The sequence below is a fragment of the Planosporangium thailandense genome (assembly GCF_011947195.1).
GTDB lineage: Bacteria > Actinomycetota > Actinomycetes > Mycobacteriales > Micromonosporaceae > Planosporangium > Planosporangium thailandense.
The window spans coordinates 342,760-399,382 of sequence record NZ_JAATVY010000002.1; the positions used below are offsets into that span (position 1 = coordinate 342,760).

At 70.6% G+C, this 56,623-nt stretch carries 54 protein-coding genes and 4 tRNA genes (1 of these 58 cut by a window edge); 30 read left to right on the forward strand and 28 right to left on the reverse strand.

The genetic code is table 11. The features are described 5' to 3' along the window. Window positions 1–328, reverse strand: the 5' portion of a protein-coding gene (locus tag HC031_RS04360; RefSeq protein ID WP_167923834.1) for an MFS transporter. 893 nt of this gene lie to the left of the window's left edge; only the first 328 of its 1,221 coding nucleotides appear in the window; it begins with the start codon at window positions 326–328; its stop codon lies off the left edge, out of view. 67 nt (window positions 329–395) lie between these two features. On the opposite strand from HC031_RS04360, the gene HC031_RS32855 reads away from it, so the two are divergent. From HC031_RS32855 to HC031_RS04390, 6 genes are all read left to right on the forward strand, one after another. Then, window positions 396–893, forward strand: coding sequence for a MarR family transcriptional regulator (locus tag HC031_RS32855; RefSeq protein WP_167923835.1), 498 nt, complete (start codon window positions 396–398; stop codon window positions 891–893). 48 nt (window positions 894–941) lie between these two features. Then, window positions 942–2,534 (forward strand): phytoene desaturase family protein, encoded by a 1,593-nt coding sequence (locus HC031_RS04370; RefSeq protein ID WP_167923836.1) that lies wholly within the window; start codon window positions 942–944, stop codon window positions 2,532–2,534. Beyond that, window positions 2,524–3,213, forward strand: a complete 690-nt coding sequence (locus HC031_RS04375) for a hypothetical protein (protein ID WP_167923837.1) — start codon at window positions 2,524–2,526, stop codon at window positions 3,211–3,213. Before HC031_RS04370 ends, HC031_RS04375 begins: the two co-directional genes overlap by 11 nt. A 48-nt stretch (window positions 3,214–3,261) precedes the next feature. Beyond that, window positions 3,262–4,524, forward strand: a complete 1,263-nt coding sequence (gene serS / locus HC031_RS04380; protein ID WP_167923838.1) for a serine--tRNA ligase — start codon at window positions 3,262–3,264, stop codon at window positions 4,522–4,524. Between the two features lie 95 nt (window positions 4,525–4,619). Next, the gene (locus tag HC031_RS04385) at window positions 4,620–5,453 is read left to right on the forward strand and encodes an HAD family hydrolase (RefSeq protein ID WP_167923839.1); all 834 of its coding nucleotides are present in this window, start codon (window positions 4,620–4,622) and stop codon (window positions 5,451–5,453) included. After that, window positions 5,450–6,262: a Cof-type HAD-IIB family hydrolase gene (locus HC031_RS04390; protein WP_167923840.1), complete on the forward strand. Its 813-nt coding sequence runs from the start codon at window positions 5,450–5,452 to the stop codon at window positions 6,260–6,262. The genes HC031_RS04385 and HC031_RS04390 overlap by 4 nt, the downstream gene beginning before the upstream one ends. Here HC031_RS04390 and HC031_RS04395 read toward each other — a convergent pair. Next, window positions 6,257–6,844: a bacterial proteasome activator family protein gene (locus HC031_RS04395; protein WP_167923841.1), complete on the reverse strand. Its 588-nt coding sequence runs from the start codon at window positions 6,842–6,844 to the stop codon at window positions 6,257–6,259. The genes HC031_RS04390 and HC031_RS04395 overlap by 6 nt on opposite strands. An 82-nt stretch (window positions 6,845–6,926) precedes the next feature. Between HC031_RS04395 and HC031_RS04400 the strand changes: the two genes are divergently transcribed. The 3 genes from HC031_RS04400 to HC031_RS04410 all read left to right on the forward strand — a co-directional run bounded on the left by HC031_RS04400 (window position 6,927) and on the right by HC031_RS04410 (window position 10,393). After that, entirely contained in the window at window positions 6,927–7,748 is an 822-nt protein-coding gene (locus HC031_RS04400) for an alpha/beta hydrolase family protein (RefSeq protein WP_167923842.1), read from the forward strand. An 81-nt stretch (window positions 7,749–7,829) separates the two neighbouring features. After that, complete coding sequence (locus HC031_RS04405; protein WP_167923843.1) at window positions 7,830–9,023, forward strand: ABC transporter substrate-binding protein; 1,194 nt, start codon at window positions 7,830–7,832, stop codon at window positions 9,021–9,023. Between the two features lie 50 nt (window positions 9,024–9,073). Next, window positions 9,074–10,393: a hypothetical protein gene (locus tag HC031_RS04410; protein ID WP_167923844.1), complete on the forward strand. Its 1,320-nt coding sequence runs from the start codon at window positions 9,074–9,076 to the stop codon at window positions 10,391–10,393. Window positions 10,394–10,398: 5 nt separating this feature from the next. Here HC031_RS04410 and HC031_RS04415 read toward each other — a convergent pair whose 3' ends face one another. Continuing rightward, window positions 10,399–11,031, reverse strand: a complete 633-nt coding sequence (locus HC031_RS04415) for a TetR family transcriptional regulator (RefSeq protein WP_167923845.1) — start codon at window positions 11,029–11,031, stop codon at window positions 10,399–10,401. Window positions 11,032–11,171: 140 nt separating this feature from the next. Here HC031_RS04415 and HC031_RS04420 point away from each other — a divergent pair, with 140 nt between their 5' ends. Further along, window positions 11,172–11,720, forward strand: a complete 549-nt coding sequence (locus HC031_RS04420; protein WP_167923846.1) for a hypothetical protein — start codon at window positions 11,172–11,174, stop codon at window positions 11,718–11,720. Next, window positions 11,717–13,057, forward strand: a complete 1,341-nt coding sequence (locus HC031_RS04425; protein WP_167923847.1) for a PrsW family glutamic-type intramembrane protease — start codon at window positions 11,717–11,719, stop codon at window positions 13,055–13,057. The genes HC031_RS04420 and HC031_RS04425 overlap by 4 nt, the downstream gene beginning before the upstream one ends. A gap of 53 nt (window positions 13,058–13,110) precedes the next feature. Here HC031_RS04425 and HC031_RS04430 read toward each other — a convergent pair whose 3' ends face one another. Next, window positions 13,111–13,350: a hypothetical protein gene (locus tag HC031_RS04430; protein ID WP_205862222.1), complete on the reverse strand. Its 240-nt coding sequence runs from the start codon at window positions 13,348–13,350 to the stop codon at window positions 13,111–13,113. Window positions 13,351–13,424: 74 nt separating this feature from the next. Between HC031_RS04430 and HC031_RS04435 the strand changes: the two genes are divergently transcribed. Further along, window positions 13,425–14,282: a 3-hydroxyacyl-CoA dehydrogenase NAD-binding domain-containing protein gene (locus HC031_RS04435; RefSeq protein WP_167923849.1), complete on the forward strand. Its 858-nt coding sequence runs from the start codon at window positions 13,425–13,427 to the stop codon at window positions 14,280–14,282. An 86-nt stretch (window positions 14,283–14,368) separates the two neighbouring features. Here the strand turns inward: HC031_RS04435 and qcrB are convergent, their stop codons facing one another. Both qcrB and HC031_RS04445 read right to left on the reverse strand, forming a co-directional pair. Then, entirely contained in the window at window positions 14,369–16,024 is a 1,656-nt protein-coding gene (gene qcrB / locus HC031_RS04440) for a cytochrome bc1 complex cytochrome b subunit (protein ID WP_167923850.1), read from the reverse strand. Between the two features lie 102 nt (window positions 16,025–16,126). Continuing rightward, on the reverse strand, window positions 16,127–17,485 hold the full coding sequence (locus tag HC031_RS04445; protein ID WP_167923851.1) for an ABC transporter substrate-binding protein: 1,359 nt from the start codon (window positions 17,483–17,485) through the stop codon (window positions 16,127–16,129). Between the two features lie 121 nt (window positions 17,486–17,606). Here HC031_RS04445 and HC031_RS04450 point away from each other — a divergent pair, with 121 nt between their 5' ends. Together HC031_RS04450 and HC031_RS04455 are read left to right on the forward strand one after the other, a co-directional pair. Continuing rightward, window positions 17,607–18,023 carry a PaaI family thioesterase gene (locus HC031_RS04450; RefSeq protein WP_167923852.1) on the forward strand — a complete coding sequence of 139 codons (417 nt, stop codon included), beginning with the start codon at window positions 17,607–17,609 and terminating at the stop codon, window positions 18,021–18,023. 66 nt (window positions 18,024–18,089) lie between these two features. Then, window positions 18,090–18,512, forward strand: coding sequence for a hypothetical protein (locus HC031_RS04455; RefSeq protein ID WP_338090478.1), 423 nt, complete (start codon window positions 18,090–18,092; stop codon window positions 18,510–18,512). Between the two features lie 7 nt (window positions 18,513–18,519). Here HC031_RS04455 and HC031_RS04460 read toward each other — a convergent pair whose 3' ends face one another. Then, window positions 18,520–19,359 (reverse strand): phosphoribosylaminoimidazolesuccinocarboxamide synthase, encoded by an 840-nt coding sequence (locus HC031_RS04460; protein ID WP_167923853.1) that lies wholly within the window; start codon window positions 19,357–19,359, stop codon window positions 18,520–18,522. A gap of 85 nt (window positions 19,360–19,444) precedes the next feature. Between HC031_RS04460 and HC031_RS04465 the strand changes: the two genes are divergently transcribed. The 6 genes from HC031_RS04465 to HC031_RS04490 all read left to right on the forward strand — a co-directional run bounded on the left by HC031_RS04465 (window position 19,445) and on the right by HC031_RS04490 (window position 23,066). Beyond that, window positions 19,445–19,864, forward strand: coding sequence for a hypothetical protein (locus HC031_RS04465; protein WP_167923854.1), 420 nt, complete (start codon window positions 19,445–19,447; stop codon window positions 19,862–19,864). Between the two features lie 323 nt (window positions 19,865–20,187). Continuing rightward, window positions 20,188–20,484, forward strand: a complete 297-nt coding sequence (locus tag HC031_RS04470; RefSeq protein ID WP_167923855.1) for a DUF6232 family protein — start codon at window positions 20,188–20,190, stop codon at window positions 20,482–20,484. Between the two features lie 232 nt (window positions 20,485–20,716). After that, window positions 20,717–21,616 (forward strand): helix-turn-helix domain-containing protein, encoded by a 900-nt coding sequence (locus tag HC031_RS04475; RefSeq protein ID WP_167923856.1) that lies wholly within the window; start codon window positions 20,717–20,719, stop codon window positions 21,614–21,616. 96 nt (window positions 21,617–21,712) lie between these two features. Continuing rightward, window positions 21,713–21,889, forward strand: a complete 177-nt coding sequence (locus tag HC031_RS04480; RefSeq protein WP_338090487.1) for a DUF397 domain-containing protein — start codon at window positions 21,713–21,715, stop codon at window positions 21,887–21,889. 220 nt (window positions 21,890–22,109) lie between these two features. Then, complete coding sequence (locus tag HC031_RS04485; RefSeq protein ID WP_167923858.1) at window positions 22,110–22,328, forward strand: DUF397 domain-containing protein; 219 nt, start codon at window positions 22,110–22,112, stop codon at window positions 22,326–22,328. Between the two features lie 174 nt (window positions 22,329–22,502). Beyond that, window positions 22,503–23,066 carry a type 1 glutamine amidotransferase domain-containing protein gene (locus tag HC031_RS04490; RefSeq protein WP_167923859.1) on the forward strand — a complete coding sequence of 188 codons (564 nt, stop codon included), beginning with the start codon at window positions 22,503–22,505 and terminating at the stop codon, window positions 23,064–23,066. 11 nt (window positions 23,067–23,077) lie between these two features. Here the strand turns inward: HC031_RS04490 and HC031_RS04495 are convergent, their stop codons facing one another. The 7 genes from HC031_RS04495 to HC031_RS04525 form a co-directional block, all read right to left on the reverse strand. Next, a complete protein-coding gene (locus HC031_RS04495; RefSeq protein WP_167923860.1) occupies window positions 23,078–23,932 on the reverse strand; it encodes an alpha/beta fold hydrolase in 855 nt (284 codons plus the stop codon). Window positions 23,933–23,950: 18 nt separating this feature from the next. Continuing rightward, on the reverse strand, window positions 23,951–24,358 hold the full coding sequence (locus HC031_RS04500) for a hypothetical protein (RefSeq protein WP_205862223.1): 408 nt from the start codon (window positions 24,356–24,358) through the stop codon (window positions 23,951–23,953). Beyond that, window positions 24,355–24,609: a non-oxidative hydroxyarylic acid decarboxylases subunit D gene (locus HC031_RS04505; protein ID WP_167923861.1), complete on the reverse strand. Its 255-nt coding sequence runs from the start codon at window positions 24,607–24,609 to the stop codon at window positions 24,355–24,357. The genes HC031_RS04500 and HC031_RS04505 overlap by 4 nt, the downstream gene beginning before the upstream one ends. Next, window positions 24,606–26,051, reverse strand: coding sequence for a non-oxidative hydroxyarylic acid decarboxylases subunit C (locus HC031_RS04510; protein ID WP_167923862.1), 1,446 nt, complete (start codon window positions 26,049–26,051; stop codon window positions 24,606–24,608). The genes HC031_RS04505 and HC031_RS04510 overlap by 4 nt, the downstream gene beginning before the upstream one ends. Window positions 26,052–26,096: 45 nt before the next feature. Next, window positions 26,097–26,741, reverse strand: a complete 645-nt coding sequence (locus HC031_RS04515; protein ID WP_167923863.1) for a UbiX family flavin prenyltransferase — start codon at window positions 26,739–26,741, stop codon at window positions 26,097–26,099. 89 nt (window positions 26,742–26,830) lie between these two features. Further along, window positions 26,831–27,175 (reverse strand): anti-sigma factor antagonist, encoded by a 345-nt coding sequence (locus HC031_RS04520; RefSeq protein ID WP_167923864.1) that lies wholly within the window; start codon window positions 27,173–27,175, stop codon window positions 26,831–26,833. Between the two features lie 287 nt (window positions 27,176–27,462). Further along, entirely contained in the window at window positions 27,463–27,834 is a 372-nt protein-coding gene (locus HC031_RS04525; protein ID WP_167923865.1) for a cupin domain-containing protein, read from the reverse strand. 92 nt (window positions 27,835–27,926) lie between these two features. On the opposite strand from HC031_RS04525, the gene HC031_RS04530 reads away from it, so the two are divergent. Continuing rightward, window positions 27,927–28,385, forward strand: a complete 459-nt coding sequence (locus tag HC031_RS04530) for a MarR family winged helix-turn-helix transcriptional regulator (protein ID WP_167923866.1) — start codon at window positions 27,927–27,929, stop codon at window positions 28,383–28,385. Window positions 28,386–28,559: 174 nt separating this feature from the next. Here the strand turns inward: HC031_RS04530 and HC031_RS04535 are convergent. From HC031_RS04535 to crtI, 6 genes are all read right to left on the reverse strand, one after another. Further along, window positions 28,560–28,636 (reverse strand) — tRNA-Phe (locus HC031_RS04535). 75 nt (window positions 28,637–28,711) lie between these two features. After that, window positions 28,712–28,785 (reverse strand) — tRNA-Asp (locus HC031_RS04540). A gap of 39 nt (window positions 28,786–28,824) precedes the next feature. Beyond that, window positions 28,825–28,897, reverse strand: a tRNA-Glu gene (locus HC031_RS04545). A 306-nt stretch (window positions 28,898–29,203) separates the two neighbouring features. Then, on the reverse strand, window positions 29,204–30,211 hold the full coding sequence (locus tag HC031_RS04550) for a MerR family transcriptional regulator (RefSeq protein ID WP_167923867.1): 1,008 nt from the start codon (window positions 30,209–30,211) through the stop codon (window positions 29,204–29,206). Next, window positions 30,208–30,753, reverse strand: coding sequence for an isopentenyl-diphosphate Delta-isomerase (gene idi / locus HC031_RS04555; protein ID WP_167923868.1), 546 nt, complete (start codon window positions 30,751–30,753; stop codon window positions 30,208–30,210). Before idi ends, HC031_RS04550 begins: the two co-directional genes overlap by 4 nt. After that, window positions 30,750–32,231, reverse strand: a complete 1,482-nt coding sequence (gene crtI, locus HC031_RS04560) for a phytoene desaturase family protein (RefSeq protein WP_167923869.1) — start codon at window positions 32,229–32,231, stop codon at window positions 30,750–30,752. Before crtI ends, idi begins: the two co-directional genes overlap by 4 nt. A gap of 119 nt (window positions 32,232–32,350) precedes the next feature. On the opposite strand from crtI, the gene HC031_RS04565 reads away from it, so the two are divergent. Together HC031_RS04565 and HC031_RS04570 are read left to right on the forward strand one after the other, a co-directional pair. Then, on the forward strand, window positions 32,351–33,367 hold the full coding sequence (locus tag HC031_RS04565) for a phytoene/squalene synthase family protein (RefSeq protein ID WP_420813595.1): 1,017 nt from the start codon (window positions 32,351–32,353) through the stop codon (window positions 33,365–33,367). Then, the gene (locus tag HC031_RS04570; RefSeq protein ID WP_167923870.1) at window positions 33,336–34,637 is read left to right on the forward strand and encodes a cryptochrome/photolyase family protein; all 1,302 of its coding nucleotides are present in this window, start codon (window positions 33,336–33,338) and stop codon (window positions 34,635–34,637) included. Before HC031_RS04565 ends, HC031_RS04570 begins: the two co-directional genes overlap by 32 nt. A gap of 3 nt (window positions 34,638–34,640) precedes the next feature. Here the strand turns inward: HC031_RS04570 and HC031_RS32860 are convergent, their stop codons facing one another. Next, window positions 34,641–35,396 carry a helix-turn-helix transcriptional regulator gene (locus HC031_RS32860; protein WP_240942089.1) on the reverse strand — a complete coding sequence of 252 codons (756 nt, stop codon included), beginning with the start codon at window positions 35,394–35,396 and terminating at the stop codon, window positions 34,641–34,643. A gap of 507 nt (window positions 35,397–35,903) precedes the next feature. On the opposite strand from HC031_RS32860, the gene HC031_RS04580 reads away from it, so the two are divergent. Beyond that, window positions 35,904–36,485 carry a hypothetical protein gene (locus tag HC031_RS04580; protein ID WP_240942090.1) on the forward strand — a complete coding sequence of 194 codons (582 nt, stop codon included), beginning with the start codon at window positions 35,904–35,906 and terminating at the stop codon, window positions 36,483–36,485. Between the two features lie 120 nt (window positions 36,486–36,605). Here the strand turns inward: HC031_RS04580 and HC031_RS04585 are convergent, their stop codons facing one another. Both HC031_RS04585 and HC031_RS04590 read right to left on the reverse strand, forming a co-directional pair. Further along, complete coding sequence (locus HC031_RS04585) at window positions 36,606–39,176, reverse strand: helix-turn-helix transcriptional regulator (RefSeq protein WP_205862224.1); 2,571 nt, start codon at window positions 39,174–39,176, stop codon at window positions 36,606–36,608. Window positions 39,177–39,240: 64 nt separating this feature from the next. Then, window positions 39,241–40,548: an Hsp70 family protein gene (locus HC031_RS04590; RefSeq protein ID WP_167923871.1), complete on the reverse strand. Its 1,308-nt coding sequence runs from the start codon at window positions 40,546–40,548 to the stop codon at window positions 39,241–39,243. 343 nt (window positions 40,549–40,891) lie between these two features. On the opposite strand from HC031_RS04590, the gene HC031_RS04595 reads away from it, so the two are divergent. The 5 genes from HC031_RS04595 to HC031_RS04615 all read left to right on the forward strand — a co-directional run bounded on the left by HC031_RS04595 (window position 40,892) and on the right by HC031_RS04615 (window position 48,546). After that, complete coding sequence (locus HC031_RS04595; protein ID WP_167923872.1) at window positions 40,892–42,295, forward strand: IniB N-terminal domain-containing protein; 1,404 nt, start codon at window positions 40,892–40,894, stop codon at window positions 42,293–42,295. Between the two features lie 105 nt (window positions 42,296–42,400). Next, the gene (locus HC031_RS04600) at window positions 42,401–44,263 is read left to right on the forward strand and encodes a dynamin family protein (protein ID WP_167924051.1); all 1,863 of its coding nucleotides are present in this window, start codon (window positions 42,401–42,403) and stop codon (window positions 44,261–44,263) included. Further along, the gene (locus HC031_RS04605) at window positions 44,260–45,723 is read left to right on the forward strand and encodes a P-loop NTPase family protein (protein ID WP_167923873.1); all 1,464 of its coding nucleotides are present in this window, start codon (window positions 44,260–44,262) and stop codon (window positions 45,721–45,723) included. Before HC031_RS04600 ends, HC031_RS04605 begins: the two co-directional genes overlap by 4 nt. Before the next feature lie 153 nt (window positions 45,724–45,876). Then, on the forward strand, window positions 45,877–48,264 hold the full coding sequence (locus HC031_RS34245) for an EAL domain-containing protein (protein WP_167923874.1): 2,388 nt from the start codon (window positions 45,877–45,879) through the stop codon (window positions 48,262–48,264). A gap of 207 nt (window positions 48,265–48,471) precedes the next feature. Next, window positions 48,472–48,546 (forward strand) — tRNA-Lys (locus tag HC031_RS04615). Window positions 48,547–49,413: 867 nt separating this feature from the next. Here the strand turns inward: HC031_RS04615 and HC031_RS04620 are convergent. The 5 genes from HC031_RS04620 to HC031_RS04645 form a co-directional block, all read right to left on the reverse strand. Then, on the reverse strand, window positions 49,414–50,832 hold the full coding sequence (locus tag HC031_RS04620; RefSeq protein ID WP_205862225.1) for an ATP-binding protein: 1,419 nt from the start codon (window positions 50,830–50,832) through the stop codon (window positions 49,414–49,416). A 395-nt stretch (window positions 50,833–51,227) separates the two neighbouring features. Continuing rightward, on the reverse strand, window positions 51,228–51,908 hold the full coding sequence (locus HC031_RS04630) for a TMEM175 family protein (protein WP_338090479.1): 681 nt from the start codon (window positions 51,906–51,908) through the stop codon (window positions 51,228–51,230). Window positions 51,909–52,462: 554 nt separating this feature from the next. Further along, window positions 52,463–52,717 carry a Txe/YoeB family addiction module toxin gene (locus HC031_RS04635; RefSeq protein WP_167923876.1) on the reverse strand — a complete coding sequence of 85 codons (255 nt, stop codon included), beginning with the start codon at window positions 52,715–52,717 and terminating at the stop codon, window positions 52,463–52,465. Then, window positions 52,714–52,998, reverse strand: a complete 285-nt coding sequence (locus HC031_RS04640) for a type II toxin-antitoxin system prevent-host-death family antitoxin (protein ID WP_167923877.1) — start codon at window positions 52,996–52,998, stop codon at window positions 52,714–52,716. Before HC031_RS04640 ends, HC031_RS04635 begins: the two co-directional genes overlap by 4 nt. Before the next feature lie 242 nt (window positions 52,999–53,240). Continuing rightward, window positions 53,241–53,609, reverse strand: coding sequence for a hypothetical protein (locus tag HC031_RS04645; RefSeq protein WP_167923878.1), 369 nt, complete (start codon window positions 53,607–53,609; stop codon window positions 53,241–53,243). Between the two features lie 280 nt (window positions 53,610–53,889). Between HC031_RS04645 and HC031_RS04650 the strand changes: the two genes are divergently transcribed. Further along, complete coding sequence (locus HC031_RS04650; protein ID WP_205862227.1) at window positions 53,890–56,502, forward strand: FG-GAP-like repeat-containing protein; 2,613 nt, start codon at window positions 53,890–53,892, stop codon at window positions 56,500–56,502. Window positions 56,503–56,623: the final 121 nt, after the last annotated feature.

Sequence of the window (56,623 nt, forward strand, 5' to 3'; positions counted from 1 at the left end):
CCACGGCGGCTCCGGTGATCGCCGAGAGTACGGCCAGCGGCGCGACCCGTACGGGGCCGGTGAGCAGCTCGGCGCCGATCCCCAGTTGAGCGGCGGCGCGCACCAGGTCCGCGGTGAGCACGACCCGCTGGGGCGGGAAGCGGTCCGCCACGACGCCGGCCACGGGCAGCAGGACCAGCATCGGCAGCAGTTCGCAGCCCAGGACGAGGCCGAGGTCGGCGGCGGAGCCGGTGTGGACGACGGCGAGCGTCAGGGTCGTCGGGATCAGCGCGGTCGCGAGCGCTGCGAAGGTACGGCCGGTCAGCAGCCGTCGAATCGACGGGGTCATGACACGAGAGGATATTTCGTTAGCGAATCATTCGTCAACGAAATACTGTGCGTAGCATACTGGCCCGGTGGAAGACTCCGTCGACAGGCACATCGCCCGCTGGCGCGGCAAGGCGCCCTTCGACGAGCGGGTGGAGGCGGCGATCACCCGCATCCAGCTGCTGGCCAAGCACGTGCGCCAGGCCAAGGACCGGGCGCTGGCCGAGGTCGGACTGCAGGGCTACGAGTTCGAGACGCTGCACCGGCTGGCCGCCCGGGACCGGCCGTGGCGCGCCACCCCCTCCGAGCTGGCCGCGGAGCTGATGCTGTCACCGGCCGGCATGACCGGCCGGCTCGACAGCCTGGAGAAGGCGGGCCTGATCCGCCGGCTCCGCGGCACCGAGGACCGCCGGCGCGTGGACGTCGAGCTGACCGAGCTGGGGCACTCCCGCTGGCTCGACGCCATGAGACTGCGTAGCGCGGCCGAGGACGCCATGCTCGAACCCCTGGCGGACGGCGACCGGGACGCGCTCAACGCCCTGCTCGGCCGCATGCTGCGGCATGTGGAGACGGGCGCACCCCATTGAGCGGGCCACCCCATTGAGATGACCGCGCCCGGCGGGCACGATCGCAGGATGCCTGACATGTACGACGTGGTCGTGGTCGGCGGCGGACACAACGGCTTGGTCGCCGCCGCCTACCTGGCCAGGGCGGGCCGCCGGGTGCTCGTCTGCGAACGCCGCCACACGGTCGGCGGTGCCGCCGTCTCGGAGCACCCGTTCGGCCCCGACTTCACGGTGACCTCACTGTCGTACGTGGTCAGCCTCCTGCCGCAGGACATGGTCCGGGACCTCAAGCTCAAAGAGCACGGGTACCACGTGTACCCGCAGGGCCCCTACTTCGCGCCGCGCCGCGACGGCCGGTACCTGTCGCTGCCCGACGATCCGGCCGCGCGCCACACCGAGATCTCGAAGTTCTCCGCCGCCGATGCGGAGGCGTACGAGCGCTGGCAGGCCTGGCTGGGGCGGCTGGGCGGGCTGGTCGGCCCGCTGCTGGAGTCGATCCCGCCGAAGCTCGGCTCGAAGCGGCCCCGCGACCTGCTGGGCCAGGTGGCGCTGGCGGCGAAGCTGCGCAAGGTCGACGTACGGGCGGCCTTCGACTTGACCCGCCTGTTCACCGCGAGCATCGCCGACCTGGTGGAGGACAGGTTCGAAAGCGACGCGATGCGCGGGGTCCTGAGCGTCTCGGGTGTGATCGGGACGTGGGCGGGGCCGCGCAGCGCGGGTACGGCGTACGTGATGTTGCACCATCACGTGGGCGACACCGCCTGGGGCTTCCCGCGTGGCGGGATGGGCGGCGTCACGCAGGCGCTCGCGGGCGCCGCGAGGGCGTTCGGCGCCGAGATTCGGGTCGCCGCGCCGGTGGCCCGCATCGACGTCAGCGGCGGTCGGGTGCGGGGCGTGACGCTGGAGTCCGGTGAGGAGATCCCGGCGCGGACCGTCGTCACGACCGCCCACCCGAAGATCTCGTTCCTGCGGCTCGTGGAGCGCGCGCACCTGCCCGACGACTTCGTCGCCGACATCGAGTCGTGGCAGACCCGGTCGGGGACGGTAAAGATCAACTTCGCGGTCGACCGGCTGCCCACCTTCACCGCCCACCCCGACTACGACCCGTCCGTGTACGGCGGCACGATCGTGCTCGCCGAGTCCCTCGACGACGTCGAGACCGCCTACCAGGAGGCGGTCGCGGGACGCGCGGCCACGTCGGCGTTCGCCGACATCTGCATCCCGTCGGTCTTCGACGACTCGCTCGCGCCGCCGGGCAGGCACGTCGTGAGCGCGTTCACCCAATGGGTGCCGCACACCTGGGCCGGTCGGCCGGACCCCGACGAGCTGACCGCGTACGCCGACCGGCTCACCGCCCGCATCGACGCGGTCGCGCCCGGATTCATCGACTCGATCATTGGACGGCAGGTCATCGGCCCCGACATGATGGAGCGTGAATACGGCCTGATCGGAGGCAACATCTTCCACGGCGAGCTGACGCCCGGACAGATGTTCCACTGCCGGCCCGCCGCCGGATACGCCGACCTGCGCACCCCGGTACGCGGGCTCTACCAGGCCGGCTCGGCGACGCACGGCGGTGGCGGGGTGACCGGGATTCCCGGGCGCAACGTGGTCCGTCAGGTGCTGGCCGACGGCCGAAGGAAGGCGACGGATGGACGTTGAACAGCAGACGGGAACGGAACAGCCGAGCGTGGTCGAGTGGGGCGGCGGGCCCGTCGACCGGCCCGGCTGGTTCGGGTCCGGCCGGTCGACGACGGTGGCCGGCCTCGGCTGCGCGTTCGTCGGGTTCGCGCTCCTGCTGGCGGCCGAGCTGCTGCCGTGGGTGTCGGTACGCACCAGCGCGCTCGGTCAGGATTTCCCGACCGTCGGCGGCGGCCGGATCGGGTACGGCATCGCCGAGCTGGCGGCCTACACCGGGATGTTCAACTTCGGTTGGCTGATCGTGCTCGCCGCCGTGGCGACCGCGCTCGCGCTGCGGCCGCCGGCCCGCCGGGTGGCCGTCGCGGCCGGGCTCGGCCTGGTCGCGGGCCAGTTGGCGCTGCTGGTGGGCGTCACCCACGGGGTCAGGAACGTCATCCAATCGCGCGGCGGTCTCACCGGGGGCTCCGGCCAACTGGTCGAGTCGGGCGCCGGGATGTACTGCGCCTACGCGGCGCTGGTGCTGTTCGCCGCCGCGCTGCTCGTCGGCGGCGCGCCGGTCCGGCTGCGCCGGTCGACGGGCGTGGCCGAGGAGCCCGAGCTGCCCGGACCCGCCGACCTCACGGTCACCCCGGCACCGCCCGGCCACCCGGTGCCGCCGCCGGCGGTCGCCGACCCGAGCGTCTGGTCGAGGGGCGCGTAGCGATATCGAAGTGGGCGGACGACCGCCCGACCGGTAAGCTCACGCATCGTGATTGACCTGCGCTTGCTGCGAGAAAACCCCGACCTGCTGCGAGCGAGCCAGCGTGCGCGCGGCGAGTCCGAGGCGACCGTGGACGCCCTGCTCGCCGCCGACTCCGACCGCCGGGAGGCCGTCGCCCGGTTCGAGGCGCTGCGCGCCGAGCAGAAGCAGCTCGGCAAGCAGATGCCGAAGGCGAGCGGTGCCGAGCGGGACGCGCTGCTGGCGCGTACCAAGGAGCTTTCCCAGCAGGTCAAGGAGGCCGAGTCGGCGGCGAGCGCAGCCGACGAGGCGCTGCGCCGGGCGCAGCTGGCCGTGCCCAACCTGATCGAGGAGGGCGCGCCTCCCGGCGGCGAGGACGACTTCGTCGTGCTGCGCGAGGTGGGCGCGCGGCCCGACATCGCCAATCCCCGCGACCACCTGGAGATCGGCGAGGCGCTGGGCGCGATCGACATGGAGCGCGGCGCGAAGGTCTCCGGCAGCCGGTTCTACTACCTGACCGGCGTCGGGACGCTGCTGCAGCTGGGCCTGCTCCAGCTGGCGATGCAGCAGGCCGTCGAGTACGGGTTCACGCCGGTGATCCCGCCGGTGCTCGTCAAGCCCGAGTCGATGGAGGGCACCGGGTTCCTCGGCGCGCACGCCAGCGAGGTCTACCGCCTGGAAGCCGACGACCTGTACCTGGTGGGCACCTCCGAGGTGCCGCTCGCGGCGTACCACAGCGGCGAGATCCTCAACCTGGACCAGCCGCAGCGCTACGCCGGCTGGTCGTCGTGCTTCCGCCGGGAGGCCGGCTCGCACGGCAAGGACGTGCGCGGCATCCTCCGGGTGCACCAGTTCGACAAGGTCGAGATGTTCTCGTACGTGCGGCCGGAAGAGGCCCACGACGAGCACCAGCGGCTGCTCGCCTGGGAGGAGGAGATGCTGGCCAAGGTCGAGATTCCGTACCGGGTGATCGACGTGGCGGCCGGCGATCTCGGGTCGAGCGCGGCGCGCAAGTTCGACTGCGAGGCCTGGGTGCCGTCGCAGGGGCGGTACCGCGAGGTCACGTCGACGTCGAACTGCACCACCTTCCAGGGCCGGCGCCTCAACATCCGGTACCGCGACGCCGATGGCCGTACCCAGACCGCGGCGACGCTCAACGGCACCCTGGCGACGACCCGCTGGCTGATCCCGATCCTGGAGAACCACCAGCAGCCGGACGGCTCGGTGCGGGTGCCGAAGGCGCTGCAGCCGTTCCTCGGTGGCCGGGACGTGCTGGAGCCGGCCAAGCGCTGACCGTCGTCTCCTGTTCAGGATGATTTTGGCGCGACGCGAGCAGGGTCACACCTCGGCGAGGTACGTTTGCTGCCCGCTCATGCCAGGAGGCGAGCATGAACAGGCAGAAGACCAGGCCCGGCCTGCCCAAACTGATCGCGACCGATCTCGACGGCACGTTGGTGCGCAGCGACGAGACGGTCGGCGCGTACACGCATGAGATCCTGGCGCGCGTCAAGGCGGCGGGTATCCGGATCGTCGGCGCCACCGGCCGCGGTCCGCGCCTGATCGACCTGGTACGCGCCGACATCCCGGCCGCGGACTTCCTGGTCATGGGTGGTGGCAGCCGCGTCGTCGACCTGACCGACCCCGATGTGCCGCTGGTACTGCGCGACGAGCGGCTCGAGGGCGAGGTCGTCGCTGACCTGCTGGCCACGCTGGAGAGCGCGGTCGGGCCGCTGTCGGTGCTGGTCGAGGCCGGCGACGAGCCGCAGTCACCGTTATGGGGAGACCCCAACCCGGCCTGGCGCTATCCGGAGGTCGTGGAGGCGAGGGTACGCACGGAGGCGCTCGCCGGCCGCGTGATCAAGGGCTTCGCCTACCACGCCAGGTACGACGCCGACGAACTGCTCGCGCTCGCCCGGCAGCTCATCGATCCGGCGGTCGCCACCGTGACGCAGGCCGGGCTCGGGTACATCGAGATCTGCCCGCCCGGCGTGGACAAGGCCACCGGCCTGGCCGTGGTGGCCCAGGCGCTCGGCGTCGACCCGGCCGACGCGCTGGCCTTCGGCGACATGCCCAACGACCTTCCGATGTTCGAATGGGCCGGCTTCGGCCGGGTGGCGGTCGCCAACGCGCATCCGCTGGTCCGTCAGGCGGCCGACGAGGTCACCTTGTCGAATGACGCCGACGGTGTCGCCGTCTACCTGGATGCCATGCTGTCGGCGTGAAACTGCGCCTGGTTGCCACGGATCTGGACGGAACGCTGGTACGGAACGACTTCACGATCGGGGCCCGCAGCCTGGCCGCGCTCGAACGGGTACAGGCCCTCGGCGGCGCCGTCGTGCTCGTCACCGGACGGCCGATCAGATGGCTGCACACGGTCTACGAGTACCTGCCGATCCAGCCGCTCGCCGTGGTGGCCAACGGCGCGGCCGTGTACGACCCGGTCGCCGACTCGATCCTGCAGGCCACGCCGCTGTCGCCGGATGCGATCGCCGAGGCGTGCGGCCGGCTGCGTGCGGCGGTGCCCGGGGTGCGGTTCGCCGTCGAGACCGACGGCGGGCGGGTGATGCTGCACGAGCCGGAGTACGAGATCGGTGGCTGGGAGGTCACGGGCAGCAGCGGGGTGCGGTGCGTCGACCCGGTCGAGATCACGGCCCAGCCGGCGGTGAAGCTGCTGGTGAACGCCGGCCGGCAGCCGGCAGACGCCTTCACCTCCCTGGTCGCGGACGTCCTCGACGGCGTCGCCGAGGCCACCCACTCGTCGTCGAGCGGCATCGTCGAGGTGTCGGCCGTGGGCGTGACCAAGGCGGCCGGCCTGGCCTGGGTGGCCGACCGGTTCGGGGTGGCGCCGCACGAGGTGGTCGCGTTCGGCGACATGCCCAACGATCTGCCGATGTTCGCCTGGGCGGGGCGCGGCGTGGCGATGGCGAACGCGCACCCGTCGGTGCTCGCCGCCGCCGATCACGTGACCGGCGGCAACGACGCCGACGGGGTCGCGGCGTTCCTGGAGAACCTCCTGAACGGGGCGTTATAGGTACTGGCCGGTGCCGCCCTGGCCGTCCGACGGCTGGCCGGGCATCATGCCGGGGATCATCCGACCGCCCGGCCCCGCCGGCAGCGCCTGCCGGTTTCCGCCGCGCATCTGTTCGAGCTGCATGCGGGCGGCCATCTGCTGGGCCACCAGCGCGGCCTGGATGCCGTGGAAGAGCCCTTCGAGCCAGCCGACGAGCTGCGCCTGCGCGATGCGTAGCTCGGCCTCGCTCGGGGTGTTGCCCTCGTCGAACGGCAGGGTCAGCCGGCCCAGCTCGGCGCGCAGCTCGGGGGCCAGCCCCTCCTCCAGCTCGATGATCGACCGGCTGTGGATGTCCCGCAGGCGCTGCCGGCCGGCCTCGTCCAGCGGCGCGGCGCGGACCTCCTCGAGCAGCTGCTTGATCATGCTGCCGATGCGCATCACCTTCGCCGGCTGCTCGATCAGCTTGCCCGGGTCCTCGGCCTCCTCGCTCTCGTCGGCCTCGAGGTCGACGGTGCCGACGGGACGACCGTCGGGCCCCACCACGAGGACGGTCCGGTTCTGCTCGGTGCCGGAAGGGTTCGGCTGCTCCACGTTGTCGGCCATGGCTCCAATCCTTACGCACGTGGTCGGTCGATCGGCAAGCCGGGGGACTGAAGATCACTTGCGATCATGGCAGGCTGAGGCCATGACAGCCGATCCGCGCGAGGTGCTCACCCGGTGGGCCCCGGACCCCGACTTCACGGTCCGCTACGGCACCCACCCCGACCAGGTCGCGGACGTACGGCTGCCGGCCGACGAGCCGACCGGCCCCCTCATCATCTTCATCCACGGCGGGTTCTGGAAGGCCGAGTACGACCGGAAGCATGTCGGGCCGCTCGCGGTGGATCTGGCTGCCCGGGGCTACCCGGTCGTCACGATCGAGTTCCGCCGGATCGGGCAGGAGGGCGGGGGCTGGCCGGGCACGTTCGACGATGCGGCGGCCGCGGTCGACCGGGTACCGGGGCTCGTGGCCGACGCCCTGGCCGCGCGGGGTCGCGGGGTGCCCGATCTGGCCCGGCCCATCCTCGCCGGGCACTCGGCCGGCGGTCATCTCGCGCTGTGGTACGCCGGCCGGGCGACGGCGCCCGTACGCGGCGTCCTCGCGCTCGCCCCGGTGGCCGACCTCGTCCTCGCGCACCGGCTCCGGCTCGACGACGACGCGGTGGCGGCGCTGCTGGGTGGCGGCCCGGACGAGGTGCCCGACCGGTACGAGGTCGCCGATCCGGTGCGGTCGTTGCCGTCGGGGGTGCCGGTGGCCGTCGTGCACGGCACCGAGGACGACCGGGTGCCGGTGGAGGTGAGCCGGTCCTACGTCACCGCCGCGCGGGCGGCCGGCGACGTCCCGACGGTGGTCGAACTGCCGGGTACCGAGCATTTCGCGGTAATCGATCCTTTGGCGGCGGTATGGCCCGCTGTCCTCGCCGCGCTGGACACGCTCCGAGCCGTCGACGGCGCTGACGGCAATTGACGTCTTCCGCTGAAGCGGGTAGAACCCCCGGCAGCGGGGTCGCCGACCGGCTGGACCCGGCCGTTCTTCACGGAGGATCACTTGTCCGAGTTCACCCGTCGGCAGGCGTTGCGGGTTTTCGCCGCGCTGGGCGCGTCAGCAGCCGCGGCGCCCATCCTGTCCGCCTGCAACAACGGGAGGCAGCAGTCTTCCACTCTGGACCTGCCGCCCGTGAAGATCGGGCTGGTGGTGCCGCGTTCCGGCGTCTACAAGACCATCGGCGACGATCAGGTCAACGGCTTCAACCTCTACCTCAAGCTCAATGACCAGAAGTTGGGCGGCCGGCCCGTCACGCTGGTCACGGTCGACGAGGGGGAGACGGCGGCATCGGGTAAGGCCGCCGTCGAGCGGTTGCTCAAGCAGGAGCATGTGCTGGCTTTGTCCGGCGTGGCTAGTTCGGAGACGATGGTCGCGATTCGCGATCTGGTCGAGAATGCGCAGACTCCGCTCATCGGTTCAAATGCATCGCCGACCACCCTTCAGGGTGTCCGGTACATCTGGCGCACCTCGTTCGCCAACGACGAACCGGGCAAGGCGCTGGGGCGGTACGTCGCCGACAAGGTCGGCGACGGATCGGTCGCGCTGATCGCGCCCGACTACCAGGGCGGGCACGACCAGGTCGACGGCTTCCTCCAGACATACGGAAAGGACGTCGCGGGCCAGCCGGTCTTCACGCCGTTCAGCCCGACGCCGACCACGGACTTCACGTCGCACCTCAACAAGATCAAGAATTCGCAGGCGAAGGCCGTGGTGGCCTTCTACGCGGGCGCCGAGGCGGTGGCCTTCGTCAAGCAGTACCGGCAGGTCGGGTTGTCCCTGGACCTGTACGCGCCGGGCTTCCTGACCGAGGGGGCGCTGCTGCGCCAGGAGGGCGACGACGCACGCGGCATCTACACCGCGCTCAACTACTCGTCCGATCTGGACAACGAGGTCAACCGGCGGTTCGCCTCCGAATACCAGAAGGCGTACAACTCGCTGCCCACCACGTACGCCACGGCCTCGTACGACGCGGCAGGCGTGCTGGACAAGGCGCTCACGGCCGCCGGTGCCGGCGAGCTCACCTCGCAGGGCCTCAACCTGGCGATCGGCCGGATCGGGTCGATCGACAGCCCGCGCGGCTCCTGGCAGTTCAACCAGAGCCGCACCCCGCTCCAGACCTGGTACCTGCGGCAGGTGCGCCCGGACGGCGCCGTGCTGTCCAACACCGTCCTGTCGCCGCTGACCACGCTGGGGTGATCTCCGCGAGGCTGCTCGACAGCCGCCTCGCGATCACCCAAGATTGCGCGGTGCGTCCCGGGTACCCGCTGCCGTTACCGCCTCGACCCCGGCGCAGCTGGCTGGCCCCGGTCCTGGCTGCGCTGCTGGTGCTCGCCGCGGCGGTCACGGTCGGCGGCGGTGCGGCGGCGATCGCCACGACCCGTGGCGGCGGCGGGCCGAGCCGCGTCACGTTCGTCGGCGGCCTGGACGGCCCGGCCCGCCGGTCGGCGCTGACCGCGCTGCTGGATCGGCGGGCGAAGGCCGTACGAAACCACGACCGGCGCGCCTTCCTGGCCGACGTGGACGGTGCGGACCAGGCCTTCCGGCGGCAGCAGGAGCAGCAGTTCGACAACCTGACCCGGCTTCCGCTGGCTGATTTCCGGTACGCGCTGGAGGAGACCACCCGCTACGACCCGCTCATCCCGGACGCCGTGCGCAGCCGCTACCACGGGGTCGTGCAGACGGCGGCGGTGACCGTGCTCTACCGGATCGACGGGGTGGACGCCGCCCCGGTGGCGGCGCCCTGGGCGCCGATCTTCGGGTTGGTGTCCGGGGCCTGGCGGCTGGCCGGCGTGGCGACGGACGGGGTCCTGCCCACGGGTGCGAACGGTCAGGCGTGGGAGACCGACGAGATCGCCGTCGTCCACAGTGCGCGGGTCGTACTGGTGCTCTCGGCCGGTGACGTCGCGCGGGCGCCGGACCTGCTGCGGATGGCCGAGGCGGCGCTGGACCGCGTCGCGGCCGTGCGGAACGGAGGCTGGGCCGGCAAGGTCCTCATCACGGCCGTCCAGGATCCCCGGCTGTTCACCACGTACTTCGCCGACAATCCCGACCATGTCGGCGGCGTGGCGGCGATCGCGGTGCCGTACTACGCGCAGGTGCCCGCCTGGCACGCCAGGCCCGCCTACGTGGCCACGCGGGTCGTGTTCAACCCGCATGAGTTCGCCGCCGACCCGGCCGAGCTGGCGCACGACCTGACCCACGAGTTCACCCACGCGGCGATGGGTGCGGCGACCGCTGACGACACCCCGCTGTGGCTGGTGGAGGGGTTCGCCGAGTACGTGGCGTACAAGTCGGAGACGGTTCCCGGATCGTTCGTGAAGCGGTCGCTGGAGGGGCTACCGGTCCAGAGCGGCCTGCCACCGACGAACTTCTACGCCGACCCGCGCAACTACGTGCTCGGTTGGCTGGCCTGCCGGATGATCGCGGAGCGGTACGGCGAGGCGAAGCTGATCGCGCTCTACGAGGGCTCGCGCAACGGGTCGGCGATCCAGCAGGTGCTCGGGGTCGACGCGACCGTCCTCGCCAGCCAGTACTCCAGTTACGTGGAGAAGGCCCGCCGCGGCTGACCGGCTCACCCCGCATCGAGCGCGGACAGTCCGCTGGTCAGCGCGTCGTACGCCCGGTGGCGCACCTCGCGAAGTCGCTGGGGGCCCGCCTCGCCGCTCTCCAGTTCGCGCAGCGCCACCCGGCCGGACAGGGTGGCGGCCCCGGCGAGCAGCTGAGGGTAGAGGGCGTTCGTGCTCTCACCCGTACGGGCGGCCACGAACTCGGCGATCGCGTCGTGCAGCTCCTCGAAGATCATGTGGTACGCCGGGAGCAGTTCCGGCAGTTGTCGCACGAGCCGCAGCCGGGCGCTGATCTGCTGGTGCTGCTCGTGGTCGGCGATGTCGACGACGTCCATCGCGGCCCGGACGGCCGTTGCCGGGTCCTCCCCGGCCGGGCGTTCGGCGAGGGCCGCGCGCAGCCGGCCGACGATCGTGTGCGCGACGTCTCCGAAGAGCACATGCTGTTTGGAGGAGTAGTAGCGGAAGAAGGTGCGCACCGCGACGTCGGCTGCTTCGGCGATGTCCTCGACCGTCGTGCGCTCGTAACCGCGCTCGGCGAACAGCCGCAGCGCCGCTGCCTCCAGCGCGGCGCGCGTCTCCCGCTTCCTGCGCTCGCGCCGCCCGCACATCGGGCCGGTGGCTCCGGAGATGGTGACCACCCTGTCATGGTGTCACGTGCGTCGCGGTGCACTTCGTAAAACGGCGGGAGGTCATGTGTCGAAAAAATACCCCAAAAGGGGCATAGTGCGGCTCGGCTCGTCGCCTGCCGAAAGCGGCGGGCGGTGGATACCGTCGAAGCATGGGGGTCCCGCGGGTCGGGCTGCGCCGGAACACGCTGGGCAGCCTTGGGATTCTGGCGGTCATAGCGGCAATCGCGGCGGGGCTCCCGGCGCTCGACCGGGCGCTACCCCGCGAGCGGACCGTGCGGTCCGGGACGGCGTACCCGGTGACCGACGCGATCACCGTCGTGCCGCCGCCCGGCGCCCGCCTCGACGCGGGGCAGACGCGGCCCGGCCGCGACGTCGGGCAGGCGGTGTTCCTCGTCGGCCGGGTACGCTTCGCGATCCTGGTCAGCCCCGACCGGCTCACCCCCGAGGCCGCCGCGGCCCGGCTGCGCACCCGGCTCCGTGACGGCCTCGGCGCCAGCGCGATCGAGGCCGGCGCGCCCGGCGCCGCCGGTGCCCTGACCGGCCGGTTCCGGCTCGGGACCGACGGCGGCTGGTACGCGGTGCGCGTGTTCGACGAACGGGCCGTCGTGGACGCGACCGCCAGCGGGCCACCCGCCGACCTGGCCGACCTGCTGCCGGCGATCCAGGCCAGCGCCGCGAGCATCGCGAGAGCGACGTGACGCCCCAGCGCACCCGGGCGGCGCGCGTGGCGCCGGTACGACCGCAGCCGCTCGCCGGTGACCTCTTCGGCTCCGTACGGACGCCGGTGTTCTGGCTGCTCGTCGGCCTGTTGACCGTCGGTGCGGCGCGGCTGGGCGGCATGGTCGCCCCGCCGTTCGCCCGCTACCCCGTCGCCATGACGGTCGCGTTCGTCCTGTTCGCGCTGTACGCCGTACCGTTCGTGCTGTTCATCGCGCACGTCGACCGGCTCGAACGCGAGCCGCCGGTGCTGCTGGCCACCGCCTTCGCCTGGGGCGCCGTGGTCGTGACGGTCACCGCCGTACCCGGCAACCTGGCCGCCGAGAGCATCGTCGCGAAGCTCGTGTCACCGCGCTTCGCCGCGCTGTGGGGCTCCGCGCTCGCCGGCCCGACGGTCGAGGAGATTCTCAAGTTCCTCGGCGTGGTGGCCATCGCGATGCTCGCGACGAGCCAGGTCAACAGCGTCGTGGACGGCATGGTGTACGGCGCGATGGTCGGGCTCGGCTACCAGGTGATGGAGAACGTCTCGTACGCCGCGGTAGCGGTACAGGAGGCCGGCGCGGGTGACCGGCTGGAGCCGGTGTTCACCACGTTCGTCGTACGGGGCATCCTCGGCGGACCGTGGAGCCACACCGTGTTCACCGCTCTCGCCGGCGCCGGGGTCGGCTACGCGGTCGTACGGGTCGACCGGTCGGCGCGGGTACGGGCCGCCGTCGCGGGCGCGGGCCTGGGCGGCGCCTGGCTGTGCCACTTCGCCTGGAACTCGCCGCTGCTCGCCGACGGACTCGGCGTGGGCGTCGCGGGCCGGCTCGCCGCGCTCGTGGTGAAGGGCGCCCCGGTCCTCGCGCTCGTACTGGGGCTCGCGTGGCTCGCCCGGCGGCGCGAGGACGCCTACTACGCCGGTGTGCTGTCGGCGCTCGGCGATCCGTGGATCGTGACCCCGGCCGAGCTACGGGCCATGTGCTCGCTCGGCGGGCGGGCGGCGCTGCGCCGGGCCGCGTACTCCCGGGCCGGCGCGGCCGGCGAACGGGCGGCGCGCCGGCTCCAGGAGTCCCAGGCGCGGCTCGCCGTCGAGCTGAGCCGGGGTATCGCTGCCGCCAGCGGCCGTGGTGGCGCTGCCGAGGAGGGCAGGCTCACCCCGGCGGCTGTCGACCGCGCGCGGGAGGTGCTGCGCGCCCGCCACGCCCTCGCCGCTCTCACGCTGCCGACGGCGGACCGCCGGCCGTTCGCCGGCAGCGTCGTCATGTGGCTGATCGGCGCCTGGGTGACGGTCGGCAGCGCACTGGGCCTGGCGCTGATGCTGCGCGCTCTCACCTGAGCGCGACTCTCATGGCCTGTTCACGGCTGGACTGTGCACGACTGCTGGACTGTTCACGGCTGCGGCGGGAGCCCGCCGTCGCCGTCGACCACCTCGTCCGGGGTGCCGTCCTGGGTGCGGTCCACGATCGTGACGTCGACCTCGCCGTCGCCGTCGGTGTCGAACTGGAACAGGTCCGGCTTGCCGTCGCCGTCGGTGTCCACCACCCACACATCCGGCTTGCCGTCATTGTTGGCGTCGCGTACCGCCAGGTCGACGCGGTCGTCGCCTCTGGTCTCCACGCTGTCACCCATCCGAGACTCCTCCGTTAGACGCATCCCGCCCGTGTCCTGAACGTACCCAACGGGCGCACGGCAGAATCAGCGCCGTGAGTGAACGGTTCGTAGTGATCGGTGCCGGCACGATGGGGGTCGGCATCGCGTACGTGGCGGCGGGATCCGGGTACGCCGTCGAGCTCGTCGAGCTGGACCCGGCCCGCGGCGAGGCGGCGGTCACCGCGCTGGGTCGGCGCTGGGACAAGGCGGTGGCGCAGGGCCGGCTGGCCGCGGCCGAGGCGGAAGCCGCCAAGCAGCGGGTACGCCTGGTCGCGAGCCTCGACGAGGTCGCGGCGGAGCCGGCCGTGGTCGTCGAGGCCGTACCCGAGCGGCTGGACCTGAAGCGGACGGTGCTGCGCACCGCCGCGGACCTGGCCCCGGGCCTGCTCGGGTCCAACACCTCCAGCATCCCGATCGCGGCGCTGGCCGACGGCCTGCCCCACCCGGAACGGATGCTCGGACTGCACTTCTTCAACCCGGTGTGGGCGATGGCGCTGTTGGAGATCGTGGTCGGCGCCGCCACGGCGCCCGAGACGACCGACAACGCGCTGGCCGTCGCCGCGCGGCTGGGCAAGGACCCGATCGTCGTACGGGACGCGCCGGGCTTCGCCACCTCCCGTCTCGGCGTGGCCCTCGGGCTGGAGGCGATCCGCATGGTCGCTGACGGGGTGGCCAGTGCGGCGGACATCGACAAGGCGATGGTGCTGGGATACCGCCACCCCATGGGACCGCTGGAGCTCACCGACGTCGTGGGGCTCGACGTACGGCTGGACATCGCGCGTACGCTGCGCGCGGCGTACGGCGACCGGTTCGCCCCGCCGCCCCTGCTGGAGGAGATGGTCGCGGCCGGGAAGCTGGGCAAGAAGTCCGGCGAAGGCTTCTACCGCTGGGTGGACGGGGAGAAGCGGTGACGGAGCCGTTACGCGTGGCGGAGCGCGACGACCGGTCGTCGCGCTGCGTCTGACCACGCTCGCCGTGGACGCGCCGGCCGCCGCCGTCAGCGGCGTTCGCGCTCGTGCTCCGGCTCGCGCTGCGCGGGTACGCCACCGCTGCCGGCGTGCGCCTTCTCGCGCTCCGCGCGGGCGCGGTCGCGGTGGCCGTCCGGCTGTCCGGCGGGCTCCTCGATGGGCAGGAAGAAGCCACGGATGGCGGGGGCCATCCCGCCGACCCGGTTGACCCGCTTGGGGACCGTCCAGCCGGCGTACGGCAGCTCGCCGTGGCCGGCCTCGTCGACCGGGCCGAGGGGCTGGTGCACCTCGACGAACTTGCCCGACGGCAGCCGCCTGATGATCCCGGTCTCCATGCCGTGGACGAGGACCTCACGGTCGTGCTGCTGGAGCGCCAGACAGACCCGGTAGGTGATCCAGTACGCGATCGGGGGGACGAGCAGGGCGCCGATCCGGCCGGCCCACGTCGTGGCGTTGAGGCTGATGTTGAACTTGAACGCGATCACGTCGTTGGCCGCCGAAAGCGCGAACACGACGTAGAACGCCACCGCCATGGTGCCCAGGGCGGTGCGGGTGGGCACGTCGCGGGGCCGTTGCAGCAGGTGGTGTGGCTGGGAAGGGTAGATCTTCCGTTGCTCCACCCACGGGTAGACGAGGGCGAGCACGGTGATGACCCCGACCAGCACCGCCCCTGCCCAGAAGGCCGGCGGGACGGTGTAGGGGCCCGCCCGGATCTCCCAGGGTGGCATGAGGCGCAGCGCCCCGTCCATGAACCACACGTACCAGTCCGGCTGGCTCGCCGCCGAGACGACCGCTGCCTGGTACGGGCCGTAGATCCAGATCGGATTGATCTGGAAGATCCCGCCGAGCAGCGCCAGCAGCCCGGCGACGAACATGAAGAAGCCCGTGCTGCGTATGGCGAAGCCCGGCACCATCCGCTCGCCCACCACGTTGTGCTCGGTACGGCCGGGGCCCGGCCACTGCGTGTGCTTCTGTTTGATCAGGATGCCGAGGTGCGCCGCCACGAGCGCCAGCAGCAGCCCCGGGATGATCAGGACGTGGGCGATGTACAGCCGGGGCAGGATCTCGGCACCCGGGAACTCGCCACCGAACAGGCTGGTCGCGAGCCACGTACCGATGACCGGGACCGAAAGGACGATCGCGTTCGCGATCCGCAGGCCGGTGCCGGACAGCGCGTCGTCGGGCAGGGAGTACCCGAAGAACCCTTCCGCGAAGCCGAGCCAGAACAGGGTGATCCCGATCACCCAGTTGATCTCACGCGGGCGGCGGAACGCGCCGGTGAAGAAGATCCGGAACATATGCGCGACGATGCCGGCCATGAACAGCAGCGCCGCCCAGTGGTGGATCTGCCGCATGATGAGGCCGCCGCGCACGTCGAAGGAGAGGTCGAGGCTGGTCTGGTAGGCGCGGGACATCGGCACGCCGCGCAGCGGGGTGTAGGAGCCGTGGTACACCACCTCGGTCGAGGCGGGTGTGTACCACAGCGCCAGGAACGTGCCGGACAGGATCAGGATCACCAGCGAGTACAGCGCGATCTCGCCGAGCAGGAACGACCAGTGGTCGGGGAAGACCTTGTTCATGGCCGCTCGCAGCGTCCGGGACAGGATGAGCCGGCTGTCGAGCCAGCGGGTGATCCCGGCTACCCGCTCCGCGGTCGTGTTGCGGCGCCTGAGCGTGTTGATCATCGGGGTGGGCCTTTCCGGCGACGGACCGGATCGGCTATCTACCCCGTCTGCGGGATCTGACCCTCCTACCTGCGCTTTTCCTGCGCGCGCCGGCGGCGGCGACTACGACTGGAACGTCATCCCCTCGTCCTTGAGCGCCCGCACGAACAGGGCAGACTCGTCGAACCCAATGATCACCACCGCGTCCGGCCCGGACTCCGCGATCGTCTTGGCGAGTGGCTTGAACAGGGTGTTGCGGTCACCCGGCGCGTACGTCTCCTTGCCCTTGTACGTGAGCACCTGGATGTTGCCCGCCTTGAGCCCGGCGGTGGTCAGGTCGGCCAGCACGCCGCTGCTCAGGCCCTTGCCGTAGGAGTCGTCGCGGGCGACGACGGCCACCTTCGCGGCGCCGTCGCGCATCACGATGTCGGCCAGCGCCTTGGCCTGGAGCTTGTCGGACGGGGCCGTGCGGAAGAACAGGCCCTTGTCGTCGACGGTGGACAGCGCCTCCGACGTCGCCGACGGCGAGAACAGGATGCGGCTCGCGGCGACCACCTTCGGCAGCACCGCGGCCGAGACGCCCGACGCGGCGGCACCGATGATCACCTGAACGCCGGCCGAGATGAACCGGTCCACCGTCGCCGAGGCGACCTGCGGGCTCGTGCCGTCGTCACCGTCGACCCACTCCACGGGCTGACCGAGCACCCCACCGGCCTCGTTGATCTCCTGCACCGCGAGCTTCCCGCCGGCGAACATCGGCGGACCCTGGCTGGCGAGCGCGCCGGTGTGCGGAAGCAGACCACCGAACTTCAGCGCCGTCGGCTTCCCGGTCCGGTTGGCGCTCGCCGGCGGCGGGGTGGGCTCGTTCTTGCCCGCGGTGGTGTCCTCGCCGGCGCCCACGAACTCGGTCTTGGCATCGTCGATGTGGTTGTCGCGGCCGAAGTTGAGCGTCGCGTAGCTGGCGGTGGACGGCTCACCCACGTCGGTGAAGCCGCTGCGCTTGAGTGAGGACACGCCGCGGTACTGGATGTTCTCGTTCTGGCGGATCAGGCCGACGCAGTCCTTGAAGGTGCTGCACGTGGTGCCGCCCACCGTGGTGCCCACGATGTACTTCGCGATCGCCGGGGCGTCGGTGCTGCGGGCGGCCTCCGCCGCCAGCGCCGACACGATCACCGCGTCGTACGACTCGCCGGCGTAGTTGTAGTCGGTGAGGGTGGGGTCGACGGCGTGGAGCCGCCGCTTGAACTCGTCGGTGAGCGGCGTGAGCGGCGTCGTGCCCTTCATGCCGGCGAGCACGCCCGGCGTGTCCTTCAGGAGGTCACCGAACGAGCTGCTCATGTTACCGTCTGTACCGTACAGTCGGGTCTGACGGTGACCGGCCGAGCCGGCCGAGTCGGACGGCTTTGACGTGCCGCACGCCGAAGCGAACAGCACGGCGGTCAGAGCTGCGAACGTCAATGCCGTGCGGGTGACACGCCGCATGAGCTACTCCCTCCGGGAACCTGCCGTGCGCACCTTAGCGCGACTTTCGCCGATGGAGGAGATCGCGGTGTGATCCATTTCGCTGCATGCCACATGCCGGAGTGCGGGTAGCCTGCGGGCAATGGAAACGCTCTCACCGGACGGTTCGACTCCAGCGCTCGACGGGCTCGGTTCCCTGGCGGCCCGGATGGGCATCGAGATCGTCGAGGCCACGCCCGAACGGGTGGTCGGCACGATGCCCGTCGACGGCAACCTCCAACCGTACGGGCTGCTGCACGGCGGCGCCTCCTGCGTCCTGGCGGAGACCCTGGGCTCGATCGGTGCGGCGATGCACGCCGCCCGGACCCACGGCGGGTACGCGGTCGGCGTCGACATCAACGCCACCCACCACCGGTCGGCCCGGTCCGGCGTGGTCACCGGGGTTGCCACCCCGCTGCACCTGGGCGGCTCGATCGCCTCGTACGAGGTCGTCATCACCGATTCCGCCGGTGACCGCCTCTGCACCGCCCGTCTGACCTGCGCGGTCCGTCGTCCGTGACCCCGGCGGCGCGGTAGCGGGACCGCCGCGCGGCGGCGCTTGACTGTGACGGATACGCTGCGCAACGTGGAGGGCCAACCGGACAACCTGTTCGACGCCGCGCTGTTCGACGATGTCGCGCTCGTGCTGCGATCCGCGCTGGCCGGAGACGGCGACGGCGTGGTCAACGCGTTCAACAAGGCGACGACCCGCGCCGGTGTCGTCGGCGCGTACGAGGTGGCCTGGAGCCTCGCCGGCGCCACCGTGGGCGACGACATCGCGCTGGGCCCGTGGCGGCTGGACTTCCCGGGCATCGAGGAGGCGGCCTACGACAAGCGGTGGGTGGCGCGGTTTCTGAGCGCGTACGCCAACGCTGACGAGGCGATCGCCGAGGCGCTGTTCGGCGCCGCCATCGCCGACGGCAAGCTGCCGCAGTGCCTGCTCACGCTGGCCGGCTCGGCGATCGCCACCATCCGCCACCGCGACGGCGGGTCGGGCGCACGGTCGTGACGCCGGGTTAGGCCCAGCGCCGGCCGGTGATCCGCTCGTACGCCTCGATGTAGCGGGCGCGCGTCGCCTCGACGATCTCCGGCGGGATCTCCGGCCCGGGCGCGGTCTTGTCCCAGCCCAGCTTCGGGTCGGCCGCCCAGTCGCGGACGAACTGCTTGTCGAACGAGTCCTGCGACCGGCCGGGCTGCCAGGAGTCGGCCGGCCAGAAGCGGGACGAGTCGGGGGTCAGCACCTCGTCGGCCAGCAGCAGCTCGCCGTCGGGCGTACGGCCGAACTCCAGCTTGGTGTCGGCGATGATGATGCCGCGCTCGGCGGCCAGTTCGGCGCCCCGCCGGTACACCTTGAGGGTGAGCTCCCGCAGCGTCTCGGCCGTGTCCTTGCCGACTCGCTCGACCATGTCGTCGAAGCCGATGGACTCGTCGTGCTCGCCGATCGGCGCCTTCGTCGTCGGTGTGAAGATCGGCTCGGGCAGCTTCGAGCCCTCGACCAGCCCGGCCGGGAGCGTCACCCCGCAGACCTCGCCGGTCCTGTCGTACTCGCTCCGCCCCGAGCCGGCGAGGTAGCCCCGGGCGATGCACTCGACCGGCACCATCGAAAGGCGCCGGCAGCGGATCGCCCGCCCGGCCCACTCGGCCGGTACGTCGGTGGCGGAGACGACGTGGTTGGGCACCACGCCGGCGAGCTGCTCGAACCACCACAGCGAGAGCTGGGTCAGCAGGGCGCCCTTGTCGGGGATGGGGGTGGGCAGGACGACGTCGTAGACGCTGATCCGGTCGGACGCGACCAGGATCAGGTCGTCGCCGTCGGCGTACACGTCCCGGACCTTGCCCGAATGCAGCAGCTCCACCCGTACTCCCCGATCTTGTATTGGGTCCTGGGACCGATTCTCGTTGCCGGGGATGTGGACCGGTCAGGCGGGGTAAGCGCCCGGCATGTCAGACCCGGCGCACCGGCGCCCTGACGGGCTGGACGACCTGACCGTCGCGGCGGTCGGGAAGTTGAGCGAGGCGCTCGAGACGACCGAGCGCGCTCGCGGTCACCTGTACGCGATGCACCAGCTGACCGGCAAGGCCGACTTCATGCTCGACGACGCCGTCCGGATGTTCCGGGAAGCCGGCCACCACGACCTGGCCGAGCGGATCGAACGTGAGCTGATCGGCCGCAACGTGATCCGCGGCCGCTGGACCTACCAGATCGTCGAGGACTACGACGACGGCTACTACGCCCTGTTCCAGGAGCTGGAACGGACGGCGCGGGAGCGGCTGGTGGGCGGGCGGCGGCACCTGTACGAGGCCGAGCTGAAGTGGCGGCGGCGCACCGCGGGTGAGCCGGGGCACGAGCTGGGGCCGTGATCGCACCGGCCGGGTGAGGCCGGCCGGCATGGCCGGTGCCGCACCCCGGTAGATCGGTCCGCACCCCCATCGCCGCAGGGAGCAGTCGGACAGGTGTAGCGCTATCTGCGATATGGCAGATTGGGGTCTAGCGATCCGGGACCTGGCTTCCCATACTGAATGTACGTTAAGGCGGACCAGGGCTCGGCGAAGACAGAACGGCACCCGGCTGCCACCGGGTGCCGTTGTCGCCTCAGCCCTGACGCGGGCGAGGCGGTGCGAACCTGAGATCCCCATGCTGGCGCACCCTCTTCTCGCTCGCAAGGGCCGAGAGGAGGAAGGAGTTGACCACCTACTACCGGGGTCCAACGGCACTGATCACCCACGACGTGTTCGTGGTCCGGGGGCCCCGCTCTCAGACGTTCAGGCTCGACGAACTCGATGGCGTCTACGTCGCAACCGAGGGCGGTCTCCTCCGGCCGCGCATCTTCGAGTTGCGGGCGCATCACCGTGGAGTCGAAGTGCTCCTGTTCTCCTGCTCCGACCCCAGGATCTTCGGGCAGGTCAGGCGCGGCCTGGTCCGGGCGCTGGAGGGAAGGCGGGATCGCATGGAGCAAGGCGGCCTTTCGGGATACCGCTGACCTTCTGTCCGTGGCTGCGCTGTCCCTTTGGGTCTTTCGGCATGCGCACGTTCGGGCAGGTCAGCGAGGTTTGGTGGGCGTGCTGCAGGGCAGCTAGCGAGCGGCACGAGGAATATGGCAGTTCGGGATACCGCTCATCAACTTCGGTGAGTACGCTCACCGCCAGCGGTATCCCTGTCTGCAATCTGGCCATCAGCGGGCTGGCTCGGGCGGAGAGAGCGAGAAGGTGGGCATGGCCTCGGGTGACTCGCCACTGGTCGCGCGCCGGCGCGTTCGCCGTGCCGTGCGTGAAGCCCGGGAGGCCAAGGGGCTGACCCAGTCCCAGGTGGCGGAGGCCATGGAGTGGTCGCTGAGCAAGGTGATGCGGATCGAGAGCGGTGAGGTGACGATCTCGCCGAACGACCTGCGCCCCCTGTTGTCCTTTCTCGGCGTGACGTCCGGTGTGGACGATCTGATCCAGGACGCCCGCACCGCGCGGCGGCGCCGGATGTGGTTCGAGGAGCCGGGCGTGCGTGAGCACCTCACGCCGGCGCTCGGGCAACTCATCCAGTACGAGACCGAGGCCGTAGCCGTCCGGCACTTCTACGGCGCCATCATCCCCGGCCGACTGCAGACGCCGGCCTATGCCGAGCTGGTGCTGCGCACTTATGCACACACGCTTCCGGCGGAGGATCTCAAGGTCCGTCTGGAGGCGCGCCTGCGGCGGCGGGCCGAGTTCCTGGCCCGCAAGGATCCGCCGGAGATCTTCCTGCTGTTGGACGAGTCGGTGCTGCACCGCGAGCTGGGCGGTCGCCAGGTGATCGGGGAGCAGTTGCTGAGCCTGGTGAAGCTGACGAAGGAAAAGCGACTGCGGGTTCGGGTCGTGCCATTTTCCGGCGACGCGCCACCCCCGATGCTCGGCTCGTACGAGATCCTCGACCTGAGTCGGGACGACGACGACGCGATCATGTACCTGGAGAGCCACACGCTTGATCAGATTGTCGAGGACAAGGCCACCATCGCGCGCTTCCGGGACATCTTCGATGAGTACTGGGCCGCCGCGCTCGACGAGACCACGTCCGTGCGGTTCACCGAGGAGCGAGCGCGCGCGCTGCTGAGTTCGGTTGACAAGGTTGACAAGACAGCCGGGTAACCGGTGGCGGCACGTGGGGTGAGGCGTGCCGCATTGCGCTGTTCACAACTAACAGGAGGAAGGCGAGTCAGAGTGGACCCACGTCATCCGCAATACGTGTGGCGCAGGAGCAGTCGGTGTGGCAGTGGCGCCTGTGTGGAGGTCGCTGAAATTGATGGCTCAATCGTGGTACGGGACTCGAAGAACCCCAGCGGGTCTTGGCTGGCGTTCGACCGGTCGGAATGGCATGCGTTCCTGGCCGGGGTACGAACCGGGGAGTTTGATTTCGACTAGGCCCACCCTGGGTCGCTGAGGCGCGTCGGATCCGGCTGCAACGAAGGCCGTCCGGCGCGTTTCGCTTGTGGCCAGCCGCGCGGGACGGGGTCGGCGGGCGGTAGACAGCACATTACGCGCAGAGCCTGCCATCTCGGGCTATTCATTCACGTCCATGCGTTCCATCTCCCCTGTCGGTTTCTTATCGTGGTCTATGCGACTCCACAGGAGGGGGTGAAGGGTGTCTGCGGAAAACGAACACCTGACCTGGCAACGACCCTGCGGCAACGGCGCGTGTGTCGAGTGGGCATTCAGCGGCGACGTGGTGCATCTTCGCGATTCCAAGGACCCTTCCGGTCCACGGCTCACCTTCACCCGGGACGAGTGGGCGGCGTTCCTGCATGGCGTACGGACGACGCGCGACAGCGACCCGCCTGCCCGCGGAGGGGAATCCGAGTAGCCGATCCGGAGTCCGGAGCGCCGGTCCGCACGATCCGCACCGGCCTGATGCGTCAAGGGAGACGTGATCAGGTCGGCGCCTTCATGTTCGGCGGGGCATGCTGCCGTGCCGGGAGATTCGACACCGCCGGGCCGGGTAGTGCGACCTGCGCACGCGAATCGTGGGAGGCACGACATGGCACGGGAACTCCAAGGCCGGAAGATCGCGATCCTGGCCGCCGACGGCGTGGAGCGGGTCGAGCTCGTGATGCCGCGCGGAGCGCTCTACGGCGCCGGCGCGCAGAGCGACGTGATCTCGCTGCACCCCGGTGAGATCCAGGCGCGGCAGTTCGACCTGATCTCCGCCGGGACGATCGCCGTCGACCGGGTGATCACTGATGCGAAGGTCGACGAGTACGACGCGCTGTTCATCCCGGGCGGCACGGTCAACCCGGACAACCTGCGCCGGAACAAGGACGCCGTCACGTTCGTCAAGGATTTCGTGGGTACGGGCAAGCCCGTCGCCGCCATCTGCCACGGACCCTGGATGTTCGCCGAGGCCGACGTGGTACGCGGGCGCCGGATCACCTCGTGGCCGAGCATCCGCACCGACCTCCGCAACGCCGGGGCGCAGGTCGTGGACGAAGAGGTCTGCGTCGACGGGCAGTTCACCACGAGCCGGTCACCCGCTGACCTGCCCGCCTTCTGCCCGGCGATCATCGAGCAGTTCGCGAAGGCCAAGCAGAAGGTGGCGGGCTAGCTCGCCGGCGATCAGGCCGGGGTCGTGGCGCGGACGCGCTCCAGGGCCTGCTGCAGGTACCGCTTGAAGACCGGGTAGTTCTCGCTCATCGGGAAGTGCCCGATCCCCTTCATCTCGATGAAGTCGCCGTTCCTGATCTGCGAGGCGGTCCGGCGTCCGTCCTCCGGGGTGGTCAGATAGTCGTACTCGCCGGTCATCACGACGACCGGGCACCGGTCGCTGTCGATCTCGCCGAGCCTGCCCCGCAGGTCGTGATCGACCGAGTAGAAGTACAGGTCGCCCCGGAACGACTCGGAGCCCTCGGTGTAGTAGAACCAGGTCTTCCACTTCTCGCGGGCCGGTGACTGGGGCGCCATGAGGTCCCACGTACCGGTGGCGCACACCTGGGCGGCGTTGGCGTGCGGGTGCTGCCACCAGTCGAGGTAGAAGCCGGGCGAGTAGTCCGCGCCCTCGACGGCGATGACCGCGCCGAAGCGGTCCGGGTGGCGCAGCGCGAGTTGGAGCGCGACGTGACCCCCGAACGACGACCCCATGAAGATCGGATCGGTCAGCTCGAGGGCATCGCAGAACGCGACGATGAACTTCGTGAAGTGGTCCGCGGTGAGCCGGTACTGCTCGGTCCACCACTCGGTGTTCTCCGGCGGATCCGACTTGCCGTGCCACGGCAGGTCGTAGGCGATGACCCGGTACCGCGACGTGAGGTCGGGGTCTTCGAGCAGGCCGCGCCACTGGTGGTTGTGGCAGCCCGCGGTGTGCTGGCAGACCAGCGGCTGCCCCTGCCCGTTCTCCAGATAGAAGACCTTGTAGCGGGCGTCGTCGACGTCCACGGTGACGTAGTGCCCGGTGACGGGTGAGATCTCTGCCATGGGGACCCTCCCGGAGCCTCAGACGGGTACGCCGACGGTGCGCAGCAACTCGATCTGCCGCGTGAAGCAGCGCAGGTTCTGCATCAGGACGAGCACGTTGCCCTCGAGCGTCATGTCCCGGCGGAACGTCGCCGCCCAGATGCCCTGATACATCGGGGGCGGGACCTCGGTGCCGAAGTTGCGCCAGGTGTCCGCGCTGGCGCGGACCAGGAACTGGTAACCGACGTCCAACGGCCCGGGATCGACGGCGACGGCGACGACCTTGCCGGCCACCATCCACACGGCGAAGCGGTGCTCCTGCATGTCCAGCAGGTACGCGCACGTGAAGTACCTGCCGTGCGCCCGGATCTCCGGGTCGTTGTCGCTGGCTTCGGTGAACGCCCGCACCCAGTCTTCGACCGGTGGAGCGATCGCGGTGGCGGTCACGGCGTACCTCCTCGGCGGGTCGGGATCGACGGCACCACGAGCATCTTCGGGATGTCGGTGGGGTCGATCTTGAAGGCGGCGGGGTACGCCGCCGGGTCGGTGGCGTAGCCGGGCTCGGTGGAGCGCCAACTGTAGAAGCAGACCCCGCACGCATACATGAACCAGCGGCCCGGTACCGGTGACGCGGTCAGCAGGCTCACGTCGTGCGAGTCGCAGCGCGGGCAGGTGTCGGGGATCTTCGGCGCGGTCATGTCAGCAGCCTCTTGATGCGGTTCTCCCACTCTTGCGTCCCGGCGGGCTGGTCGACCTCCTGCGAGAAGTGACCACGCTGTTCGGGCGCGATCGGGGTGGTGGCGTCGAGGACGACCTTGTGGCTGATGCCCGGCGGTTCGGAGCTGGGGTCCAGCGGCAGGATCGACAGGTCCGGGAGGACGACGAGGTCGTGCGCCGGGTGGAACTTCACCGACAGCGACCACATGACCTGGGCGAGGTTGAACGGGTCGACGGTGTCGTCGACGACGATGATGACCTTGCAGTAGCCGAGGCCGTGCGGGGTGGTCATGGCTCTTACGCCGACGGCCTTGGCGAAGCCGCCGTAGCGCGGCCGGACCGAGATGATCCCGAGCAGGCCGTGCGTGTACATGGCGTTGACCGCGACGACCTCCGGGTAGTCCTGTTTGAGCTGCCGGTACAGCGGCACGCTCGTGTTGAGGGCGACGGTGTAGTCGAGCTCGGCCCACGGCCGGCCGAGGTACAGGTGCTCGAAGATCGGATCGGTCCGGTGGTGCACCCGGTGGACGGCGATGACCGGCTGGCGCCGCCCGCCCGAGTAGAAGCCGGTGAACTCGCCGAACGGACCCTCGATCTCCCGTACACCGCCGATGATCTCGCCCTCGATGACCACCTCGGCGCCCCACGGCACGTCCATCCCGGTGAGCGGAGCCCTGGCGATCCGGTACGGGGCGCCCTGGACGGCGCCGGCCATCTCGTTCTCGGACTCGTCGTACGCCAGCGGCATTCCGGCGATGGTGGTGATCACCGGTTCGTTGCCGATCGCGATGGCGATCGGCAGGTTCTCGCCGCGCTCCTCGGCCTTACGCAGGTGGATGCCGATGTCGTGGGCGGGAACCGGTTGGATGCCGAGCCGGTCGGTGCCCTTGACCTGGATGCGGTAGATGCCGACGTTCTGGGTGTCGAAGTTCTCCGGGTCGTCGGGGTCACGGGTGACGACCGCCGCCTTGTCGATGTAGGAGCCCGCGTCGTACCGGTTGAGCCGGAACAGCGGCAGCAGGTGGAACAGGTTGATGTCGGTCTCGACGGCGTGCTCACGCCAGGGGGCGTCGTCTGCGCGTTCGGTCCCGACGCGTTCGGTCCCGACGCGTTCGGCCTCGACCGGGAAGGCGTCCGCGCGCCGGGCGAACGCGAAGAACTGCTCCTTGAGCGACGTGTCCTTGTCCAGACCCAGCATCAGGGCGTGGTTGGGCCAGGAGCCGACCACGTTGAGCGCGACCCGCGCCCGCTCGTACCCGTCGATGTCCTCGAACAGCAGCGCCGGGCCGCGGTCGGTCACGTTGGACACCGCCCGCGCCGCCGCCCCGAGGTCGGGCTCCAGGGGCACGGGATCGGTGAACCGGAGCAGTTGTCCGTTCCGGTCCAGCGCGGCCAGGAAGTCCCGGAGGTCTGCGTACGCCATGATCATCGGTCACCCGTGGGTGGGCGCCTCCGTGCGGATTCGCGGTCAGCGCGCCGTCGCGTGTTCGCGCCGGGCCGGTGTGCCGGTCCCGTCCCAGGCGTAGCGGTCGGTGCGGCCCAGCTCCAGCAGCTCCAGGAGCCGCTCGACCAGCTCGTCCTGGAGGTCGGCGAGGGTCTCCGGGACGTTGTAGTACGTCGGGATCATCGGGTACACGACCGCGCCGGCTTCCGTGACCGACACCATGTTGCGCAGGTGGATCAGATTGAGCGGCGCCTCCCGCAGGCACAGCAGCAGCGTGCGCCGCTGCTTGAGCTGCACGTCGGCGGCGCGCTCGATCAGGTCCTCGGCCTGGCCCTGTGCGATGCGGCCGAGCACGCCCGCCGCGCAGGGCAGCACCACCATCGCGTCGTTGCGGTAGCTGCCGCTCGCGATCGGCGCCGTAAGGTCGTTCGGGTCCAGTACCCGCACCTTGGGTGACGACGCGCCGAGCGCCTGCGCCACCGACTGCGGGTCCTCCGCCGTGCCGAACTCGTAGCCGGCCAGCTTGCGGCCGGCCGCGGAGACGACCAGGTGTACCTCTTCGACCCGGGAATCGTCCTGCAGCGCGCGGAGCAGTCGCCCGGCCGCGCCGGTGCCGCCCGCCCCGGTGACCGCCAGGGTCACCCGCTTCGACGCCGTACCGTCAGTCATGTCGCACTCCCCGGGTGGTCGGACGTCACCTTCCATTGACCCTCTGGTCGGCGCGGGGCGCCACCCGTGGAGCGTACGAAGTGCCGGGGTCAGGCGGTGGGCGCCAGTACCGGTTCCAGTCCGAGGATCCGCAGCACACGGCGGACCTCTCCGCGCGCGTTGACCACCTCGAAGGCGGTGCCGTTCTGCTGGCTCATCCGCAGACCGAAGATCAGGGCGGACACGCCCATGGAGTCGATGTAGCGCAGATCGGTGAGGTCGAGGGTCACGCTTTCGACCGCCGGTTCGCTGATGATGCTCTCGAGCGTGGTGCGCAGGCGGTCGACGTTGCAGATGTCGATCTCCCCTGCGGTGACCAGTCGGACCGCGCCTCGGCTGGTGGTGGATCGGGTCAACGTGAGGGGGTCGGTACCGCGATACTCCTGCGGTCGCACGTGAGTGTCCTTACTTTCGGTGGCTGAGTGCTCTGTCGGGTCACACGCCGGCGAGCGTCGAGGGGGGTCGCCTCAGCCCTTGGTTGTGTTCGCTTCCGTACAGCCCGAATAACCGAACCTGCACGAAGGCGCGCGGACGCTGTCATCGGTCCGATATGTCCAACGGCTTCACGTCGGGCTGGTTGCGCCACGCGAAGCGGCATGGCCGTTCGGATGATGCGCGCTGACCGGTCGTACGGTCGTATCGGGCGCTGGTCGGTTGTCGTGTCGGGCGCTGGCCGGTCATATCAGGCGGCCCAGGGCGGCGCGATGGTCTGGCCGCCGACCGTCGCGTGCATGCCGGCGGTGGTGCAGGCCACGGCGCGCGCCGGCTCGGCGAACGGATTGGCTACCGCGAACTCGGCGCCCGCCGGCACGGTCAGGGCGTCGCCCGGGGCCAGTTCGAGCTTCTCGTCGTCGATGGTGGCGACGAGCCGACCGGTGTGCACGATGAAGACCTCGTCGCGGCTCATGGTGTGACGGGGACTGCTGGAGCCGGCCGGTGCGTCGACCGCCCAGACGGCGAGCTCGGGTGAGCCGAGGCTCGGCGTGGCCAGGGAGCGGAACGTGAATCCGTGCATCTGATGGGCACGGGCGTCGGCGTCACGGGTGAGTGGCATGGGTGCCGCCCTTCGGTCAAGGTGGTTGACTGAGAATGACGATAGGGGTGCCGGTACCCTTGGTCAAGGTACTTGACTGAGGGAGGGCGGCGATGGTCGCGTTCGGGTTACCGGAGTTGCTGCTGCTCGCCACCCGCGCGGTCTTCGAACGCACCCACGAACGCCTGGCCGCCCAGGGGGTGGCTCTGCGCCCGGCGCACGGCTACACCTTTCAGCTCCTGGCCAGTACCGGTGGCGCGTCCGGCGCTGAAGTAGCCGAGCACCTGGGCGTGACGAAGCAGGCCGCCTCGCAGCTGCTCGACGGTCTTGAACGTGCCGGCTTCATCGCCCGACAGCCGGACCCGCGCAACCACCGCGCGCGACTGGCGGTACTGACCGATCAGGGGTGGGCCGCGGTGCGCGCCGCCACCGCGGTCTGGGCCGAGGTGGAGGCCGAGGCGGCGCAGCTACTCGGCCCGGATCGCGCGCAGGCGCTGCGCGCGGCCCTCCTCCAGCTTGCCGAGGCGGGCGGCGCGTTGACGCCGCCGCTCCGACTGCGGCCGGTGTGGTGATCCGCCCGACGCGTGCGCCTCGCCGGCCTGCGAGCGTTGAGTTATCGACGTTATGAGGTGCCGATAACGTCGATAACTCGACACTGACGCCGATCACCGTCGCGATGATCAGTGAAACAAAAACGGTGACCGGCGTTTCCGCTGGTCACCGCTTCGTCAAACCCGGCGAAGGGTTGGTGGGCAGGGGCGGGGTCGAACCGCCGACCTTCCGCTTTTCAGGCGGACGCTCGTACCGACTGAGCTACCTGCCCTTGGTGCTCGGCAACATCGTACCTGCCGAACAAGCGAGACGCCGCGCGTGGCCTCACGCGCGGCGGCAGCGCTTGCGGTCCTGACGGGACTTGAACCCGCGACCTCCGCCTTGACAGGGCGGCGAGCACTCCAACTGCTCCACAGGACCTCGTATCAAGTCGCTATGTTGCCATAACGACGTTGGTCGTGCCCCCAACGGGATTCGAACCCGTGCTACCGCCTTGAAAGGGCGGCGTCCTGGGCCGCTAGACGATGGGGGCGGCCCCGCCATCATCGCACATGTGCGACGCTGCGCGGTGAAGCTCCCCGTCAGTGGCCCCGCCGGAGGCCTGCAAAGCATACGTGACCCCGGAAGCCTGCGCAAAATGGGTATCCCGGGTGTCGGTCGCGCCCGGCACGACGAGGGGCTCGACGCGGCGGTGGCGACGCGAGCGCGACCTCCGGCGGCGGGGGTACGAGCCGCAGGTGCGGCTGCTGGATCAGGGTACGGCAGGTCAGTCGGCGGCGACGGCGAAATCAGGTACGGCAGGTCAGTCGGCGGCGACGGCGAAATCAGGTACGGCAGGTCAGTCGGCGGCGACGGCGAACAGTTCGACCGCGTCGGCGAGGGTCGCCGGTACGACCACGCCGGCCGGGAGGCTCGCGGGCTCCCAGCCCGGTCCGCCCGCCGCGACGACGGCGGGCCGGCCGCGCCCGGAGACCAGATCGTCCAGCTGAGCGGGGTCGGCGGTGGCGCGGGCATGCGCCCAGACGAGTACGGCGACCGGACCGGTGCGGTGGACCGCGGCGCGCAGCGCGTTCGGCGGCACACGCGCCCCGAGTACCCGCGCCGGGACGCCGTGTACGGCCAGCGCGGCGGCGAGGGCCTCGATCGGCAGGCTGTGCTGCTCCTCGTCGGCGCAGGTGAGCAGGACGCGTACCGGATGGTCGCGAGGCGGCCGGGGTAGCGAGGCGAACACCGCCGAGATGCACCCGGACAGGAGATGTTCGACCTCGACCAGCTCATCGGCGTGCGCGGCCCGCTCCCCGACGGCGACGAGTACCGGGCACAGGATCCGGTCCCAGGCGTCGACGACGCCGCGCTCGGCGACAGCCGCCGCCACGAGGTCGTGGACGTCGAGGCCGTCCAGGCGCATCGCCGCGCGGCCGAGACCGCGCGCGGCGGGCTCGGCGTCGCCGAGGGCGAGAGCCCGCCCGCCGCCGTCGCGTCCGCCGCCATCAGGCCCCGTGCCATCAGGCCCCGTGCTGTCAGGCCCCGTGCTGTCAGGCCCCGCGCCATCCGGCCCGCCGCCGTCGTGGCGGATCCGCGACGGGGTGGATGAGACGGGCGTCGCCGGGTCCGGCGATGGAGACCGTCGCGCCCACCGTGCCGCCTCAGCCGGTGGGACGCCGGCGGTGACGAGGTGCTGCATCAGGGCCAGGCGGGCCATGTCGTCATCGGTGTAGCGCCGGTGCTGACCGCGCCGGTGGCAGCTGGGGCCCAGCCCGTACCGCTGGTGCCAGCTGCGCAGGGTGGTCACCGCCACACCGAGCCGGCGGGCTGCCGCCCCGGCGCTCAACAGCTCGTCGGTCACCCGTCCGGCCCCGCCGTCGCGGCGTCCCAGGCCGCCAGTACGCCGGACAGCCAGGGCGCGTACGACTCCGGTTCGGCGGCCAGCGCCCGGCGCACCTCGTCGGGGTGGGCCCACCGCAGCGCGGCCACCTCGTCGGCGTCGGGCGACGCCGCCTCGCCGTCGACCGTCCCGATGAGCACGTGGTCGTACTCGTGCTCGACCCGCTGAGTGACCTGGTCGAGCGCGCGGTACACGTACACGCCGACCGGCTTGAGCGGGATGCCGGTCAGCCCCAGCTCCTCGGCCAACCGGCGGGAGGCCTCGGTCGCGACGTCCGTGTCGGGCGCGGGATGGCCGCAGCACGCGTTGGCCCACCGCAGCGGGAACCGGGTCTTGACGGCTGCGCGCTGTTGGAGCAGCAGCCGGCCGCGCGGGTCGACCAGCAGCACCGAGAACGCCCGGTGCAACAGCCCCGGCGCGGTGTGGGCGTCCGCCACGGTGGTCGAGCCGATGGCCAGGCCGTCGGCGTCCACGAGCTCGACCAGCGCCTGCTCCCGGTTCATCGGCGGACCCCCGTGATGCGTTCGGCGGCCAACCGGCCGGAGATGAGGACCATGGGTACGCCGACGCCCGGCTGCGTGCCGGAGCCGACGAACACGACGTTGTCCAGGCCCGGATGGAGGTTGCCGGGGCGGAACGGTCCGGTCTGGCGGAAGGTGTGCGCCGCGGCGAACGGGGTGCCGGCGGCCATCCCGTCAGCGGCCCAGTCGGCCGGGGTCACCAGGTGGGAGACCTCGACACCGGCGTCGAATCCGATGTACCCCCGGCGTTCGAGCGTCTCGATGAGGTCCGCGCGGTAGGCCCCGGCGCCGCCGCCCCGCCAGTCGATGGCGGATGTCGCGAGGTTGGGCGCCGGGGCGAGCACGTAGTAGGTCTGCCGCCCGACCGGTGCGACCGACGGGTCCGACCGGCTCGGATTGGTGACCAGCAGCGACGGGTCGCTCATCAGCCGGCCCTCGCGGATCACCTCGTCGAACGTGCGCTTCCAGGACCGTCCGAAGTGGATGTTGTGGTGCGCGATCCGCTCGTACCGTTGGGTCGAACCGGCATGGAGCACGACGCACGAGGGCGAGTACCGCAGACGCGGCTCCCCGCGCTCCGGCAACAGGTCGCGGTACGCGACGGGCAGGTCCGGGTTGAGCACGACGACGTCGGCAGGCACGAACTCTCCGTCGTGGACGGTCACGCCGCGGGCCCGGCCGGCGCTGGTCAGGACCCCGGTGACGCGTGTCCCGTAGCGGATCGTGACGCCGTGCTTCTCGGCGATGCGGGCGAGTGCCTTCGGCACCGCGTGCATTCCGCCAAGTGGGAAGTAGACCCCGGCGACCGCGTCGAGGTAGGAGATCACGGCGTACAGGGCGAGGGCGTCGTGCGGCGCGAGGCCGGCGTACATCGCCTGGAACGAGAAGATCCGGCGGGTACGTTCGTCGCGGAAGAACTGGTTGACCTTGGTCTGGAGTCGGCGGAAGCCGCCCATCGCGACCAACCGCAGCAGGTTGATCGTGAGCAGGTCGCGCGGCGTGTCGAGGTTGCGGCCGATGAAGTCGTCGCGCTCCAGGCGCCACAGGCGGCGCGTGTAGTCGACGAAGCGCAGGTAACCGTCGGCCTCCCGGGGGCCGCAGACCCGCGACACCTCGCCGGCCATCCGGGCGGTGTCGGTGATCACGTCGAGGGTGGAGCCGTCCGGGAAGTGTGCCCGGTAGGCCGGGTCCAGTCGGGTGAGCGTGAGCCAGTCGGAAAGCTCCTCGCCGACGGTGCCGGCGAGGTCGGCCAGCAGGTCGGGCATGGTCAGCACGGTGGGGCCGGTGTCGAACTCGTAGCCGTCCAGGCTCAGTTTCCCGGCCCGCCCGCCGGGGTAGGCCTCGCGCTCCAGCACGGTCACCTCCCGGCCGGCCGCGGCCAGGCGGATCGCGCAGGCGAGCCCGCCGAGGCCGGCGCCGACGACCACGACCCGACCGGTCGGTCCCGCAACGGTACGCACGTCGCCCCTCCCATTGGTCCCGGCTCGAATCGTAGCGTAGGCTGCCAGTTGCGTCGATTGCTGCGTCGTTTCATCGAAGAATCGGTTCGTGGTGACGCCGTGTGGCGAGGACTGCTGAGATGGGGGCCGACATGGAGTCGCTCGCTGCTTCGTATGAGCGCTGCCGGCAGTTGCACCGCCGCCACGGCCGCACGTACTACCTGGCGACACGCCTGCTGCCGGAGTGGAAACGCCGGCACGTGCACGCCCTCTACGGCTTCGCCCGGTACGCCGACGAGATCGTCGACGGCACGGGTGCGCTCCCCGTGACCGAGCGGGCCAGGCTGCTCGCCGACTGGTCCGCGGCCTTCCTGTCCGGTCTGGCCGGCCAACAGCGCGACACCGGGCTGGCCGGCCAACAGCGCGACGCCGGGCCGGCCGGCCAACAGCGCGACGGGGATCCCGTGCTGTCCGCGGTGCTGCACACGATCCGGGTCTTCGACCTCGACCTGGAGGACTTCCGCAAGTTCCTGGCGAGCATGGCGATGGACCTGACGATCAGCGGCTACGCCACCTACGACGACCTCCTCGGCTACATGGAGGGCTCCGCGGCCGTCATCGGCACGATGATGCTGCCGATCCTGGAGGCGTCGGACCCCGCGGCCGCCCGCGAGCCCGCCCGCCAGCTCGGCCTGGCTTTCCAGCTCACCAACTTCATCCGGGACGTGGCGGTGGACCTCGACCTCGGCCGCGTCTACCTGCCCGGCGCCGACCTCGCCCGCTTCGGCGTCACGCCGGAGGATCTGCGGGCCGCCCGGGTGGCCGGTGGCCTGCGCGGCATGGGTGCGGTCGGCGACGCGATCCGGGAGCTGATCGCGTTCGAGGTCGGCCGGGCCAGGGAACACTACGCGCGGGCGGCACCCGGCGTGACCCTGCTCGCGCCCGGCTCGCAGGCGTGCGTCCGGGCGGCGTACCACCTGTACGGGCAGATCCTCGACGAGGTCGAGCGGCTCGACCACGACGTCTTCGCCGGGCGCGCGCGGGTGCCCCGGCGGCGGCGGTTGGCCGTCGCGGTCGCGTCGGTGCTCACTCCCGCCGGGGTCGCGGTCACGGGAGGGCCGGCCGATGGCGGTCGCCGTCGTTCTCTTCACGCGTGATCTGCGGGTCCACGACAACCCGGCGCTCGCGTCCGGCTGCCGGACGGCCTCGCGCGTCGTGCCGCTGTTCGTGCGCGATCCGGCGGTGCCGTCCTCGCCGGGCCGCGACCGGTTTCTCGCCGAGAGCCTCGCGGACCTGCGCGACTCGCTGCGCCGGCGCGGCGGCGATCTGGTGATCCGCCACGGCGATCCGGTCGCGGAGACGATGCGGGTCGCCGGGGAGGTGGGCGCCCGGCACGTCGTGAGCGCCGCCGACGTGAGCGCGTACGCGCGCCGCCGGGAACGCCGGCTCGCCACCGCGTGCGCGGGTGAGCGGACTTCGCTGACGGTCACGCCCGGGGTGACCGTCGTAGCGCCCGACGCGCTCAAGCCGTACCGGGTGTTCACCCCGTACCACCGGGCGTGGCTGGCCCTGCCCTGGCGCCGCCTCGAGTCGGCGCCCCGGACCGTCTCCCTCCCGGACGCGCCGCTGCGGTCGGTCGACCTGCCCGTACCGGTGAGCGGCGGGTCGCCGTCCCCGTTCCCGGGCGGCGAGACGGCGGGCCGCCGCCGGCTCAGCGGCTGGCTGTCCACGGTCGACAGGTACGCCGACGACCACGACGATCTCGCGGGTGACCGTACGTCGCGGCTGTCGCCGTACCTTCACTTCGGCTGCTTGTCACCGCTCGACGTGGCGGCGAAGGCCGGGGGCGGCCCCGGCGCGGAAGCCTTCGTGCGCCAGCTCTGCTGGCGCGACTTCTATCAGCAGCTGCTGTACTCGTTCCCGGCGCTGCCGAGCGTGGCGCTGCGCGCCTCGGCCCCGGATGACTGGCGGGACCGGGACGACGCCCTGGAGGCCTGGCGGGCGGGGCGCACCGGCGTGCCGATCGTGGATGCCGGGATGCGCCAGCTCGCCCGCGAGGGCTGGATGCACAACCGGGCCCGCCTGATCACCGCGTCGTTCCTGACCAGGTACCTCGGGCTCGACTGGCGGGCTGGTGCGGCGCACTTCGCCCGGCTGCTGCTCGACGCGGATGTCGCCAGCAACAACGGCAACTGGCAATGGGTCGCGGGCACCGGCACCGACACGAAGCCGTACCGGCGGTTCAATCCGATCCGGCAGGCCGGCCGGTTCGACCCGGCCGGGGACTACGTGCGGCGCCATGTGCCCGAGCTGACCGCGGTGGCGGGCCGGGACGTGCACCAGCCCTGGCTGCTGCCGGAGCGGGTGCGCAGCGGCCTGGACTACCCCGTGCCGCTGGCCGGCGTCGCCCCGGCGAGCTGGATGTGAGGTTCAGGTCTTGGCGCGCGGGGACGGCACGGCCGCCCGCATCGCGCCGAGGGCGAGCCCGAGCTGGAACCGGTTGTCCACGCCGAGCCGGCTCATCAGCCCGCCGAGCGCGTACCCGACGGTCCGGCGGCTGAGGTCGAGCTCGCGTGCGGCGGTCTCGTCGGTGTGCCCCTGAGCGAGCAGTTCGACGATGGCCCGCTCGCGTGGTGTGAGCGCGATCGGCGGCGGGCCCTCCCGGGGCAGCGCCTCGAGCGCGGGCGGCGAGGCCTGGTGCGGAACCCAGCGCCGGCCGTCCCGGTCCGGGCAGGTCGGGCGCGCCGCTGCCGGGCCGAGGTGGAGTTGGGGGGACGGCGACGGCTGTGGTGCCGGCGCCTGGGTGGGTGTCGTTGCCGGTGCGTTCATCGGGCGTGCCGTCCTCGGCGGGGTGTTCTGCTCCGGCGCCAGGCTCCGGACCGCTGTGATGCCGGGCGGGCGCGTACGGTGTCCGTGCAGCTGCCGGACGACCTGGTTGGGTTGGCGCGCAGCCCAGACGGCCCGACCGTTCGTCTTGGGCGCACGGCGTGAGGTCGACGAGACCCGCCGGATCGCGCCGGCGTAGGCCAGCTCGCGCATCGCTTCCCGGACCCGTTCGTGAGCCATGCCCAGCTCGTGGGCGAGCTGGCTCTCCCGTGCCGTGTCCAGCGACACCAGCGTGCGGTAGACCAGGTCGGCGTCGGGCGACAATCCCCAGCGGACCAGGGACGGAAGCGCGCTTCCCATGCGTGCGGCAAAGCGGTGAGTATTCATCAGCTCCCCGTGGATGCACTCGACCGGACCGAACGCCACTCAACTATTCACGATGCGTAATGGCAACGTGTCGTACCGTGATTGCCAGATGATGCAAGATCCCGCGATTGAGTTGCGTACTTACCGGTTCGAATGCCTCCGGTGTCACGTGGCGCTTGGTCATTGTGATTGCAACAATTGAGGAATCAACGGCGCTCTGGTGCCTCTCGTTGAGCGACGGCCAGAGCTTAACCATTGTGGACAGTGATGTTTCCGCGAGGGGTAGCATCACGTAGCCACCAGGTAAAACGTTGCGGCCGCGCGATCGGCAACCACGATGAGTGACGATATCGGTGGCGCTGGGAAAGCGACGTTCCGCATTGTTTCTAACGTTGAAATGGCCTCCCGGCCGGGACGAGCGGGGCTGAGACCCGCCGCCATGTCCGGCCTGTCGGCTGATCCGCCATGCCCGGTCCCGGCCGGATCGGTAGCGTACGAACCATGGACGGCGAATCCATGGTCGGCTTCGGGCCCAAGCAGGCGTGGCTTGCCGTACGCGAGGGCAAGGACGCCGCGGTGTCCGCCGCCCTGGGCCTACGCGACCTCGGCACGGTTTCCTGGCGCAACGGCATCGACCTGGCCTACCTGACAGATGACCGGCTGGTGCTGACCCCGCCGCTGCCCGGCGCCGACGACGCGCGGTGGCTGCTCGTCACCGGGCGCTGGCTGCTGCGCGCCGTCATGGCCGTGGACGTCGCCGAACTGTCGGCCACCCTCGGTACCGAGGTGCAGTTCTTCGCCACGTACCGGGTCTCCGAACTGCACCGGTGGCAGCGGGCCGTCGGGGGCGAACTGGTCCGCGCGTTCGAGTACGTGGGCGAGACCGGCGAGGTCACCGAGTGGCGGGGCGAGCCTGATGACGCCGAGATCGCCATCGGGCTGCCGGCCGCCCTCGACGACGAAGCCAGCGTGCTGGTGTCCGAGGACGACGTGATGCGATTGGCCCGGTCCTGGAGCGTGGATCCGAGCGCGCTCGACGGTCGGCCCGCTCCCGGGCCGTTGCGCGCGGCCGCCGTCTCCTGAGCGCCGCACGCGGCCGCCGTCTCCTGACCCGCACGCGGCCGCCGTCTCCTGACCCGCACGCGGCCGCCGTCTCCTGACCCGCACGCGGCCGCCGTCTCCTGGGCGCCGCGCGCGCCGGGCTCACGGCGTCGGCTGCCTCGGCCACGGCACACCGACCGGCTCGCCGGCCGACCGCTGCGCGGCCATCGCCCGCAGCCGCGCCAGCAGTTCGCTGCGGCTGCCGCAGCCCAGTCGCTGCCGCATCCGCGCCACGTGGTGCTCGACCGTCTTCGCCGAGATGAACAGCCGGTCGCCGATCTGCTTGTACGTCATGCCGGCCAGTACCAGGTCGGCCACCTCCTGCTCGCGGTCGCTGAGCCTGCCTTCGGCCGGTGTGCCGACCGCCTGGGTGGTCGACGACCCGGCCGGCTGGCCCGCCGACCTGGGCCCCGCCGACCTCGGCCCCGCCGGCCTGCCCTGCAGGGCCCGGGCGCAGTCCAGCAGGGTGGTCATGGCGCGCCGGTCGGCCGTCCGGATCGCCGCCTGTCCCGCGAGCCGGGCCCCGTCCCAGCACAGGCCGGCCTCGTACAGGCCGCGGGCGGCCGCCTCCACCTTCTCCGGGTCGACGACTCCGCGGAGCACCTCCACCCAGGTCTGCGCGGCGGCCGCGAGCGCCGCGCCGTACCGGCTGTGCCCGGCGAGGCCGGCGAGGGCACGGACGTGGTCCTCGGCAGCGGCCGGCTGCTCCGCCGTGATCGCGGCGTGCAGCGCGCTCCAGTGCAGCGGAGTCTCCCACAGCGCCGGGCTACCCAACCGGTCGAGCAGCACGCGCGCGTCCCGCAGGTACGGCAGCAGCGCGGCCAGCTCACCCAGCCGCGCCGCCGCGATCGCCAACTCGCCCACCGGCAACAGCGTGAACAGGTCCACCGGGTGCCGGACGACCGCGTCGCGGGCGAGTGCCCAGCCGCGCGCAAGCGCGGTCAGATCGCTGTTGCGCCGGGCGATGCCCATCTCCAGAGCGGTGGCGAAGAGCAGATCCCGTGCTTCCAGCGGCGCGCCCTCGGTCGTGACGGTCGCGAGGGACTGTGTCGCCGCGGCGGTTCTCCCCCGCACCATCAGGATCCAGGCCTGCATCAGGCGATGCCGGCGCGCCATGAGCGCGCCGCCGGTGCGCGCCGCGACGGCGCGGTCGAGCACCCGCTCGGCGATGTCGAACTCGCCGTAGTGCAGCGCGACCAGGGCGGCGAGCGCCGCCGGGCTGTCGGGCAGGAGCGCGGCCCGGCCCGCGGGCTCCAGCAGGGCGGAGGCCTGTACGAGCGCCGACAGCGCGGCCGTCGACGAGCCCCCGATGGTCTCCCGTACGCCCCGCGCCATCAGCAGCGCCGCGCTGGCGAGCAGGGTCGGTGGCCCGTCCGGCGGCGGTGCGTGCAGCAGCAGGCGGTCGGACTCCTCGAGGTGCCCGGCGCCCAGGTACCCGATCGCCGCGAACGCTACCGCCGACGGGGTGCCGGCCCACCGGTACAGTTCGGCGCCGCGGGCGGCCTGGCCGCGGTGCGTGAGTGCGGTGGCCGCGACCGCGGCCCCGTCCGCGCGCTCCGGTGACCCGGGAGCGGCGATCAGCCGGTCGGACAGCCGCAGCGCGGAGTCGAGGTCGCCGGCGAGCGCGGCCGCCAGCGCGTGGCGCGCCGTGGTCGGCCGGCCGGCGCCGGCGGCGGTGGCGAACAGTTCGGCCGCGAGCGCCGGCTCGTCGACGAGCGCCTCGTTGCCCGCCGCCTCGAACACGGCAGCCAGGGAGTCGGCGCTGACCCCGGCGCCGGACAGGGTACGCACCAGGGGGAGTACGGGCGCCCCGCGCTGCATCTGAAGCTCCGCCAACCGTGCGCACACCGCGACCCGGTGCGTCGCCGGGATGAGCGCGACGAGGGCGTGCCGCGCTATCGGTGGCAGCCTGTCGTCCGGCCCGAGCAGACCCGTGGCGCGCGCCGCTTTCACGGTTTCGTCCACCTCGTCCGCGTCCGCCGACAACAGCGCGGTCAGTACGGGAAGGGACAGCCGCTGCCCGGTCGCCACGGCCAGCAGCAGTCCCCGGACCCGGTCGTCGAGATCCTCCAACTCGGCGGCGAACCGGAGGACCGCCGAACGGGGTGCCTCGGCTGGCGGTTCGCCGGGGGGCAGTGCCCGCGCCAGCCGGTCCACGAACCGGGGCACTCCGGCCGTCTGCGCGTGCACATACCGCGCCAGGGCCGCCGGCGGGCGGGTGCCGTACATGCCGGCGAGGTACGTGGCGGTCTGCTCCTCGGTGAACGGGCAGAGCAGCAGGGGTGAGCCGTCCCGCTTCAACGCGTCAGCCAGCTCGACCATTGTGGACTGTCGAGGCCAGGGCCGGTACGCGATCGCGAGCCGGTGCCGCCGGCCCTCGACGAGGCGGCACAGTCCCCGCAGCCGCGCCTCGTCGAGCAGGTGGGCGTCGTCGACCAGCAGCGCGCAGTCCTCGTCGACCCGCTCCGCGGCGTCCGGTGGCTCGGTGCGCACGGCGACACCGGCCCGCCGGTAGATCAGGGCCAACTCCTGAAGGGTGGCGCTCTTGCCGTACCCACCGGGGCCCTGGATGCCGACGGCGACCGGCGCGTGCGGGTGCGCGTCGATCGCCTCGAACAGGGCTCTGCTGTGGCCGTCGAGGACGGGCTCGGGTCCGGTGGTCGGCAGCCTCAAGAGTGTCCTCACGACGATGGGCCGGGCCTGGTGCCCGCTGGTCGATGGGTCGCTTTCATCCCTATCACGAGGAAAGTGTCTTGACGCGACGACCGGCTACCAGCCGTGGTGCCGACCGCATCTTCGGTAGCGTGAGCGGAGTGATCTTCACCGGCGGCCGGGACGGCGGGGCCGGCTGCTCGTGATCGCCGCGGCCGGGCCCCTCGTGCGGGGCCGGCAGCCGGTCGTCGGCCTGATACTCGATGGGCGCCGGCCGGGGCCGCCACTGCGCAACGGGTCGCGGCCGGCTCGCCAACGCCAGGATCTGGCACGCGGCCAGCGCCGCGCCCGCGGCCACGGCGACCTGCGGGTCGGCCGCGACCGTGACCTGGCCGGGGAAGTGCGCCGAGACCAGATCGGCGACGAGCGGGATCCGCGCCGACCCGCCGACGAGCAGTACGCCGTCGACCTGATCGGGGCGCAGCCCGCACGACCGGATCGTACGGTCGAGACGGTCCACTGTGGGCCGTAGCGCCGGCCGGATCAGTTCCTCGAACGCGGCCCTGGTGACAGGTAGTCGGACCGGGCCCTGGGGCAGGTGCACGCTGATCTCGGTCTCCATGGACGTGCTCAGCCGTTCCTTGGCCCGGCGGCATTCGTTCCTGAGCCCGAACAGCGCCAGCCGCACCCGGGGATCGTCCAGCTGCGCCGCGCCGAGCTGCTCGGCGAGTACGGCGACGAGCTGGTCGGTCAGCATCTCGTCGAAGTCGACGCCGCCGAGCGGCTCGACCGCCTCCTGGCAGGCGACCACCTCGAAGCCCGCGGGCTGCGTCCGGCGGACCACCGAAGAGGTGACGCTGTTACCGCCGAGGGCGTAGACGGCCAGCGTACGGCCGGCGAACCCGTGGAAGGAGTGGTTCTCGGCGGCGGTGACCGGCCCGGCGAGCAGGGTCACCCCGGTCAGGCCGATCTCCCACAGCGCCTCGTGCAGCAGCTGTTTGCGGTACGTCCCCCAGGACGGCGGGTGCGTCACCACGAGGTGTTCGGGGTCGGCGCCTTCGCGGGCGACCGCCTGCTCGACGACCCACATGGCCAGCACGGCGGCGAGGGTCTGCGGCGTGCACGATTCGCCGGCGACGACGAGCGGGGTCTCGTCGCCGATGCGCCGCATGAAGCCGCGCGTGATCCGGCCGCCGTCTACCAGCGGGCCGTCCCGGCCGGGGTCGCCGACCGTGAGCGATCCGGTAGCGGACACGTACAGCGCCGACGGCACGACGGACGAGTGTGCCCCGAGCGCAACGACCTCGGGCGCGCTCCACGAAGGCCCGACGTGTCGGCAGATCGCGGCGGCCGTGCAGGTGTCGCCGATGTCGATTCCGAGGACGTACGCCATACGAGCCATTCCTTAGACGGGGCGGTTGGCCCTGCCGGGATGTCGGCCGGCGGGGCACGGGTCCCCTTGTATGTCGTAACCCGTGCCGGTTTCGTAACGCGCGCGGGCGGATCCACCCGTTCGTACCAGACATCCAGCCGTCGACGAGCCCCTAAATCCGGCGCGCGGCCGGATCCCCTATGCCCCTAACGCCAGGGGCGATCCATGCCCTAACCGGCCCCCGGTGGAACTGGGGATCGACCCCGATGCCCGACCGGCACCCGGGTTCATAGGTTCCTGAAACGGGTCCGGCCCAGCGGGTCCGGATCCACCCCGGTCACGCAGTTCGAGGAGACCTCCCACCATGATGGACCACCACGCCGACGCGTCGGCGAGCGTGAACGCAACCACCCCGGCCGCCTCCGCCGGCATGCGGGCGCACGGTTCCGCACAGGCGCACGGCCCCGGCTGCGGCTGCGGTTGCCAGGCGAGCCACCACGGCGGCCACCACAGCCACGGCCACCACAGCCACCACGCCGAGCAGCAGACGCTGCACGACTTCGTACTCAACCTGATCGCCGATCCGGCCGCCAAGGACGCCTTCCTGCTCGACCCGCACAGCTGCCTGCGGGATGCGGGCCTCGGCGAGCTGAGCCTCGCTGACGTGCACGACGTGCTGACCCTGGTCCTCGACAGCATCCCCGTGCAGGGCCCCGCCAGCGTCGCCCAGCTCGACGCCCTGAACATCGGGTCGGTCACCGAGCAGCCGGGTGCCGTCGTCGCGCAGCTGCAGGCCGTGCTGCATCAGGTGGGCGTCAGCAACTCGCACGGAGCCACCCAGGACTTCAACGTCGTCAGCACCGCCACCTCCGCTGTCCTGCCGGCGGCCAGCGGGCTGGGGCTGGGCGCCGAGGTCCTGCCGGGCATCGGCGTCGCGGCCAGCGGCAGCGGCGCGGTGCTCGACCTGTCCGGCACGCACGACCTGGCCAACACCCTCGACGGGGGCGTGCTCGGCACCACCGGTCACGAGGTGACCGGCGTGGTCGGCACGGCCGACGGCCTGGTGAACGGCGCGCCCGGCCTCGGCGGCCCGAGCGTCGTGGACGGTGTCGTCGGCACCGCCACCGGCCTGTTCGGCGGCTCGCCGGCCGCGAACCTGCTGGGTGGTTCGCCGCTCGGCGGAATCCTGGGCACGGTGCACGGCGTGGTGGGCAACACCGCGGGCGGCCCCGTCGGCAACGGCGCCACCGGTCTGCTCGGCAACGCCGTCAACGGCATTGCCGCCGGGACGGTCAGCGGCGTGCTCGGTACGTCGCCGGTCGACGGCGTGCTCGGTACCGTGCACGGCGCGACCCAGACGGTCGGGGGCGTGGCGCACGGTACCGGTCTGGACGGCGCGACCCACACGGTCGGCGGCGTCGTGCACGGTACCGGCCTGGACGCCGTGACCGGCACGGCCGGCGGCGCGGTGCACGGTACCGGCCTGGACAGCGTGACCGGCTCGGTCGGCAGCACCGTCCAGGGCGTCACCGGTACCGGTGCCCACGGTCTGCTCGGCGGCGTGACCGGTACGGCCGACAGCGCCGTGCACGGCGTGACCGGAACGGACACCCACGGCCTGCTCGGCGGTGTCACCGGTACGGTCGGCGACACCCTGGGCAGCGCCGGTGTCGGCAACGTCACGGGTGACCCGGGCGGGCAGTCGCACGCCGACACGTCCGCGCAGGTGGATGCCTCGCATCACGGCCTGTTGGACGGTCTGCACTGAGTGTGAGAGTTGTTGGATAGCGCGGAGACCGGACCTGCCATCGGGCGGGTCCGGTCCTCCGTTCGGCTTGAAAATTCCGACGAAATAGGCACACTCGTATCGGTGATGGCACCGACGTGGCTTGACCTTCTCGACGAGACCACGAGGGTGTGCGCCGCGCACGGCCGGGGCGACCTGATCCAGTGGCTCCAGCAGAAGCGCGCGCAGCTGGTCGATCCGCGACTGCGCGTACTCGTGCTCGGCGAGCCCAAGCAGGGCAAGAGCCAACTCATCAACGCCCTGGTCAACGCTCCGGTCTGCGCGGTCGGCGACGGTCCGACCACGACCGTGCCGACGGTTGTCCACCACGCCGAATCCCCCACCGCCGTCCTGGTCAGGACGCCGCCCGCGACTCCGGCCGGGGCTGCCGGTGAGCTGGCCGCGCCGCCGGAGCGGATCCCGCTGTCGTTGGAACAGATCGGCGCGGGGATCGACGCCCGCCTTCCGCACCGCGCCGGCCCGGCCGCGTCGGCGCATCTCGAGGTCGGAGTGCCGCGCGGGCTGCTCGCCTCCGGGCTGGTGCTCATCGACACACCGGGCACCGACGAGCAGGACCAGGCACGCAACGCCAGCATCTTCGCGGCCCTCGCCCGGGCCGACACGGTGCTGCTGGTGTCGGACGCGACCCAGGAGCTCTCGGTCAGCGAACTGAACCTGTTGCTGCACGTCGCGCAGTCGCACCCGAACGTGGCCGTCGTTCTCACCAAGATTGACATGTCGCCGGACTGGCGTGCGGTCGCCGAACACAACCGGCGGCACATCGCCGGGACCGGGGTGCAGGCCGCCGTCATCCCGGTCTCCTCCGCGCTGCGCCTGCAGGCCGCCCTTACCAACGACGAAGCGATCAACGCCGAGTCCGGGTTCCCCGAACTGATCGCGCGGCTCGTGCACGACCAGGCGGCCAAGGGCGACGCGCTGGCCCGAGCCAGCGTCGGACAGGTCGCCCGTACCGTCGTCGAGCAGCTCGCGGCGCCCCTGCGCGCCGAACTGGCCGTCACGGAGTCGCCCGAGACGGCCGGGCCGATCTCCCGGTTGCAGGAGGCTCAGCGCGCCGTCGACGACCTCCGCCGGCGCACCGTCACGTGGCAGAACATGCTGGGCGACGAGATGGCCGACCTCATCTCCGACATCGAGTACGACCTGCGCGACCGGACCCGCCAGATCCTGCGCAAGGTCGACGAGGCGTTCGACCAGGCCGACCCGCTGACCGGGTGGGACGCGTTCGCCGCCTGGTTGGAGGAGAACCTGTCCGAGGCGGCCGAGGCCAACTTCGCGTGGATGGTCCAGCGGCTGGACTGGATCACCCACCGGATCGCCGGCACCTTCGCCCGGTACGGTACGGACGTCGTGCCCGGCTGGTCGATCACGGTGCCTGACGATCTCGCCGACCGGGTGCCGGCCATCGAGAAGCCCACCGTGGAGAAGTTCTCCCCGACCCAGAAGGTCTTCACCGCGCTGCGCAGCTCGTACGGCGGCATGCTGATGTTCGGCATGGCGACGACGCTCGCCGGCCTGCCGCTGATCAACCCGGTCTCGCTCGGGGCCGGTGCGATCTTCGGCGGCAAGGGCATCCTGGACGAGAGCAAGTCGCTGCTCAAACGCCGGCAGGCGGCGGCGAAGACGGCGGCACAACGGCACGTCGACGACTTCTTCCTGCGGCTCAGCAAGGACGCCCGGGACACCGCCCGACAGGTGCACCGGATGCTGCGCGACCACTTCGCGGCCCTCACCGAGGAGCTGCAGGAGGCCATCGTCGCGTCGTTTCGCACCGCCAAGCAGGAGGCCGACGCGGTCACGGCGGTCCGCGAGCAGCGACAGCGCGCCGTCGAGCAGGCGATGCGCCGGCTGGCCGTCCTGCTCGAAGAAGCGCAGGAGATCACTGCCGGAAGGGGCGGCGCGCTGCGCGCGCGGCTGGAGCACATCGCATGAGCGCGGGAGCGCGGCTCGACGAGTCCGTGTGGGATCTGCTGCACCGGGCGTTGCACCTGTACCGGGACGATCCACGCGCCGCCGGGCTGCTGCACCACCAGCTCGGCCGGTTCGACCGGCCGCTGCGGGTCGCGGTGGCCGGTCCGGCCCGGTCGGGCAAGTCGACCCTCGTCAACGCGATCGTCGGCGAGCAGGTCGCGCCCATCGAGGCCGATGACGGCGGTCAGCTCTTCATCTGGTACGCCGACGCCCCGGAGCCCGGCGTCGCCGCGTACGCGCCGGACGGCTCGACGCAGCAGCTCACCGTGACCCGCTCGGCGGCCGGGATACGGGTCGAGCTCGGCGGATGGCGGTCCGGGCAGGTCGACGACGTCGTGGTCAGCTGGCCGACGCGCGTCCTGCGGCAGATGACGCTCATCGACACGCCTGCCTTCGCGGCCGCCCGCGAAGACGGCCGGCCGTCCACCGCCGACCGGATCCTGCGGGATGCGGACGCGGTGCTGTACCTGACCCGTGACGTGCGCGCCGGTGACCTGGAGTTCCTGCACGCGGCGCAGGAGGGCGCGGTGGCCGGTGCGGCGCCGGTGAACGTGATCCTCGTGCTGGCCCGCGCCGACGAGATCGGCGGCGGCCGCATGGACGCCCTGCTGTCCGCCCGGCAAGGGGCGCGCCGCCGGTACCGGGATCCAGAGCTCAACTCCCTCTGCATGGGTGTGGTCGCGCTGGACGGGCTGGTGGCGTCGGCCGGACGGGCACTCACCGAGCCGGACTTCGCCGCCCTCGCGGCGCTCGCGGGGATGGCGCGACCGGAGCTCGACAGGCTCCTGCTGTCGGCGGACCGCTTCGTCGGCGGACAATCGCCCGCACCCGTCGACGCGGATACCCGACGCACACTGCTGGACCGGCTGGGCATGTTCGGGGTGCGCCTGGCGACGACCCTGATCCGTACCGGCTGGAACACCCGGGCGAAGCTGGCGGCCGAGCTGGTCACGCGCAGTGGGCTGGCCGAGCTGAAGGAGTCCGTCGGCCGGTACTTCATCGACCGGGCGGACGTGCTCCGGGCGCGCTCCGCCCTGGTCGTACTGGACTCCGTGCTGCGCCGATACGCCCGGCCAGGGTCCCGGGAGCTGCTCACCTGGGTGGAGTACGTGCTGGCGAACACGCACGATTTCCGGGAGCTCCGCCTGCTCGCGACGCTGCGGGATCCCGAGTTGGGATTCGACGCCGACCTGGCGTCGGAGGCCGAGCGGCTCGCCGGCGGGCACGGTGTCGAGCTGACCACCCGGCTGGGCGTCGATCCGGATGCCGGGGCCGCCGAGCTGTGGGGGTTGAGCTCGCAGGCGCTGCACCGGTGGCAGAACCAGGCGGAGGATCCGCTACTGAGCCTGCGGCAGCGACGCGCGGCCGGCGTGGTCGTGCGTAGTTGCGAATCGATGCTGGCGCAGCTTTCTGCCCGTTGAATTCTCCGGTTCCCCTGGCCGCTGGCCGTCGAATTCCGGTCCGCCGCGCCCTTGTCCGTTTGCTACCAGCCGGTAGCAATACGCAGGGACTGCACCGTTTGGCAACCCGGCCGGCAACCGGAACCGCAACCGTACCGCCGTAGACATATCGGCGTGGGGGTGGCGATGGCGTCCGGTGAGCGCAACTACCGGCCCGGTTCGGAGGACCAGGGCCGGGACAGGCGCGCGTGGTGGCGCTGGTACCTGGTGCTCGGCCTGGCCGTCATGGCCGTCGCCCCCGTGCTGCCCGCCGTCGCCCGCCAGATCGTGTACGGGCTCGTCGGCGTGTCGGCGCTCGTCGCGGTTTACGTGGGGATGCGCCTGTTCCGCCCGGCCGCGCGCGGACCGTGGATCCTGCTCGCCACCGGTCTGGTCGCCACCCTGTCCGCGGTCATCTGGTGGCTGTTCGAGCTGTCCATCGTGGGCAGGCTGGTCTTCCCGTCCGGCGGCGACATGCTGTACCTCAGCGCGTACCCGTTCCTGATCGTCGGCTTCGCCACCTGGGTACGCCGGGACCGCAACCGGCCGGGCTACGAGAGCGTCGTCGACGCCTGCCTCGTGGTGTCCGGCATGTTCGTACTGAGCTGGGTGTTCGTCCTGTCCCCGATGCTGACGCACGCGTCGTCGGTGGGGTCGAAACTGCCGCTCTACCTGCTGTACACGATGATGGACCTGTTCATCATCGCGGTCGTGGTACGGCTGATCTTCAGCGCCCAGGCCCGCACGGTGTCGTACGTGCTGGTCGTGGCCGCGGCGTTCGCGCTGCTGGCCGGTGACAGCATCTGCTACGCCCTGATCGCCTGGAACAACGAGCAGTTGGGGCGTGAGCTTGCCGCTCCGCTGTGGATCCTGGTGTACCTGCTGTTCGGCACCGCCGCGCTGCACCCCTCGATGGTCGGCTCGGCCGGCGTCGTCGAACGAAGCCGGCCGGTCGCGTCGTCGCTGCGGCTCGGCCTGTACGCGTTCCTGGCGCTCCTCGCGCCGAGCGTCGCCATCGGCACCGTGCTGGTCCGTGGCCCGGGCAGCCCGGCCGGCTCCCTGGTCATGCCGTTGGTGTTCACCGCGACGACGGCGGTGCTGCTGGTCGTACGGCTCTGGCTGCTCGCCCGCGTCGCGCACCGGCGCGCGGCCGAGCTGGACGCGCACGCCGTGGCTCTGCGGTCCTCGCTGGACGAACAGCAGACGCTGCGCGACGAGCTCACCTACCGCGCTCTGCACGACAGCCTCACCGGGCTGGGCAACCGCGACCTGCTGCGCGAACGAATCGAGCGGGTGACCGGCCGACACGGGCTCGTGCTGCTCGACCTGGACGGGTTCAAGGACGTCAACGACACCGACGGGCACCCGATCGGGGACGCGCTGCTGGTCGAGGTGGCCGAGCGCCTGCGGTCGGCGGTACCCGACGGGGTCCTGGTCCGGCTCGGTGGCGACGAGTTCGCCGCGCTGCTCGACGGGGCCGACGTGGCCCGTACCCGTACCGTCGCGGACGCGATGATCGACGTGCTGCGGCCGCCGTTCCTGGCCGGTGAGCGGGAGACGGAGCTGACCGCCAGCGCGGGCATGCTCGTCGCGGACGGGCCGCTCGCCGAGGGCGAGGCGCTGCGCCGTGCGGACCTGGCCCTCTACGCCGCCAAGGACGCCGGTAAGAACCAGGTCACGGTGTACGCGCCGGAGCTCGCCGCCGCGCGCGACCGCCGCATCCGGCTGATCGCCGATCTCCGTCGCGCGCTGGCGAACGAGGAGTTCACGGTGCACTACCAGCCGGTCGTCGAGCTGGACACCGGCCGGGTCACCGCGGTGGAGGCGCTGGTGCGCTGGACTCCACCGGGTCAGCCGCCGATCCCGCCGATGGACTTCATCCCGGCCGCCGAGGAGTCCGGCCTGATCGGCCAGCTCGGTACGTGGGTGCTGCGCCGGTCGCTGCGGGACGTCGGCGACTGGTACGAGCGGTACGGCATCTCGGTGACCGTGAACGTGTCCGGTCGCCAGCTACGCGAGCCCGGCATCGCCGACCTGATCCTCGCCGAACTGGCCGCTAACCGGCTGCCGGGTAGCGCCCTGGTCGTCGAGATCACCGAGACGGTCCTGGTGGCGGAGACCGGGCCGGAGGAGGCCGCCGCCCGCGCGATCCTGGAGCGGCTGCGTGAGCACGGGGTGCGGATCGCGGTCGACGACTTCGGTACCGGCTACTCGTCCCTGGCGTACCTGCGGACCCTCCCGGTCGACATCCTCAAGATCGACCGTGCGTTCGTGCAGGAGTCGGGCGGCGAGGCGGACCCGGTGGCGTTCCTGCGGGCGATGGTCCAGATGGCACGCAGCCTGCATCTGTCCACCGTGGCCGAAGCGGTCGAGACCCCCGCGCAGGCTACGCGGCTGCGGCAGCTGCACTGCCCGCTGGCACAGGGCTACCACTTCTCCCGCCCGGTTCCGGCCGACGAGCTCGACGCCCTGCTGTCGACCGGCGAGGGCCGCATCGACGTCGACTCCAGCCTGGCCGCCTGAGCTTCTTTCGGCAGCGGCCCCGGCCCGTACCCGGTGATCAGAGCCCGAGCGCCGATCTTGTGCAGGGCGGGTCGAACTGTCGGGTCATGACCCGGCAGGTTCGAACGAACCCGTTACGGGCAGGAGGTGAGGTCGACGGTCTGAGGAGAAGGGCCTGGCGCAACCCGGTACCCATCGGGAATGAGCGAGCGGTAATCTTGCCCGGTCGGGCCGCTAGCTCAATGGCAGAGCTGCGGACTTTTAATCCGTAGGTTCAGGGTTCGAGTCCCTGGCGGCCCACCAAACCGCAGGTCAGCGAGGGTGTCGAAGGCCCGAACGCCGTTGTGAGCGGCGAGTACAGCAGCAAAGTACAGCAACTGCTCATCGCCCCAGGCTCTCCCCCAGTCGCCGCAGCGCCTCGCGGGTCTGCTCCGACGACACCTGCGTGTAGATCTCCATCGTGATCAAGGCGGCCCGACAGGCGGGCCGCACGCACCGCCGCCAGGGCGCGTGCCCGCGCTGCCGCTGTCGCTCGGCGCGGGCACGCCAGACGCCCGGCGGCTGGCGCGGATAGCGGAAAGCCCTCGGGCCGCCGAGGGACGGACAGCGCCGAGGGCACATGATCGAGGTGGGCCGGCAGCCGGCCGGCGGCGAACTGGGCGCGGCGTGGCAGCCGCACGCGCGCTGTCGGCCGGTCACCGTCGGCGGGTGGTCGCGGTCAGAGCGCCTCCGGCGGGGGCCTCGGGCTCCGGGATGGCCAAGATCCGCCGGGCGGTTGCGGTGGGTGGGTGGTTGCGCGGAGCCATCGGACGGGATGGCTCAACTTACGGAGTGTTGCGGGGTGATCTGCAACGATGCTTATCGATCAGAGCCACGCATCGACCGACATAGCAATGCGGACTGACAGCAGATCTCTGCAGGTCACGGGCTGCGACAGCAGCAACTGCGCCCAGCGCCACGTCGGCAACTGTGTGCTAGATCACTCTACTGTTAAGCCCGAAGCTCTAGAAGCTTTGCTGTACCGCTTTCCAGTAGCTGAACGACGCTGGATAGTGCGCGGCGTTCCTCGTACTACTACACCACATCCTGTGCTACATGCTTGTCAGTAGCGGTTTGCAGTAGAGCTTCTGCGCTGCCTACCCCCCTGTCGTAGTGCGAACTACGTTCCTGTCATTCGCTGTGTAGGCGCCAGTACGCTCGAGGATCCTTGGCGCTCTTCCCAACCCAGTCGATCAGTCCTACGTTCTTCAGCGCATTGAGTCGCCGCAGCATCGTGGGCTTGGTCACTCCTAGCGCATCAGCGATGTCGCCCGTGCTCAGAGCCGTCCCCTGTCGGATGATGTCGATGATCGCCAAGTACTGTGGCGGTAGCTGGTCGGCCATCCGCGGATCAACCATCAGCGCAGACAGAGTCAGCCTCACTGTTCCTGACGTCTGCGAGTAGAGCGGCTCCGCAAGCCCTCGTGCTCTCATCTCCTCGAACATCCGTCGGATACCCTCGCCGAGCTCTTGACCAAAGTGAAGATCAGCGCAAACACGAGCGATACGCGGGTTCCGCGCGAAACGGACTACCCCTCTCGGGTCAGTGAGATTCACGAGGCCCGGGAAGCGGCCGGGGCTCTCGATCTCCATGCGGTCGTTGAAGACCTCTACCCGGATATGATCGCCGCCCAAACTGTAGGACCTGTGTACCACGGCGTTCACGATGCCCTCTAGCCACGCATCCTGAGGAATCAAGCTCTGCCGCTCGAACACTGAGTTATCACCCAACACGCGTCGAGTCGGCTCAAGGCGACGGACGGCCGCGATCGTCTCGCCCAGGACGCGAGGGATTGGACCATCGAACCGAAGATCCTCGACGAGGAGCTGTCGCCGTCCGGCCTCCCGTGTCGTGCCCTGGTACCTGAGGACCCGGACATGAGCGGCCGGGAAGAGATCTTGCGGGTACCGACCGAAAAGGAGGTAGGCAGCTGCGGTCAGGTGCCCTGACCTCGTCATGAGGCCACGGCCGAACAGCGCTCGCTCTGGCTCAGGATGGCTGATGGCGGCAGCGTAGTCGGCCAAAATGTCGGGATCGAGGTCATCGATCCCCGCCTCCTTGACTGACGTCCCATCGAAGTGGGCCTGGCCTTTGTCATAGAGCAGCTCTTGGCGCTGGCCAAAGGAGAGACGCCGGTTCTCGTCGCCGACTCGCAGGTACACGTGATCGGACCTAGTCGAGTGGACCCCCTCACTGGGGTCGACTTCGATGATCAGAAGGTGGTCGCTGTCGCCATTGCTGTTTATGCACTCCAGGAGCCGGCTGCGTGCACGTACTGGCGGAACCGTGTGGTCGACAGCTGCCTGCATCAAGTCGTTCCGGTGCGCCGGGTAAGCATCAGTGCCCTCTACCTGACCGCTTGAGAGGCCAACGACGACAGTGCCACCCTCAGCGTTGGCGAAGGCCACCTCGGTCTCGGCCAACTTCACCGGGGATATGCGGACACTCTTGCGGTCGAACCACTGGTTCTCGGTCGCTCGGCACAACGCCGGACCGACATCAACTGGCGGGAGCGTGAGTGCCGACACTATCGCGCTGTCGCTCGTCACGGATATACTATAACAATTTTCTAGTAGCTCTGCGTCAATATCGGCCGCACGGCAAGCCGGAGCCTGGGGCGGTGCCGCGAAGGCCAATCGCCCTCTCCGCGCATGAGTGGCGACCGCACTGGAGCTCAGATCTTCCCCGCTGGTTCAGTGCCCTCGGTCAGGGCGTTGTGGTCCGCGCCTGGTCCGCGAACCGCCGTCGGGCGCCGGATACGGTCGTACAAGCGTGACTGGCGGCGAGAAGGAAGCCACGTGGATAGACGACCGGCGACGCGTACAGCAGCGAAGTACAGCAACCACACCGCCCATGCTTGACCGTAGCCAACTGCATAACGCAGGGCTGTCACGATTCGCGCCATCTCCAACCGCTCTGCCGGTACTCCGTAGATTCAGGGCGTTCATGTCCGACCATGTCCGCCGTTACGCCGACGCCTCATCAGGGCGATCTCGCCTGGGATCGGCAGCCAGTAGTAGGGGATGAACGCGGCGATGACCGCCATGCCGAGGGCGGGGAGCACGGCGCCCAGCAGGCTGCCGGTAGCGATCCAGGCAAGGGCGAGTCGGAAGCGTCGGCTGATGGCTCTCACGCCGGCGGAATCGATCGTCGTGGTGAGCAGTCGGCGATCATGGCGTGCGTACCACCAGACGATGTTGAACAGAATGGCCGCCAGTTCAAACGTGATGCCGTGGAGGACGACCGCGGTGCGCTGCCCCTGTCCGTGGCGGAAGGCCTGGGCCAGAACGGAGGCTGAGAACGGCAGGAATGCGATGTCCATTAGCAGCAGGGTGTTCAGGAACAGCACTACCCGGTCGGCACTACGGATGTGGTCGAACATGACGTGATGGTTGGCCCACACCTGCCCGATCAGCATGAAGGTGATGCCGTAAGCCAGGTAAGACGGCCAGAGCGCGGCGAGGCCGTGCAACAGGTGCCGGGTGTCTTGCGGCGGGCGGATCTCCAGGACGAGCAGAGTGACGGCAATGGCGATGACCGCATCACTGAACGCGACGACCCGGGCAGGATTGCGCTCCGCCCCGAACGGCGTTGACCCTCCTGGTCCACGAGCTGGTTGTGTCACCAGCCAAGCGTGAGGGACCTGGCACCGCCACGCGCGGAGCCGAGCGGCGTGGCGCGGCCGTCGAACCGACCAGGCCATCCCTCGTCCCTGGAAGATCAACCGGCACAGATCCGGCACAACTGGCAACGACCAGCGGCGACAAGCGCTGTCAAACGTCGGCAGACTTCCTGCTAGTCAGAGTGCCGATCGGTCCGGTTGGGGATGATCTCCAGAAGCCGAGAGGGGTTCAGGGTTCGAGTCCCTGGCGGCCCACCCGAAACGGATACCCAAACGGAGGGTCCAAGGACGCGAAACCGCAGGCAGTGGCCGGTGTCCGCTGAGCCCCGGCGAGCGGGCAAGGGTGGGTCCGGGCGGTTTCCGGGCCACCAAGGGGAGCGGTCACGCGTCGCGTACCTGCTGCGCTTGGTGACGGAGGTGGGCGAGGGCTTCGGCTCGGCCCACTGGCGTAGCATGTCGATCGAGACAGGCGCGGAGGTCGCCAGGCCGCGCGGGCTGCTGCCCATCGCGCGCTGGCCTCGCTGTCTCCGGTCGCAGACGGCAGTAGCTGATCTACATCATTCGTAGTGGTAGCGGCACTGGGCTATCTGCACGGTGTCATCGACGACCCGGTACACCAGGCGGTGTTCCTGGTCGATGCGCCTCGACCAGAACCCCGACCAGTTGCCACGGAGCTGCTCCGGTTTGCCGATGCCCTGATGACCGTTGCGCCGGATGTCCTCGATCAGTGCGTTGACCCGCTTGAGCACCTGGCGATCCCGCTGCCATGTCAGGTAGTCCTCCCAGCCCCGGCTGGCGAACTGGACCTTCACGCGGCCGATACCTCGTCCGGGTTGTCATCGGGGTCGATCAGGTCGCGCATCTCCCCCCCACCGCTGCGCAGCTCCTCGACAGCTTCGTTCAGTCGACGCGCGTTGGCTGGGCTGGCCATGAGGTACGCCGTCTCTTTCAGCGATTCGTACTCGCGTAGCGAGATGATGACCGCGGCCTCACGGCCGGAACGGGTGACCACGACTTCCTCGGCATCGTCCACGACGTGGTCGAGCATCTTGGCCAGGTTCTGCCGGACCTCTGAGTACGTGACCGTTCGCATGATGCCTCCCGAGCTGACGTACAAGAAATTGTACAATAGGAACCTGGTTGCATGCCAGGTTGGGTTTGCGGTGACAGGTTCGGGTCGCTACCTCGTCGTCGGGCGGTCGATCAGACGCCCGAGCTACGCAGACGCAGCGCGATCGGCCGCCCGGCGACGGTCGCCGGTTGGTTCGCATGGTGATGCCTCCGGCCCACCCTGGTCAGTGGTCTGGCGTCTGACCTTCACGGTAGATCGTGGAGTCACGTGTGCGGCCAAATGCGCTGCCGTGGCGCCATATCGGGCGCGTCGAAGCCGCGCAAGCGGCAACGTGGCGAGATCGAGGCCTTGCCGAGCGGGTCACTGTGGGTGAGCGTCGCCCAGTTCATGACCGGAACTTCGAAGTGCTCGACGTTGGCGAGGCGATGCTTGACCCCTACGAGGGATACATACGGAACCATGTCCGCAGTCGCGATCAGGAGGAACTCGCCCGCGCCGAGGGTTCGCGACATCTGCGGGTCGACCTTGAACGCGTGCTGCCGTCGGGCCACATCCTGGCGCTTGATCCGGTTGTCGGTGTCGTAGTCTGCGCAGCCCTCGGTGACCCGCTCGGTCCCGGCCGGCTTCGCCACAGTTTCGCTGCCGACGGTTGAGCAGGTGACCGAGGTACTCGAGTCGGCGCGGGTAGCAGGTGCGCTGCCCGCCGGGCATGCCGAGGACACCGAAGAGACGCACGGTGATGTCCCGGCTACGCCGATGGGACGTGCGCCGCGTCTGAACCTTTCCGGCAGTAAAAGGAGTGCGAGCCGGAGACGATTGTGCCCCCGTTGGCTAGCACTAATCAGCTGTTAACAGGCTTGTGAGATTGATTGGCCTGAGATAAAAATGCGCACGCACTGTCCTTGATCAGCTGTGCGTATTTCCGCCGGCCCGGCCGGCTCGTCCGGGTTATTGAGGAACAATATGCGCAAACATCCCATCACCGGTCCCGCTGTCGTCGTGTTGGCCGCGAGCGCGGCCCTGGTCGCCGGCGCTGGTCCGGCCGTTGCTGACGCGTCGGCCCCGCTGTACGTCAACAACAGCATCGGGTCCAACTGCTCCAACAGTGGCGCCGGCACGCAGGCCCGGCCGTACTGCACGATCTCGGCTGCGATTGCGGCGGTACAGCCGGGGCAGACGATCAATATCACCAGCGGTACGACATACGACGAGCACGTGACGATAAACAAGTCGGGCACGGCCGGAAATCCGATCGCGCTGAGCGGTGGTTTGCTGTCCGGCGCGAACGCGGGTATCACCATCGACGGCCAGCACGACATCTCGATCGTCAATGTCGCCGTCAGTAATCCGCAGAACGGTCCCGGCGTCGCTGTCAGCAACTCGTCGAGAATCACGCTGCAGGGTATCGACGTGAATGCCTCGTTCAGCGGCCCTCCGATCGTGGGTGTTCAGCTGACCGCTGTCACCAACTCGTCGCTCATTAATGTCGGTTCCAGCGGCGTGAGCGTGTCGACCGGGATCGCGCTGGACGCGGCTACGACGGGTGTGCTGGTCAAGACCGGATTCGCCGTCGCCAGCCAGACGGGCATCGACGTCGCCGGTTCCAACAACAGGATCATCGACAGCTCGGTCCAGGGTGGCGCCACTGGCGGGATCGTCCTCGAACCGGGCGCGGCCAACAACGTCGTCGCCGACAACATGGTTCATCACGGCCGGGGTACAGGGATCCGCAACACTGGCGCTACCGGCACCGCAATCACCAACAACACGGTAAGCAACAACTGTGGTACCGGTATCCGGGTGGACGGGGCCTCGTCCGGGGTGTCGGTGCAGAACAACCTCAGTAGTGAGAACCCGGCCGGCTGGTGCGGCGCGCAGTCGACGGATGTGGTTGAGATCGGCGTGTATGACGCCGCGGTGAGCCACACCGTCGTCAACTACAACACCGTATACGTGGGGACTCAGGGCAACTACCAGCCCTACGCATGGGGCACCCCGATGGGGCTGGCCGCCTTCCGGACGGCCTCCCACCAGGCCGTACGTGACATTCAGGCCACCCTCCCGACCGGCGACACCAACGACAACGCGAACTCGGCCGCGCCCGGGTTCCAGCCGACCGACATTCACGGCCACGTCTACGCCGACGGTCCGGCGCCAAACACCGGCGCTGGCCCGATCAGTTATGCCGACCGGGGTGCCGAAGAGTATCTCTGGCCGCCGACGGCTCGACTCGCCGTCACGGTCGACCGGAAGACGAGCACCGCCACGGCCGACGCGTCGGCCTCGACAGTGTCGACACCGACCGCCTCGTACGCCTTTGATTTCGGCGACGGCAGCAAGGTCACCCAGTCGACGCCGATCGCGACACACCAGTATGCGAAGGCGGGCCCCTACGTCGTTTCGGTCACCGTTACCGACGGCAATGGGCAGATCGGCACCGAAAACACGCATGGGCCGTTCTGCATGCCTGCCCGGGTCCCGTCGACCCCAGGCGCGTCGCAGCTCAAAGCCGACTTCGACGGCGACCGCCGGGACGACGTAGCGCTGTTCTACGACTACGGGGGCGGTCACGTCGCGCTGTTCACCCTGACTTCACAGGGCTGCGACGAGGGGTTCGACCCGGCATTGCGGCGCTGGGACGCTCCGCATTGGGGTGGCGGCACCAAGTTCGTGACGACCGGCGACTTCAACGGCGACGGCAAGTCCGACGTAGCGCTGTTCTACGACTACGGCAACGGCCACGTCGCGGTGTTCACCCTGACCGCGCACGCCAACGGCGACGGCGGCTTCTCCGGGCCGGTTCTGCGCACCGACCTGCCGTACTTGGGTGGCGGCACCAAGTTCATGACCGCCGGGGACTTCAACGGCGACGGCAAGGCTGACCTGGGGCTGTTTTATGACTACGGCGACGGTCACGTCGCGCTGTTCACGTTGCTGGCCAGCGGTGGCGGCGGCTTCGCCGGCCCCACTCTTCGTGTGAACTACCCGCATTGGGGTGGCGGCACCAAGTTCATGACCGCCGGGGACTTTAACGGCGACGGCAAGGCCGACCTGGGGCTGTTTTACGACTACGGCGACGGTCACGTCGCGCTGTTCACGTTGCTGGCCAGCGGTGGCGGCGGCTTCACCGCGCCCACCCTCGGCTGGAACGCCCCCCACTGGGGTAGTGGCACCAGGCTCATCACCACTGGCAATTTCAACGGCGACGGCAAGGCCGACATCGCGCTGTTCTACGACTACGGCAGTCACGTCTCGCTGTTCACCCTCGCCGCCACCACCGGAAACGGCAGCTTCGGTGGGCTGACCCGGGTCTGGGACGATTACACGAAGTGGGGCCACGTGATCCGATTCCTGTTCGCCGGTAGCTTCACGGGCGTCGGCAGGGACACCATCGGCCTGTTCCTGGACTCCGGGGGCGAGGTAGACCTCGACACCATGACGCCGGTCGCCGGGAACGGCTACGACCCACCCAACTATCGGTGGTACGCGCTGCACTGGGGTACCGGAACCCGGGCGGTGCTCTGACCGCACCGAGGAACGCGCCTGAGCGCCGGGTGGCAGCGGCTCCGGCCGCTGCCCACCGCGTCTGCGACCAGTAGCTGACCCGTCCAGGCAAGATCTTGGTACCCGGGCCATCACTCCGAGT

Bases quoted from the DNA above. Each gene is read 5' to 3' on its own strand.
- HC031_RS04370 (WP_167923836.1), top strand. From the start codon at position 942: ATGCCTGACATGTACGACGTGGTCGTGGTCGGCGGCGGACACAACGGC.
- HC031_RS04375 (WP_167923837.1), top strand. From the start codon at position 2,524: ATGGACGTTGAACAGCAGACGGGAACGGAACAGCCGAGCGTGGTCGAG.
- HC031_RS04385 (WP_167923839.1), top strand. From the start codon at position 4,620: ATGAACAGGCAGAAGACCAGGCCCGGCCTGCCCAAACTGATCGCGACC.
- HC031_RS04395 (WP_167923841.1), bottom strand. From the start codon at position 6,844: ATGGCCGACAACGTGGAGCAGCCGAACCCTTCCGGCACCGAGCAGAAC.
- HC031_RS04400 (WP_167923842.1), top strand. From the start codon at position 6,927: ATGACAGCCGATCCGCGCGAGGTGCTCACCCGGTGGGCCCCGGACCCC.
- HC031_RS04420 (WP_167923846.1), top strand. From the start codon at position 11,172: ATGGGGGTCCCGCGGGTCGGGCTGCGCCGGAACACGCTGGGCAGCCTT.
- HC031_RS04430 (WP_205862222.1), bottom strand. From the start codon at position 13,350: ATGGGTGACAGCGTGGAGACCAGAGGCGACGACCGCGTCGACCTGGCG.
- qcrB (WP_167923850.1), bottom strand. From the start codon at position 16,024: ATGATCAACACGCTCAGGCGCCGCAACACGACCGCGGAGCGGGTAGCC.
- HC031_RS04445 (WP_167923851.1), bottom strand. From the start codon at position 17,485: ATGCGGCGTGTCACCCGCACGGCATTGACGTTCGCAGCTCTGACCGCC.
- HC031_RS04450 (WP_167923852.1), top strand. From the start codon at position 17,607: ATGGAAACGCTCTCACCGGACGGTTCGACTCCAGCGCTCGACGGGCTC.
- HC031_RS04465 (WP_167923854.1), top strand. From the start codon at position 19,445: ATGTCAGACCCGGCGCACCGGCGCCCTGACGGGCTGGACGACCTGACC.
- HC031_RS04475 (WP_167923856.1), top strand. From the start codon at position 20,717: ATGGCCTCGGGTGACTCGCCACTGGTCGCGCGCCGGCGCGTTCGCCGT.
- HC031_RS04490 (WP_167923859.1), top strand. From the start codon at position 22,503: ATGGCACGGGAACTCCAAGGCCGGAAGATCGCGATCCTGGCCGCCGAC.
- HC031_RS04495 (WP_167923860.1), bottom strand. From the start codon at position 23,932: ATGGCAGAGATCTCACCCGTCACCGGGCACTACGTCACCGTGGACGTC.
- HC031_RS04505 (WP_167923861.1), bottom strand. From the start codon at position 24,609: ATGACCGCGCCGAAGATCCCCGACACCTGCCCGCGCTGCGACTCGCAC.
- HC031_RS04510 (WP_167923862.1), bottom strand. From the start codon at position 26,051: ATGGCGTACGCAGACCTCCGGGACTTCCTGGCCGCGCTGGACCGGAAC.
- HC031_RS04515 (WP_167923863.1), bottom strand. From the start codon at position 26,741: ATGACTGACGGTACGGCGTCGAAGCGGGTGACCCTGGCGGTCACCGGG.
- HC031_RS04525 (WP_167923865.1), bottom strand. From the start codon at position 27,834: ATGCCACTCACCCGTGACGCCGACGCCCGTGCCCATCAGATGCACGGA.
- HC031_RS04530 (WP_167923866.1), top strand. From the start codon at position 27,927: ATGGTCGCGTTCGGGTTACCGGAGTTGCTGCTGCTCGCCACCCGCGCG.
- idi (WP_167923868.1), bottom strand. From the start codon at position 30,753: ATGAACCGGGAGCAGGCGCTGGTCGAGCTCGTGGACGCCGACGGCCTG.
- HC031_RS04565 (WP_420813595.1), top strand. From the start codon at position 32,351: ATGGGGGCCGACATGGAGTCGCTCGCTGCTTCGTATGAGCGCTGCCGG.
- HC031_RS04570 (WP_167923870.1), top strand. From the start codon at position 33,336: ATGGCGGTCGCCGTCGTTCTCTTCACGCGTGATCTGCGGGTCCACGAC.
- HC031_RS32860 (WP_240942089.1), bottom strand. From the start codon at position 35,396: ATGGGAAGCGCGCTTCCGTCCCTGGTCCGCTGGGGATTGTCGCCCGAC.
- HC031_RS04580 (WP_240942090.1), top strand. From the start codon at position 35,904: ATGGACGGCGAATCCATGGTCGGCTTCGGGCCCAAGCAGGCGTGGCTT.
- HC031_RS04590 (WP_167923871.1), bottom strand. From the start codon at position 40,548: ATGGCGTACGTCCTCGGAATCGACATCGGCGACACCTGCACGGCCGCC.
- HC031_RS04595 (WP_167923872.1), top strand. From the start codon at position 40,892: ATGATGGACCACCACGCCGACGCGTCGGCGAGCGTGAACGCAACCACC.
- HC031_RS04600 (WP_167924051.1), top strand. From the start codon at position 42,401: ATGGCACCGACGTGGCTTGACCTTCTCGACGAGACCACGAGGGTGTGC.
- HC031_RS04605 (WP_167923873.1), top strand. From the start codon at position 44,260: ATGAGCGCGGGAGCGCGGCTCGACGAGTCCGTGTGGGATCTGCTGCAC.
- HC031_RS04640 (WP_167923877.1), bottom strand. From the start codon at position 52,998: ATGCGAACGGTCACGTACTCAGAGGTCCGGCAGAACCTGGCCAAGATG.